Source organism: Rhodococcus sp. 105337 (assembly GCF_012844225.1).
In the GTDB taxonomy this organism is placed as follows: domain Bacteria; phylum Actinomycetota; class Actinomycetes; order Mycobacteriales; family Mycobacteriaceae; genus Rhodococcus.
On sequence record NZ_JABAGQ010000001.1, the window covers coordinates 576,716 to 633,447 of the forward strand.

Genomic DNA, 56,732 nt, shown 5'->3' on the forward strand with positions numbered 1-56,732 from the left:
ACCCGCGGAGGGTGTCACGGTGCGCGGCTGGGATCTCGGACAGGAATTCCCCGGACGCGGCAGTTGCGTCGACACCCCGGACCGGGTGCGCTGCGCGCGGGGACTCGCGACGTCGACGGAAGAACCCAACCTCTTCACACGCACGCTCGAGGTGCCTGCCGCGACCGTCGTCGAACCGGACCTGTGGCTGCGCGTGCGCCCCGGGCCCGCACTCGACGATGTCATCGACCGCACCGATCGCGTCGTCGCCCGCGGTGACGCGGAAGTCGTGGATCTGCAGGGGTCGGCGTTCGCCGCCACCGACGGGGACCCGCGCACATCGTGGGCGGCCGACGAACGCTCCCTCGCACCCGGCGGACCCCGCCCGACGCTGACGCTGGAACTGCCGTCACCGCAACGGGTCACCGGCCTCGACATCGCGACGTCGCTGGGAGTGCTGCCCGTCGCGCCACGCGCGATCGCGGTGAACCTCGGGAACGGTCCACAGGTACGTGAGCTGAGCGAAGGCACCACCACACTGGACCTCGCTCCGCATGTCACCGACCGGATCACGCTGACCGTTCTCCGCTGGGACGACGTCCTCGACCGCACGGTGCTGGGATTCTCGAAGCTTGCGCCCCCGGGTATCGCCGAGGTGACCGTCCGCGGTGACGACGGCCCGATCGGTGCGCAGGACCGGATCTACGACCGGGAGGTGACGGTCGGCTGCGACGACGGCCCGGTGGTCACCGTCGACGGGCAGCCCTACCGCACGTCGGTGACGGCGAGCGTTGCCGATCTCGCCGCCGGGGCCGAAGTGCCGGCGACGCTCTGCGATACCGATGCGGTGGGCATGAACGCCGGTCGCGTCGACGTCGACGTGTCGCCGGGAACCCCGTTCATCGTGTCCCGCCTGCAACTGACGGTGCCGGGCGCCGACGCCCCGGCCGTGTCCCCGGTGGAGTTGGAGACCGGCGCCTGGTCCGCGAACCTGCGGGAGCTCACCGTGCCCGCGAGCGACGAGGACCGGCTCGTCGTGATCCCGGAAAGCACCAACATCGGCTGGGTGGCGAGCAGCAGCACCGACGGTCTCGAGCCCACCCCTGTCGTCGTCGACGGCTGGCAGCAGGGGTGGATACTGCCCGCCGGACCGGACAGCACACTGACGCTCGAGTTCACGACCGACCGCTGGTACCGGGTGGGGATCTTCGGTGGACTGGCGCTGCTGGTGCCGCTGTTCGCGCTGGCCCTGTGGCCGCTCTCGCGTCGGCGCGCCTCCGATCCCGGTCCCGCACCGCGCACATGGCGGTCGCCGGTCGCCGGACTGGCCGGTGTCCTCGCCGCTGCCGTCGTCGTGGCCGGCGGTGCAGGTGCCGTCGTCGCGGTCCTCGGCACCCTGGGACTCGTCACCGCGACCCGACGCTCGGGTCGGCGAGCCGCATCGCGTCTGCTTGTGGGAACTGCCGGCGGTGCCACCGTGCTCGCGATGGCCCTGTTGTCCACCGGGCCGTGGCGCTCACCCGACGGCTACGTCGGGCACTCGTACCTGATTCAGCTCGCGGCGCTGGTGGGACTCGTCGCGGTGGGGCTCGCCGCCCTGCCCTTGCGAGAGCGGTCCCAACGCTGGAAGGCCTCACGCGCGGGCACCTCCACGAGCGCGTAACTGGCCGACGCGATCGCAACGCTGAGCACGAAGGTCACGGCCAGCACCGGCCAGAAATGCCCCTGGAACGGTGCGATCCCGAAGACGGGGAAGATGATCGCCATCACCGCGAGATGCCAGATGAACAAGCCGTAGGACCAGCGCCCCACCGCGAGCGCCGGCGCGCTCGCGAGGAATCCGTGGTGCTCGCGCGGGGCGAGGACCAGCGGAGCGAGCAGCGCGAAACTCATGATCGCGCCCAGCACGATCTTGTTGCTGTACTCCCACGGTTCGAGGTCGGTGAGCGTCTTCGGTCCGGCAAGCGGAGTCGTCGCCAGACCGAATGTGACCGCCGCGATCCCCAGCATCAGGTACCGGCGCTCCGCGATCCGGTGCACCCAGGTCCTGGGACCGGTCACCAATTCGGCGAGCACTATTCCGGCGGCGAACCAGGGCAGATACCCCGGCAGCCAGTTCTCGTGATTGATGTGCTCGGGAGTCGGTATCGGCAACCACACCCACAGCAGCGAGAGCACGCTCACTCCGAGCAGGAGCGGAATCCGGATCCGTGCGGCCGGGCCCCGCAACCGGCAGACAGCGAGCGCCATCAGCGGCAGCGCCGCATAGAACGCGACCTCCACCGACAGGCTCCACATCTGGGTGAGCCCCTCGGTGAGGGTGAGCGGCACGAAGACCTGCGTGAACGTCAGGTTCGCCCACCACACCGTGGCTCCGCCGCCGGCGCCGGGGAGCAGCCACAGCACCAGGATCACCGCGATCCAGTAGGCGGGCAGGATGCGCGTCGCGCGCGACACCAGATACCGCCGGGCAGACGGCCGCGGGCCGAGACCGCGGGCCTCGGCTGCGTGCGGGCGCCACAGCAGAAATCCCGACAAGGCGAAGAACAGGGCGACGGCCAGGTCCAGCCGACCCCACACGCGTCCGAGCGCCGACTCGTGCACGGCACCGGTCTGGAAAGCGACGTGGGTCACCACCACGGCGACCGATGCCAGTCCGCGCATGCCCTCCAGCGCCGGGAGAAACCCGTTTACGCGGGGGCCGGAGACCCTTGTACTACTCATCGGCGACCAGTGTGCCCGCCCAGGCACACCCGCGTAAATGCGGGTTCGTCACGAGCCACGAGCAACCGAGCACCGCGGACTGTTAGTGTCTTGGCTCACGTGGCGTTCGCGGGTCGGATGCCAAGGCGATCCGTGCAGCCCTGCTGCCGGTGGGGGTACTCGATGACAACCCGTTGAGTGAGGAGAGACAGCATGGCTGAGCGTTCGAGCTCCGGCCGGATACTTGCGTTGATTCTGATAGGCCTGGGGGCGTTCCTCCTGGTAATCGCAATTCTCGTACCGACCTACACTGTCGGCAAATTGGCGACTACACCCCTCGACCTCGAGGTGACCACCGTTGCCGAGGGCACGGGTGACATCCTCAATTCCCGAGCCCTGCTCGCAGGCAATGCTCAGGTCGACAGGGACGTCCCGATCGTGGCGCAGCGTTACGTGACGGTGGAAGATCCCGCAGACGGCGACATCATGACCCTCCAGGCGGGTCAGACGGTGCGTCGCCTCGACATGCAGGGCGACACCGGACTGGTGTCGGCGACCGTCGACCGCGTCACGATCGACCGCGACACGTCGATGCCCGTGTCGTCCGAGGACTTCGCCGATCGGGTGAGCACGGTGCAGTCGACTGCCGACGCGCCGCCCACCGATCTCGGCGACCGCGACGGCCTGCAGTACAAGTTCCCGTTCGATGTCAAGCAGGAGTCGTACCCCTACTACGACATCAACGCGCGTGAGACCTTCCCCCTCGAGTTCAAGGGTGAGGAAGAGATCAACGGCATGGCGGTCTACCACTTCAGCCAGGAAGTCGGACCGATCGACCTGTCCGAGGCCGATCCCGAGGTCCCGACCTACAAGCTGAGCCTTCCCGCTTCCACGTGGGGTGTCGGTGAGGGTGACGAGCCGATCACGATGACCCGCTGGTACAACAACGTCCGCGACCTGTGGGTCGACCCCATCACGGGTGTCGTGGTGAAGGGCCAGGAAGCACAGAACCAGTACTACGCACGCGAAGCCGACACCCCCGAGGTGACGATTCTCGACGTGACACTGCCGTTCGACGAGGAAACCGTCGAGTACCAGATCGGCCAGGCCAAGGACGGACAGGATCAGCTGTCCCTGTTCGGTCGTACCGTGCCGATCATCCTCGGCATCCTCGGCGCGATCCTGCTGATCGCGGGCATCGTGCTCGGTCTCCGTGGCGGACAGAACGGTGGCCGTCGTGCCGCTGCCACCACCGGACCGTCGCCGGCCGGCCCGGCCACCACGACGGTGGGACCGGCGCACTCCGCGTCGCCGCAGCGGGACTACACCGACGACAGGACCGAGGTCATCCCGCGGAACGATCAGGGCTCGGACACGCAGCAGCGTGACTGGACCACCGATCAGACGCAGGAGATCCCGCGCACCGACCTGCGGAAGCCTCCGCAGCAGTAGGCACGCGCAGCGCAAAGAACAACGACACCGCCCCCACCGTTCACGGTGGGGGCGGTGTCGTTGTGGGTCAGGTCGTGAGTCCGCTGCCCGGGCTGGGTCCGCTGCCCGGGCTGGGTTCGCTGTCCGGGCGTGGGGCGGACGCGGCGGCGGTTCGTACGGCCAGCACTGCGACCACCGCGGCGGTCGTGGCCGCCACCCCCACCGCGACGCCGACGAACTGCTCGATCGTCGACGCCACCGTCACCATCAGGATCACCTCGACGAGAAGACCGGCCCATGCGACCAGTGCCAGGTGCGTGCGCTCGCCCGCGATCGCCGACAGCAGCGCGCCCTGCAGCACCGCCAGGCACGCTCCCTGGAGGGCGAACATCCACAGCAACGACTGCACAGGCCGGTACGCATCTCCCACGAGCAGCGGGACGAGCGGTGCACACAACGCTGCTGCCGCGACGAGCGCCGCGCCCAGCGCCACGAGCACCGTCAGCGCGGACCGCACCGCCCCCGCGGACTCCGCCGGATCGGCCATTCGTGGATAGAGCACCACACCCACAGCCTGCGGCAGCCAGAACGCCACCTTCGTCGCGACAGCACCGAGGGCATACAGGCCTGCGGACTCCGGGTCCAGCACCATCCGGGCGAGCAGCAGATCGAGTGAGGTCAGCGCGATCAGCGCGAGTTGCACCTGGGAGGCGCGCAGGATCGCACCGGCGGACGGCGTCCAGGAGGACCCCGCGTCAGCCGGATCGGTGCGCCCGACGAGGACGGACGCAAAGATCGCGGTGATGCCGGTCCCCACAGCGCCGGCGAACAGCGCCGCCCCGGGTCCGCCACCGAGCATGAGCACGACAACCGCCGGGGCGACCTTCGCGATGCCCGCTGTGGCCAGCACGACGCTGAGCGCCGCGAACCTGCCACGCCCCTGGAGAAGGCCCTGTTCGGCCGCGAGAAGGACGAGCAGGGGCGCCGTCACGAGAGATCCGAACGCACCGGCGACGCTGGTGTCGAGTGCCCACGCCACCACGGGAACGAGAACCAGCGCGGCGAGGCCCGCCCAGGCGGCGCACCGGTAGCCGAGGCGCCGCAGCACCGCGACGCTGCTGCCGTGCACAGCCTCGCGCGCCACGACCGTCTGCAACGCGAGCGCGGGGACCGCCAGCACGAGTTGGGCGGCGAGCAGGCTCGCGAACTCGCCGTACCCGGCGGGGCCGAGCCATCGGCCCGCGGGCAGGTGCAGCAGGTAGGCCGCGATGTTGGCCGTCATCGCCCCGACGGTCACCATCGTCATTCCAGCGGCAGCCGACCGGCGCGTGGTCTCGGGTCGAGGCATCCGCCCATCCTCGCATCAGTGCGGACCCCGTATTCTGCCGCCATGCTGACGCCGGTGTCCTCGCGGTCGGTCGCACCGGTGCTGCCGGTGCGGTCGGTGCCGGCGCTGTGGTCGCTGCTCCTGACGTTCGTCGTGCTCGGCCCGCTCCTCACGTCACCCGGTTACCTGCTGCTGCGCGACGCGGTGAGCACGCCGCGGTCTTTCCTCACCGACTCGTCCCTCGGGCTGTCCGACGCGGCAGCCCGCGCGGTCCCCCAGGATGCGCTGCTCGCGTGGGTGACCACGGTGGTGGACGGTGGGGTCGCGGTGAGCGCGATCCTCGCACTGTCGGTGTGGGCGGCGGGATGGGGAGCGGCACGTCTCGTGGCCGTCGTTCTGCCGCGGGCCGGGGTGGCAGCCCAAGTGGTGGCGGCGACGGTCGCCATCTGGAATCCCTATGTGGCGGAGCGCCTGCTGCAAGGCCATTGGAGCCTGCTCGCCGGATACGCGGCGCTGCCCTGGGCGATATGCGCGGCCGTGCCGATCCGACGTCGGCAGCGTGGTGGATGGCCCGCGCTGGCGGTGTGCCTGGCAGCGGCCGGGCTGACACCCACCGGGGTGCTGCTCGCTGCCGTGGTGACACTCGCCGTTCTGGTTGTGCCCGGGGGCCGCAGTTCGACGGTCGTGCGGGTGGCGGGAGCCGTTGCCTTCACCGTCCTTGCGTCGCTGCCGTGGCTCACCGCCACTCTCCTGGCCGGTGGAGGAACCGAAGCCGACCCGGCCGGTGTGCGTGCGTTCGCCGCGCGGGCAGAACCACTCCTCGGCACCCTCGGTTCCCTCGCGGGACTCGGCGGCATCTGGAACGGCGATGCCGTGCCGGGCTCCCGCACCACCCCGTGGGCGCTCGTCGGCACGTTGCTGCTGCTCGGCATCGTCGCGTGCGGTGTGCCGGCGCTGTGGCGACGTCGTCGTCATCCCGTGGTCGTCGCCGCCGGTGTGCTCGCCGCGGTCGCAGTGCTCGGACCGGCCCTGGCCGCGACGGGCCCTGGACTCGCTGCCGGCGAATGGTCGATGGCGAACGTGCCCGGCGTGGGGCTGCTCCGGGACACCCAGAAGTGGGTGGCGGTGGCGATGCCCGGCTACGCGCTCGCCGCAGCAGCGGGCGTCGGGGCACTACAACGTCGATTCTCCGGACCGGACCGGATCTGGGCGGCCGTGGTGGTCGCGGGACTCGTCCTCGCACTGCCCGATCTCGCGTGGGGCGTCTCCGGGCAGGTCCGTCCCGTCCGCTACCCGGACGGGTGGCAGAAGGTCACCGAGTACGTGACCGCACGCGACGGCGACGTGGCCGTGCTCCCCGGTGGCATGTTCCGGATCTTCGATTTCGCCGGTCCGGCCGCCGTGCTGGATCCGGCTCCGCGCATGGTGCGCGCGGACGTGTTGCAGACCGGGACCCTGCTGGTGGCCGGGGGAACCGTGGCCGGCGAGGGGCACCGCGCGGAGGAAGTGGAACGACTCCTGCTCACCGGCGCCGGTCCCGACACGCTCGCCGCGGAGGGGGTGGGCTGGGTGCTCGTCGAGCACCGCACCCCCGGAGATCGGGGCGAGTCGCAGCGGACTCTGGCCGCGCTCGAGCCGGTCTACAGCGACGACGATCTGAGTCTCTACCGCGTGGACGGCGTGACCACCGACGCGTCGCCGCACCGCACATCCGCTATCGCGGCACACGTGGTGTGGCTGCTGCTCTCAGCCTGCGGCGTGGTGGGCGTGCTGGTGCAGCGGTTCGCCCGTCCTCGGAAACAGTCCTGATACAGGCTGGCCACGGGTGGTACCGGCAAGCACGTCGAACACTCCGTCGCCCGTCGCCTCCCACGAGAACTCCCCGGCCCGGATGCGTGCCTTCGCACCGAGTTGACGCAGGCGCCCGCGGTCCTCGAGAAGGTCGGCGACGGCATCGGTCAACTCGGCCGGGGAGTCGACGAGCAACCCGGTCACCCCGTCGATGATGGAATCGGTCAGGCCCTTCGAACTCCGGTAGCCGATGGTGGGCACACCGTGCTGGGCGGCTTCGACCACCGCCAGACCCCACCCTTCCTTGCGGGAGGGCATGACGTGGAGCCATGCGCGGGAGAGGAGTTCGTGCTTGCGATCCTCCGGGACGTGGCCGTGGAACGTCACCGCGTCCGCGATCCCGAGGTCTGCGGCGGCGTCGCGCAGATTCTGCTCCCACCATCCGCCGCCGATGACATCCAGATGCAGACCGGGGATTCGGCCGCGCAGCGCCGCGACAGCACCGAGCGCATCTTCGATCTGCTTGTGCGGTACGAGCCGCGACAGCACACACAGGCTCGGGTGCTCGGTACGGGTGTGGTCGTCGCCGGGTGCGACCCCTGCAGGTATCGCGTCGGCGCCGTTGCGCACCACCGCGATGCGCTCCCGGTCGACGCCGAGCGCGCGCAGTTCGTCGGCGGACGGCAGGGACACCGTGAGGTACTGGTTGCGGCGATGCACGCGCGGTGACAGCGACGATTCGATCCACCAGCCGAGCTTGGCCATCAGGCGTCCCGCCACGGGCCATTGCTCACGGTGGCAGTGGTGCACGAGAAGGGTGACCGGTGCGCCGGCGACAACCCGCGCGAAGAACGGGATGCCGTTCTGGGTGTCGATGACAGCGTCGGGCCGGATTCCGGCGAGCGGGCCGACACCGAACCGGCCGGCCAGGATCGCGGCCAGCGCTCGGGGGTACACCGTCAGCCGGCCACCACCGCGACTGATGTCGATACCGTCGACGCTGTCGCGGCGGCGGGCACCGGGATACGACGCGGTACGCAGCGTGACCTTGATACCGCGCGCAGCGAGCTGGGCTCCTACCTGCTCCAGGTACCGCTCACTGCCACCCCCTTGAGGGTGTCCGGTGTCACGCCAGCAGAGCAGCAGTACCTCCTGCACGCGGAGCCCCCAATATCTTGCGACGTCCCGAAGGGACCGGTGTGTGACCCGGGAGGGCCTAGGTATGACAACGAACACCCTAACGGGTACGCCGCGCCATAGGTATGGAGAGCGTCCGTCGGCCTCACACTAAGGTGTCTCGACGTGCCTTCTCCGACCGCGCCCGACTCCAGCGTGACCCGGCTCTTCGCACGACGCGCGACGTTGCGGCGGTCGGCCGGCCTGCTGAGCAGTTTCCGTTTCGAGCAGTCCGCGCCCGACAAGTTCTACGGCGGGCTCGCCCGCGACACCGTCGATCTGATCGGCGATCTGCACACCGGCGCGACCGGCACCGGGCTGGCCGGCACGACGGTCGTCGACGTCGGCGGCGGACCCGGATACTTCGCGGATGCCTTCAACGCCGTCGGGGCCCGTTATGTCCCGATCGAGCCGGATCCGTCCGAGATGCACGCGGCGGGCCTCCGGGTGGGCGGCGCGATCCGCGGGTCGGGGCTGGCGTTGCCGCTGCGGGACGGGTCGGTGGATGTGTGCTTCTCGTCGAATGTCGCGGAGCACGTCCCGGCCCCCTGGGTGATGGCCGACGAGATGTTGCGGGTGACGCGACCGGGCGGGTTGATGGTGCTGTCCTACACGTTGTGGTGGGGACCTTTCGGGGGCCACGAGACCGGGCCGTGGCACGCATTCGGCGGTGAGTACGCGGCGCGCCGGTATGCGCGTAAGCACGGCCGCGAGCCGAAGAACCGGTACGGGCAGTCCCTGTTCGAAGTGGGAGCGGCCGACGGTCTGCGCTGGGCGCGCTCGAGTACCGAAGGCACCCTGCTCGCCGCGTTCCCGCGGTATCACCCGCGGTGGGCGTGGTGGCTCGTGAAGGTGCCGTGGATCCGCGAAATCCTTGTGAGCAACCTGGTTCTCGTGATGCAACGCCGGTGACGTCCCGGTGGGTCCTGCTGCAGGCATCCCCTAGGGTCACGGTATGACCGCACTGGCACTCGACGTCGGCGGCACCAAAATTGCCGCGGCCACCGTCGCCGATGACGCGACACCTCTCGAACCGCAGTCCGTACCCGTGCCCGCCGCAGGGGTGTGGGAGACGTGCGCAGCGTTGTTGCGGGAGGTCGCCGGCACCGAACCGGTCACGGCGGTCGGGATCGCCGCGGCCGGCCCGGTCGACACCGCGCGGGGCACGGTGTTTCCCATCAACATCACCGAATGGGCGAGCGGGTTCCCGCTGGCCGATGCGGTCCGCAGTCTGTTCCCGGGTGCCCGGGTACGGCTCGCGATGGACGGAGCTGCCGCCGCGCTGGGCGAACAGCGCTTCGGCGCCGGGCGCGGCGTGGCCGACCTGCTCGGCGTCGTCGTCGGTACCGGCATCGGAGGCGGGCTGGTGCTCGGCGGCCGGATCGTCACGGGCCGCACCGGCAACGCCGGCCACATCGGGCACATGGTCTCGGCGTACGGCACCGCGGTGTGTGCGTGCGGCGGGGTCGGATGTATCGAGACCGTCGCGAGCGGGCCGGCAGCGGTGCGGTGGGCGCGGCTGCACGGCTGGGAGGGATCCGACGGCACCGCCCTCGCTGCCGACGCACAGGCAGGCAGCGGCGTGGCGGCAGCCGCACTCGAACGCGCGGGAACCGCGCTGGGCCAGGTCATCGCATCCGCGGTGGCCCTGGCGGACGTCTCGCACGTTGTGGTCGGTGGCGGATTCGCACAGTCCGGAACGCACCTGTGGCGACCGTTGCTGGCCTCGACGACGCGGCATGCCCGCCTCGGTTTCCTGCGCGAGGTGCGCGTCGTGCCCGCCGAACTCGGCGCACTGGGCACGCTGGCCGGCGCGTCGCTCCTCGCCGCAGGTCACGACTAGATAACCAAGTCCTGCGCGCGCGGGACACTGCCCTACCCTCTGACGTACCACTCTTCCAGCGGATCGATCGGCGGTACCGGGATGCGGATTGCTGAGATTTTGCGGAACAAGGGTTCGGGAGTCTGCACCGTCCCACCCGAGACGCCGATCTGTGAGCTGCTCGGAGATTTCGCCCGCTACAACATCGGGGCGATGGTCGTCGTCGAGGACGGAGCGGTGGTCGGCATCATCACCGAGCGCGACGTGGTGCGCAGTCTCAACCACCGCGGGCCGTCCATCCTCGCCGATCAGGCGCGGAACCTCATGACCACCGACGTGACGACCTGCCTGCCCACCGACACGGTGGACAGTCTCGCCGAAACCATGACCTCGAGGCGGGTGCGTCACCTACCCGTGGTCGAGGACGGCCGCCTCGTCGGCATCGTCAGCATCGGCGACGTGGTCAAGAGCCGCCTCGACGAACTCGAAGCCGAGCGCGACCAGCTCGAGTCGTACATCCACCGAGGTTGAGCCCGTTACAGGCCGGAGTCCTCGGCGGTCTCCGTCTCGTCGTCCGACGCGGTCTTGTTCGGCCTGTCGAGGACGCTCACGCTCATCCCGTACGGCAGGAACCGCACCGATCTGGTCGGATCCGTGTTGCCCTTGAGCGCACGCAGCGCGTCGAGTTCGGCGGGGTAGACCTGGTCGACGCGCACCACGCCGTCCTCGTCGCAGTTGTAGACGACCCACACACCGGCTCCGGTGTCGCCCGTCGTCTCGGGCGTGGGTGCGCTCCGAGGGGAGCGCGGCTGTTCCGGTGCGTCGAGGAACGACAGCACCCGGTCCTTGAGCTGTCGTAGCTCCTCCCCGGCTTCACGGACCACGCGGTCGAGGTCGTCCGGATCGAATCCGAAGGGGTTGTTCTCCGCCATTGTTTGTCTCCTGACCGTTGGCCCGTGACCGAGCGTCATGGCCCGTGACCGTCCGTCGCGTGACCCCAGGCACTCTCCAGTGTGGTCATCACAACGGTTTCCCGCCACCGGTCGCCCGCACTCTTTCCAAAAACCTGTAACCTGTTCTAGTGTTCGAGGTCACAGGTGGGCCGCGGGATCGTCGGCACCGAACCACGAACCTGCCTTTACATGAGCGAACAGCAACTGGTGAGGAAGCGGACATGACCGACTACGACAAGTTGTTCATCGGCGGGCATTGGGTGGAACCGTCGACCGACGAGAAGCTCGAGGTGTTCTCCCCTGCCACGGAGGAACGCGTCGGATCGGTTCCCGTCGCAGGACCCGAGGACGTCGACGCCGCAGTCGCCGCCGCTCGCCGCGCGTTCGACGACGGGCCGTGGCCCCGCATGTCCCCGGCCGAACGCGGCCAGGTCATCGCGAAGGCCGCGAAGCTGATGGAAGAACGCGCCGCCGACCTCGCGTCGCTCGTCTCGTCCGAAATGGGGCAGCCTGCCGCCTCGGTCCAGATGATGCAGATGACGCCGTCGCTCGCGACGCTCAATTACTATGCAGGACTTGCCGAGACGTTCCAGTGGACCGACGAGCGGACCGGTTCGTTCGGCCGCTCGCGTGTCACCCGTGAGCCCGTCGGCGTCGTCGGCGCCGTCATCGCCTGGAACGTGCCTTTGTTCCTGTGCGCCAACAAGCTCGGCCCCGCCCTGCTCGCGGGCTGCAGCGTGGTCCTCAAGCCCGCACCCGAATCTCCCTTGGCAGTCAACGTCGTCGCGGAGATCTTCACGGAGGCAGGGCTTCCCGAGGGTGTCCTGTCGGTGGTCCCCGGTGGCGCCGAGACCGGCGAGTACCTCGTCTCGCACCCCGATCTCGACAAGATCACCTTCACCGGTTCGACGGCCGTGGGCAAGCACATCGGCGAGATCGCCGCACGCAACCTCAAGCGGTGCTCACTCGAACTCGGCGGCAAGTCCGCGGCCATCATCCTCGAGGACGCCGATCTCGACTCCACCATCGCGATGCTCGTGATGTCGGGCCTGATGAACACCGGACAGGCATGTGTCGGCCAGACCCGGATCCTGGCGCCGCGATCCCGGTACGACGAAGTCGTCGAGAAGATCGTCGCCACCGCAGCGTTCTTCCCCGTCGGGCCGCCGTCCGACGACAGCGCACAGCTCGGCCCACTGATCTCCGCCAAGCAGCGTGAACGTGTCGAGGGGTACATCGCCAAGGGCCTCGAAGAAGGCGCGCGCCTCGTTCTCGGCGGCGGCCGCCCCGCCGGACTCGACACGGGATACTTCGTCGAGCCCACCGTCTTCGCCGACGTCGACAATTCCATGACGATCGCCCGCGAGGAGATCTTCGGTCCCGTCCTGTGCGTGCTGCCCTACGACAGCGTCGACGAGGCCGTGAAGATCGCCAACGACTCCGACTACGGGCTGGCAGGGTCGGTGTACACCACCGATGTGGAGAAGGGCCTGGACATCGCGTCGCGCGTGCGCACCGGCACGTACGGAATCAACTGGTACGCATTCGATCCCGGTTCGCCCTTCGGCGGGTACAAGAACTCGGGCATCGGACGCGAGAACGGCCCGGAAGGCCTCGAGGCGTTCTGCGAGACCAAGTCTGTTCTCTACCCGCCCGGATACCAGGACTGATCCGCACAGGGTCGATCCGGACAGGATTGATCCGCGCGGCACTGCGCACAGCAGAAGGGTGGCACTCGGTCGGAAGACCGGGTGCCACCCTTCTCGCTTCAGCGGAAACCGAAGCAGCAGTCAGATGTACATCGCGGGATCGATGAACGTCGTCGGATCGACGAGCGGCTCGTGCTGCCGCCGCGACCGCACGGTCGCCGGAATGCCGGTCGCGACGGAATCGGGCGGCACGTCGTGCGTGACGACGGCGTTCGCGCCGACCGCACTGTCGTCCCCGATGACGACGGGTCCGAGGATCTTCGCCCCGGCTCCGACAGTCACGCGGTTACCCAGCGTTGGGTGGCGCTTGCGCTTGACGAGCGCTCGACCCCCGAGCGTCACGCCGTGGTACAGCATGACGTCGTCGCCGATCTCCGCCGTCTCACCGATGACGACGCCCATCCCGTGATCGATGAAGAAGCGTCGCCCGATCGTCGCCCCCGGGTGGATCTCGATGCCGGTGAGAAACCGGGTGAACTGCGCGAGAACCCGAGCGGGGCCGCGCAGGGCAGGCACAGCCCACATCTTGTGGGCGATCCGGTGCGACCAGATCGCGTGCAGGCCGGAATAGACGATTGCGTTCTCCGCGTTGCTGCGCGCGGCCGGGTCCTGTCCGCGCGCAGCCTGCAGATCTTCACGAACGGTGCGGAGAATACCGAGCACGGAATCAGTCCCGGATGTGCTCGAACAGCGGGGTGGAGATGTAGCGCTCGCCGAAGTCGGGCACGACGACGACGATCAGCTTGCCGGCGTTCTCCGGGCGCTTCGCGATCTCGAGTGCAGCCCACACGTTGGCACCGGCCGAGATGCCGCCGAGGATGCCTTCCTCGGTGCCCAGACGGCGGGCGACGTCGATGGCGTCGTTGAACTTGACGTCGATGATCTCGTCGTAGATCTCGCGATCGAGAACGTCGGGCACGAAGTTCGCGCCGATGCCCTGGATCTTGTGCGGTCCGGGCTCACCGCCGGTGAGGATCGGCGAATCGGCGGGCTCGACACCGACGATCTTCACGTCGGGCTTGCGCGCCTTGAGGGTGCGGCCGACGCCCGTGAGGGTGCCGCCGGTACCGATGCCCGCGACGAAGATGTCGACGGCGCCGTCGGTGTCGTTCCAGACCTCTTCACCCGTGGTGCGCTCGTGGATCGCCGGGTTGGCGGGGTTGCCGAACTGGCGCGCGAGGATCGCGTTCTCCGTGTTCGCCACGATCTCCTCGGCCTTGGCGACCGCGCCCTTCATGCCCTCGGAACCCGGGGTGAGCACGATCTGCGCTCCGTAGGCGCGGAGCATGACGCGACGCTCGGTGGACATCGTCTCCGGCATCGTCAGGATGACGTTGTAGCCGCGCGCAGCGCCCACCATGGCGAGCGCGATACCCGTGTTGCCGGACGTTCCCTCGACGATCGTGCCGCCGGGCGCGAGCTCACCCGACTGCTCGGCAGCGTCGATGATCGCGACACCGATGCGGTCCTTGACGCTGTTCGCCGGGTTGTAGAACTCCAGCTTCGCGGCGACGGTCGCACCGGCGTCCTCGGTCAGCCGGTTCAGGCGCACGATCGGCGTGCGGCCGACCAGCTCGGTCACATTGTTGTAGATCCCCATGGTGGAGTCCTCCTCGTGGCCACTGCTGCGGCCGTATCGATCTAGCTTGTGGTCTATTGCACCATCCCGTCGCCGCATGCGGACGCGGAGGTCCCATCGAAGTACGAACGTATCCGCTAGTCGGCATTATTCCCGAAGGGCAAGTACGTCGTCCTGCACTGTCCGTCGACGTGAGCCGTTCCGGACGGTTTGCCCGCCCGCACACGGGTACAGCAGCAACATGACCGATCAGCAACTTCCCGTCCCCGATTACGACCAACTCGCGCCCGGCACACTTGCTCCGCGCATCCGGGCGCTGACCGAGGATCAACTGCAGGCACTCGTCGATTACGAGCGCGGCAACCAGAACCGTCCGAACTTCCTCGAGGTGCTCACCGCCCGGCTCGACGAGCTCGCCGGCGGTGCCGAGCCGACAGGCGGCGACCCTTCCCACGCGCCACCTGTCGACGGCGCCTCGGGTGGGTCGCCGGTGGACCCGTCGAGCTCACCCGACGACAACACACCGCTGCGGCACGGTGTCGCCGAGCAGACGCCGAAACGCGGCAAGCCCTGACCCGCAGTCGGCGAGCAGTACGAGTGCCCGTCGGGTTCGTTCAATACTCGCGTGGCGCTCGAGTCGACACTGGCGTGCATGACCAAGGCGATGAAACCGATTCCGGACGGCTACACCACGCTGACCCCGTTCCTTGTCGTGGAGGACGGAGCACGCGCCATCGACTACTACCGCGACACCTTCGGCGCGGTGCTCGTCGACCGTATGGACGGTCCCGACGGGACCGTGCTGCATGCGGAGCTCGACTTCGGCCACGGGCGGCTGCAACTGAGCGACCCGCATCCCGAGATGGGCCTGCGCGCACCCGACGGCACCGAGCAGGTCGACCACTCCTACGTCCTGTACTGCTCCGACGTCGATGCCACGTTCGCCCGGGCGGTCGAACTCGGCGCCCGCGTGTTCGAAGAACCGTCGACGTTCGTCACCGGAGACCGGTTCGCGTCGATCCTCGATCCTTTCGGCCACCGCTGGGCGATCATGACGCGGGTGGAAGACGTGTCTCCCGCCGAAGCCAAGCGCCGGCTCGACGAGTGGTCTGCCACGCAAGACGCCTGATACAGGGCCGGAAAGCCGGATGCCGCATGAGATCGGTCGAACCGATCTCACGCGGCATCCGGCGTGAACTGTCTTCTGGGGGAAGCGACTCAGCCGAGGCGCTGCTTCAGTGCCTCGAACTCGTCACGGATACCCGACGGCACCTTCTCGCCGAGGAACTCGAACCACTCCTCGATGAGGGGAAGTTCCTGCTTCCACTCCTCGACGTCGACTTTCAGTGCCTCGTCGACATCGGCGGTCTCGACGTCGAGTCCGTCGAGGGTCAAGTCGGCGGCGGTCGGCACGTACCCGATCGGTGTGGACTGCGCGTCGGCCTTGTGCTCGATACGGTCCACGATCCACTTCAGGACGCGCGAGTTCTCGCCGAAACCGGGCCACAGGAAGCGGCCGTCTTCGCCGCGACGGAACCAGTTGACGTAGAAGATCTTCGGGAGCTTGGTCTCGTCGGCGTTCTTACCCAGGTTGATCCAGTGGTTCAGGTAATCACCGGCGTTGTAGCCGAGGAACGGCAGCATCGCCATCGGGTCGCGGCGGACGGTTCCGACCGTGCCCTCGGCGGCAGCGGTCTGCTCCGACGACAGGGTCGCGCCGAGGAAGGTGCCGTGCTGCCAGTCGAAGGACTCGCTCACCAGCGGAACGGTCGTCTTGCGACGTCCACCGAACAGGATCGCGGAGATCGGCACACCCTGCGGGTCGTCCCACTCCGGGGCGAGGATCGGGCACTGCGACATCGGGGTGCAGTACCGCGAGTTCGGGTGCGCGGCCTTGGTGCCGGACTCGGGCGTCCAGTCGTTGCCGAGCCAGTCGGTCAGGTGCGACGGGGTCTCGCCGCCGATGCCCTCCCACCAGATGTCGCCGTCGTCGGTCTTGGCAACGTTGGTGTAGATGGTGTTGCCGGCCTCGATGGTGGCCATCGCGTTGGGGTTGGAGTCGGCGCTCGTACCCGGTGCGACACCGAAGAAACCGAACTCGGGGTTCACCGCGTAGAGGCGGCCGTCTTCGCCGAAGCGCATCCAGGCGATGTCGTCGCCGAGGGTCTCGGCGCGCCAGCCCGGAATGGTCGGCTGGATCATCGCGAGGTTTGTCTTACCGCATGCCGACGGGAAGGCCGCGGCCACGTAGTAAGGCTTGTTCTCAGGGGAGATCAGCTTGAGGATGAGCATGTGCTCGGCGAGCCAGCCCTCGTCGTGGGCCATGGCCGACGCGATGCGCAGCGAGTAGCACTTCTTACCGAGGAGCGCATTGCCGCCGTAGCCGGAACCGAAGCTCCAGATCTCGCGGGTTTCCGGGAAGTGGGTGATGTACTTCGTGTCGTTGCACGGCCACGCGACATCCTGCTGACCGGCTTCGAGGGGCGCACCGACGGAGTGCAGCGCCTTCACGAAGGGGCGGTCGGTGCCCAGCTTCTCGAGGGCGGCGGTGCCCATGCGGGTCATGATCCGCATGGAGACGACGACGTACTCCGAGTCCGTGAGCTCGACGCCGAGCTTCGGGTCGTCGGCACCGAGCGGACCCATGCAGAAGGGCACCACGAAGAGCGTGCGTCCGCGCATGCAGCCGCGGTACAGCTCCGTCATGAGGGCGCGCATCTCGTCCGGCGCCATCCAGTTGTTCGTGGGGCCAGCGCCGATCTCGTCCTCGGTGCAGATGTAGGTGCGTGACTCGACACGCGCCACATCCGACGGGTCGGAGTTGGCGAGGAACGAGTTCGGCTTCTTCTCGTCGTTGAGACGGGTGAACGTTCCCGCCTCGACCAGTTGAGCGGTCAGCCGGTCCCATTCCTCGTCGGATCCGTCGGCCCACACGACGCGATCGGGCTGGGTGAGCTCGGCAACCTCCTGGACCCAGGCAAGCAGCTCGGCATGCTGGGTCGGGAGCTTGTCGTCGGTACCGTTCAAACCGGGAATGGTCGCTGAGGTCATCAAACTCTCCTGGGGTGTGCCCGGAACCGGATCCCTCCCCCGACCTGCGCCGATGACGCAGGGACAGTGGCAGACCCGGGCTTTTCCCCTCTCGGCAGGGGTACCACCAGCTTCATCCGTGGCCGGACGGCGAAGCGGGCGCCGGAAGTCCTATTCGTAGAGGCTAACTGTGGATGTCCTACCGGTAACACTCGGGGCCGGTCGGAAATGTCACATGAACGATTCAGAGAGCGCGCAGAATACCTTCACCTACCCCCCACGTACAGACGGTGGCGCTCACTCGCCACCGTTTTCGTGATCCACATCGCCTTCCAGATTACCGTGGTCGACGCGTGTCCAGCGTGTTGTTCCGTCGAGGTCGCGGTGTAACTCCCACACGCCGTAGTCGCCGTCGTCCTCCACAGCGGTGAGCCTGTCGGTGTGCCCGTCGAGGTCGGTATCGGTGGCGACGATCAGAGCTCCACCTGCGGACAGGCCGCTGTCGAACACCTCGCTGCCGAAGATCACCGTGTCGTAGATTCCGTCCCCGTCCAGATCCGCGGCGGGTTCCGTTCCGTCTGCCCAGACGGACGCGGCCACCGGGTCGAACACGTCGGTCCTCGGCCCACTCGGGCTGTCGTCACCCGGAAACGTTTCCATCATCCGATCGATCCCCCATCCCCGGCACGGTCGCTCCCGGCCGATTCGCCGTTCGATCGGTTCGACGCACCGGACGCCCTCCCGGTTCCCTGGGCTGCCCGAGCGCCGCGAGGTCCCGCTCGCACGCCGCAATTCGCGCGCGCCTTTCGCCGGTGAGCCGTCCTATCTCCTCGTCGAGCGCGGAGACGCGTTCCCGCCGTCGGCTCGTCTGTGCGTCGTGTGCGCTCCGAGCCGCCGAAAGGACGCGTGACTCCACCTCGTAAGTGCACGCGCGCACCCATGCCTCGAGGTCGGCACGGGCGGTCGCCAGCTCTTCACCGACCCAGCGCCGCACGCGTTCGCGGTGCGCGATCCGGCGCCGCGCGTGAACGAGCCACCATCCCGCCGGCACCGCACCGCCGAGTGCGACGGCCACCACCGCCACGCCGGGGATCTCACCGAACGGGGTGACGAGCAGCCGCCCGAGGCCCGCACCGGCCGACGCGCCGACGACCAGTGTCAGCCGGTCCTCGAAGGTGCGCGCGGGCTCCGGCAACGGTGAACGTGTCCACTCGGGCGGTCTTCCGTCGCTGTCGCGCAGGTCCGCGCCGGCCCGCGAGGCGAGAGCGGCGGCGAGGCGGGCGCGCACTCCCTCGAGGTGCGCGTCGAGTGCACCGGCCACGTCATCGGCGGGCCGTCCGGTGTCGTCGAGCGCATCACGGATCGACGCGGCCACTCCCCGGATGTCCTTTGCGACGTCCTGGAGTAGTTCGACCCGCGCGCGCTGGAGGTCCGGTGGGGCCGCGGGCATGGGTGTCAGCGCCAGTCGTTGCCGCTCGGCGCGGAGACCGGCTGTGTCGTCACCGGCACGCAGCGCGTCCACCTCGTCGTAGATCATGCGGCGGGTCTGCGTCACGACAGCTCCGCGCGCACGTCGCGGGTCGCTCGCGGAATCGACCGCTGCGGCGAGCACATCGCGTAGCTCGACGATTCCGGTTTCCAGCAACAGCACCGAACCCGCGTCGCCGCCGACCTCCCGTGCGCGGCGCGACATCTCCGCCGACACCGGGAGGACGGTGACGCGCGGGAGGTACGTCGCGTGCCGGTGCAACAGGGCGACATCGCGGTCGCGCACCGTGCGCCACCCCGGATACCGGTCCGTACCGGTCAGGGCGCACACCACCTCGGTCGCGTCGGCGGCGGCGTCGGCGATCATCTCCAGTTCGGTGCGACCGATCACCGCCGACGCGTCGAACACCACCAGCACCACCGACGCCGGCCCGTCGCGGACCACGTCCACACCGCCGAGCCGGCCGAGTTCACCGCACAGTGCTCCGACTCCCGACCCCGCGAGACCCACGACGCGCACGGCCCGCGACGAAGGTTCGTGGAGCCGCGCCCAGCCCCGAGGGTTCCAGCGGCGCACCACATCGTCGGCACCGGTCGTCATGAGACCCGGCGCGAGAGGTTCGCCGCGTCGAGTGCCGCCTCGATCAGGTCGCGGGCGGCGGGTGTGGCGGCGATCCCCGCGACCATCCGCACAAGGTGCTCGTCGCGGAGACGAGAGGCCGCGGCCAGTCGTGCGGCAATCGCGTCGGTGAGCGCGGGATCACCGACGGCGAACGCCCCGAGGCCGAGTGTCGCGGCGACCGGATCGACATGTTCGACCGTGCCGCCGGCGACCACCACGACGACACGTCGTGCGTCGATGTGAGACAGAGCGGACCGGTCGGCGGGATGCACGGACGCGGGATCGAGCCGGACCGGCACGGCGTAGACGACGACGTCCCCGTCGAACACGGGATCGGCTGTGTCCGGCACGTCGACGGCCACACTCTCGACCTCGACGGTGCCGTCGGCACCGGCCGAGGCCCGGACGGCGTCCCGCACGGACCGGAATCCGGTGCCGACTCGTCCGGCAACCTGGATCCGCAGCGGTGCGGCGCGGTCGCGCACCACGGCGTGCAGAGCGCGGCCGGCGACACTGTCGACGCGCTCCACGTCTCCTGCGAGCCGGTGCCAGAGGTCCCCCGTCATCGACATCCCCCGATCGTCGGCGCGGATTGTGTCAGAAGACACCCTGTCGTGCAGGGGTAACACTCGACGCAATTCTGAGAATGTGAGGGGATCTCGGTGGGAAGAAAAGCGACCGCGGGCCGGAAAACTGTGCAAAATCCCGGGTAAACGAGGCTCAGACCCTGAAAATCCCGGTGCAAGCCTGAGAAAACACTGTGGTCCCTTCCGTCACTCCTGCCACCCACTCGCCGGATACGTGACAATGGTCGGGTGAACGACGCCGATCAAGACACGACCGAGCTGCTCGACGAGCAGCCCACCCGCGGGAATCGCCTCTACCCGAGGGTGACGAGCTTCCGGTCCCGACGGGGAGCGTTGACCGAACCCCAGCAGCTGACGTGGGACCGGCTCTGGCCCCAGCTCGGCCGGGACGTCGGCGACGACCAGCTCGACATCGACGCGTGGTTCGGGCGTTCGGCACCCGTGGTGCTCGAGATCGGATCCGGAACGGGAACCGCCGCCGTCTCGATGGCGCGGGCCGAACCCGACGTGAATCTGATCGCCGTCGAGGTCTACCGGCCCGGCCTCGCCCAGACACTGCAGCGCATCGAGCGCACCCTCGACACCGACTCCCCGGTCACGAACCTGCGCATCCTGCGCGGCGACGCCGTGGAGGTGCTCGAGAAGATGGTTGCTCCCGGATCGCTGACCGGGGTGCGGGTCTTCTTTCCGGACCCGTGGCCCAAGGCCCGGCACCACAAGCGCCGGCTGCTGCAGGCCCCCACCTTCTCCCTGATCGCCGATCGCCTCGTGCCCGGCGGTGTGCTGCATGTCGCCACCGACCACGCCGAATACGCCGAAGCGATCCGGGAAACCGGAGACGCCGAGCCGCTGCTGAAGCCCCTGTCGGGGGAGTCGCCGATCAGCCTCGAGCGACCCGTGACCAAGTTCGAAGGGAAGGCCCACCAGGTGGGCAGCACCATCGCCGAAATGGTCTGGGGGAAGATCGGAGCATGAGCGTCCACGAAGAGCTGTCCGATACGACCGACCCCACCGCCATCGACAGCGGGCCTGTCGGCGGCAGCGACCAGCCCGGTCGTGTCCTTCTCGTGTGGGATGCTCCCAACCTCGATATGGGTCTCGGCGCCATCCTCGGCGGCCGGCCCACCGCCGCATACCGTCCCCGGTTCGACGCACTCGGCCGCTGGCTTCTCGGCCGCACCGCCGATCTGTCCCGCCGGACCGGTACTCCGCTCGAACCCGAGGCGACGGTCTTCACCAACATCGCCCCGGGCAGCGCCGACGTGGTGCGCCCGTGGGTGGAAGCCCTGCGCAATGTGGGCTTCGCGGTGTTCGCCAAGCCCAAGATCGACGAGGACAGCGACGTCGACTCCGATATGCTCGAGCACATCGAGTTGCGCCGGCGTGGCGGCCTTGCCGGCGTCATGGTGGCGTCGGCGGACGGGCAGGCGTTCCGCGAACCTCTCGAAGAGCTCGCAGCTGCGGGCATCGCGGTGCAGGTGCTGGGTTTCCGCGAGCACGCCAGCTGGGCGGTCACGTCCGAGATCCTCGACTTCGTCGATCTCGAGGACATCCCCGGGGTGTTCCGTGAACCGCTGCCCCGCGTCAGCCTGGAATCGCTGCCCGACGAAGGAGCCTGGCTGCAGCCGTTCCGACCGCTGTCCGCCCTCCTCGTGGGGCGCAAGAGCGTCGCCGAATAGGAGATCTAGTGTTCGACCGTTGGGGAACGCTCGTCTATCGCGCGCGCTTCACCGTCATTGCGGTGATGGTGGCGGCGCTGCTCGGGCTCGCCGGGTACGGACTGAGCCTGAACGACCATCTCAGCCAGAGCGGCTGGGACGATCCCGGCTCACAGTCCGTCGCCGCGGCGAAGCTGGCAGACGGCACGTTCGGCCGCGACACCAACGGTGACGTGCTGGTTCTGTACACCGCGCCCGAGGGCAAGACCGTCGACGACCCGGAGTTCGCCGCGAAGGTCACCGACAACCTCAACGCTCTGGTTTCCGAAAATCCCGAACACATTCTCAAGATCAACGGTGCGTACTGGCCCACCGAGACCGCGCCGTCGCTGCCGAGCCTGGCCGACGAGTCACGTCAGCACGCCCTCGCGTCGGTCGCCATCGCCGGCGCGAACGACACGGAGCTGACCGGGAACTTCCGCGACATCAAGGACAAGTTCTACATCGACGGTGTCGACGTCCAGCTCGCCGGTCTGCAGCCCATCTCCGGCGCGCTCAACGACACGATGGCCAACGACATCAAGCGCATGGAGATCCTGGCGATCCCGGCCGTCGGCATCCTCCTGTTCTTCGTGTTCGGTGGCGTCATCGCGGCAGCGCTGCCGCTGATCACCGGTGGTCTGACGATCGTCGCCGCGAACGGCGTCGTGCGGCTGATCACCAATTTCACCGAGGTCAACTCGTTCGTCGCGCCCGTCGTCTCGCTGATCGGACTGGGTCTGGCGATCGACTACGGCCTGTTCATGGTGTCCCGTTTCCGAGAAGAACTGGCCGAGGGCTACGACACCCCCGCGGCCGTCCGGCGCACCGTCATGACGGCCGGGCGCACCGTCATCTTCTCCGCGACGATGGTGGTCACCAGCCTCGGCGGCCTGCTCCTCTTCCCGCAGGGCTTCCTCAAATCCGTCTCCTATGGCGCGATCGCTGCGATTTCTCTCGCCGCCTTGCTGTCGGTGACGGTGCTGCCCGCCATTCTCGGCATCCTCGGCAAGCGCATCGACAAGTTCGGCATGAAGAAGTTCGGCCAGATCCAGTCGAACGAACAGGTCGAGAACAGTTACATCGGTCGGCTCACCCGCTGGGTCATGCTCAATCCGATGAAGGTGACCATCCCGACGGTCATCGGCCTGTTGCTGCTCATCACGCCGCTGACCGGCATCAAGTTCGGCGGCATCAACGAGACCTACCTGCCGCCCGACCACCCGACCCGCGTCGCGCAGGAACAGTTCGACGAGTTGTTCCCGGGACAGCGTGCCGAACCCGTGCGACTGGTGATCCAGGGTGCCCAGGGTGGCGACCTGAACAAGATCATGGAGACGGCGAACGCCGCGCCGGGTCTCGTCGAGGACTTCACGATCACGGGCCCGGCCAAGGACGGCGTGCGCGTCTTGAAGGCCGGTCTGACGGACCGCAACGAGACCGCTCCGACCATCGACTACCTGCATTCCGCGGAGTGGCCAGAGGGCGTCGAAGTGCTCGTCGGCGGTACGCCGGCCATCGAGCAGGATTCGATCGCCGCGCTCCTCGACACGCTGCCCTTGATGGTGCTGGTCGTGGTGTCGCTGACGATCATTCTGATGTTCCTGGCCTTCGGATCGCTGGTGTTGCCGATCAAGGCCGTCCTCATGAGCGCGTTGGGTCTCGGCTCGACACTCGGCATCCTCACCTGGATCTTCATCAACGGCAACGGCGCAGAGCTACTCAATTTCACGCCGGGACCGATCATGTCTCCGGTGCTCGTGCTGATCATCGCGATCGTGTACGGGCTGTCGACCGACTACGAAGTCTTCCTGCTCTCCCGGATGGTCGAAGCCCGGGCACAGGGCGCGAGCACCACCGAATCCATTCGCGTGGGCACGTCGCACACCGGCCGCATCATCACCGCCGCCGCGCTGATCCTGATCGTGGTCACCGGTGCGTTCGCGTTCTCGGAACTGGTGATGATGAAGTACATCGCCTACGGCATGATCGCCGCTCTCGTCATCGACGCGACGGTCATCCGTATGTTCCTGGTACCGGCAGTGATGAAGTTGCTCGGCGACGACTGCTGGTGGGCACCTGCGTGGATGAAGCGGATCCAGGAGAAGGCCGGCCTCGCCGAACCGATTCTCGCCGACGAACTGATGCCCGAGGACGTGCCCGAACTCATCACCGTCGGCATGTTCGGTCCCGCGACCGTCTCGGCCACCGGTTCACATCGTTTCCCGGCAGGGATGTTCGGCGACGCAACCGACCTCACTCAGCCTCTGCCCAAGATCGCAGCGCCGCGACCGGCGTCCGAGCAGCGCAAGTTCCGCGATCTCACGCCGCAGCCGCGTCGCCAGGGTCCCGGGCGTCCGGTTCCCCGTCCCCCGGCCCAGCGGCCACGTCCGGATCAGCAGCGGGCAGGCGACCCGCGTCACCGGGCTGTCGACGGCCGTCCGATGCCGCGCGCAGGTGAGCCGGCGGCTCCGGGCCACGGCTCCCCGCAGCAACTGCCGCCGCAGCGCCGGCCGCAGGGTCCGGCCGGTGCGGGCGACGAACGTCAGGGTCCGCCGCTGCCCCCTCGGCGCCCCCGGGCACCGCAGGGCCAGGTTCCGGATCAGCTTCCGCCGATGCCGCAGCGACGGGGCGCAGACGCGCCACCCGTCGACCCGGCGCAGGCACAGCCGCCGCAGGGCCGGCCTACGGCAGCGTCCCAGCCGCCCACGGCGGCCATGCCCCCGCTCCCCAGGCGCCGACGGGGCGACGTTCCCCCGCCGCTGCCGCAGAACTTCGTGCGGCCGTCCGCCACGAACCCGGATCCGGCCGGCAACCCGCCGGTGAACGGTGGTGCCGAGGGAACGCGACAGGACGGAGAGCCGTCGACGGGTGCCGGGCGGGCACGCGATCCGCAGGCGATCGAGAGCTGGCTGTCGCAGCTGCGCCGAGCTGCTCCCGGGTCGGGACAGCACGCGCATCGCCCGCCGGAAACCGGACCGCGGCCGCAAGCCGGTCCGCGGCCGGAGCCGGGTTCCCGCCCACCGGCGGGGCTGTTTCCGCAGGCCGAACCGCGCCCACCGGCGGGACAGCAGCCGCAGGGCGGACCGCGCCCACCGGCGGGACAGCACCCGCAGCCCCGACCGCGTCCGCAGGCGGGGCAGTACCCGCAGCAGCCGCCGAACCCGCAGCAGCCGCCGAACCCGCAGCAGCGCCCGCAACCCGGGCAGTATTCGCAGCAGTCACCTCAGCGGCCGGTGCCACGGAACGGTGCCACGGAACGGTCGCCCGAGGCGCCCACCGATTCGGAGCCCGATCACGCGGACGATCCGAACGATCCGCACCGTCGGCGGCACGGCACCGACACCGGCGGGTCGATCAGTGTGAGTGAACTGATCGCGCGCCGGCAGCAGCCCTGAGCCGGACGGACGGAACGGCGGTGCGGGCGGGCTCTACGCGCCGTTGATGAACTTGCGCAGCCGCATGCCGAACGGGTGCGTGACGTTGAGGTTGCCGCAGAAGATCTTCCCGACCACGACGACGTGCAACGGGCCGAACGGCGCGCCGCCGCGCACTCTCGTGGTGGCGCTCGACGCGACGGTTTCGACACCGTTGATATCGGCTGTGGCTTCGGCGGGCAGCAGGATCGAGATCGAACTGAACGAGTCGTTCACCTCGATTCGCACGACCTGCGTCTGCATCACCGCCTCGGTGAAGTCCAGGTTGACCGAGGACGCGAACGTATCGAGCCGGAGAACCGGCGCGACCTCCCACCGGCCCTTGCGGGTCAGGGACGACAAACGCCCCTTGAGTACGAGCGGACCGCCCGGCCCGGTCGCCGGGTACGCGGGGGCGGCGGCGGTCGCCTGCTGCTGGGGCAGGAACGCCGGTGCGGCCTGCGGGAGGTACTCGGGCCGCATCTGGATGCCGGGCAGGTCCACGAGAACCTGATTGAGATCACCACGCGTTTTCGCTGCCAGGACGGTGTCCATCCGTTCGGTGAACTCGCCGAGCGAGAGCATTCCCTGTCCTACGGCTCGCTGGAGAAGCTCGCCCACATGTTCGCGTTCGGCGTCCGAAACGCGCAGATCCTTCGGGTCCATACGTACAGAATAGGATCTGTGACACTCTTCGTCCCGACCGGAAGCGCGCGGCCTCCTGCCGGATCGCGGAACCGCAAGTGCCGCCGCGCCGAGCGACTTCTCACCTCTCCGTGGTGCCGAAGGTGACCACGACGCGCTGTGACCGTCCATACAGTGGTTTGATCTGAAGTCGTGCTGAGGTCCTATCGAGCCGTCGCCGCGACACTGCGTAGTCGCTGGCCGCTCTATATGGCCTCGATGGGCGCCTCCAACCTGTTCGGCGCCATGCTGGTGTTCGCGTTCGTGCGGTACGGCGTTCCGTTCGCGGACGACGACTTCGACACCGTCGACCGGGTTCAGAACTTCACCGTGTTCGCGGTGTACCTCGTCTTCGCCGGCATCGTGAGTCTCACCGCTGCGGCGCTGATGCTTCGTTCGGTGGTGCGCTGGCAACTCCGCGGTGGCCCGCCCACCCGGTCCGAGCAGATGGCGGCACTGCACGCGCCGTTGCGTCAGGCGATCGTGCACCTCGGACTGTGGTTGCTCGGCGGCGTCTTGTTCGTGTTCCTCACCGCCGGGGAGACGCCTTCCCTCGCCGTCGCGGTCGCGATCACCGTGGCGATGGCCGCGACGAGCACGTTCGGGTTCACCTACATGCTCGGCGAGCGGATTCTGCGCCCCGTCGCGGCCCGTGCACTGAGCGAAGGCAACTTCGATCGCACCATGGCTCCGGGCGTCGGCACCCGTCTCGCGATGACGTGGGGACTGGGCACCTTGATGCCCGTCGCGGGGATCGTCCTGCTGTGCGTCACCCAGATCACCACCGACTCCGCGTTCTCGTCCGACGCACTCGCCTACGCGGTACTCGCGCTTGCGGTCACGTCCATCCTGCTGGCCCTCGTGCTGTCGTTGCTGACCTCGGCGCAGATCTCCGACCCGATCAAGCAGTTGCGCTGGGCGATCGAACGCGTGCAGCGCGGCGCGTCGGCCGTGCAGGTGGAGGTGTTCGACGGCAGCGAGATCGGACGCCTGCAAGTGGGCTTCAACCGGATGATGGCGGAGGCCGACGAGCGCCGCCGGCTCCGCGAGTTGTTCGGTCAGCACGTCGGTGAAGACGTGGCCCGGCGGGCACTGCAGTACGGCACCGAACTCGGCGGTGAGACCCGCTACGTGGCCGTGCTGTTCGTGGACATGGTGGGGTCGACCGCCACCGCGGCCGAGCGTCCTCCCAACGAGGTCGTCGATCTCCTCAACGAGTTCTTCCGGGTCGTGGTGGAGGTCGTCGATCGGCACCACGGCTTCGTCAACAAGTTCATGGGCGACGCCGCCCTGGTGATTTTCGGGGCGCCTCTCGACCGGCCCGATGCACCCACCGCTGCGCTGGGTGCAGCACGCGAACTGCGCTTCGCGCTCGACGACATCACCGGTCTCGACGTCGGTATCGGTGTCTCGGCCGGACTCGCGGTGGCAGGAAACATCGGCGCGGCCGAACGCTTCGAATACACCGTCATCGGCGACCCGGTCAACGAGGCGTCGCGCCTGACGGAACTGGCCAAGCTCCGTCCGAGCCGCGTTCTCGCGTCGTCGAGCGCCCTCTATTTCGCCGACGACGACGAGCGTGGGCACTGGGAACTCGGCGACGAGGTGCAGCTTCGCGGGCGGCGCAGGGTCACGCAGCTCGCCTCGCCCGTCCATTATCCGAGCGGGCCGCGTCCGGGTGACGACTCTGCGGATCGGGTGGGTTAGCACAGGGAGGTACGTCACGGGCGGACGCTAATTGCGGCACCTACATACCTGCGTCGGTTACGGTGAATGGCGTGGCGCAGCCGCAGGACGACCTCTCTGGCCCCGACGCCACACCGCGCCGGGGCCGTTTCCTGTGGATCAAATGGCTGGTCGCGGCGGCTCTGATCGCGTTGCTCACCGCCGAAGCCATCTACCTGTGGCCCACGATGAGCGATTCCTGGAAAGCGCTCACCGGCATCCACTGGGGCTGGTTCGCAGCGTGTGTCGCCGCTCAGATGATCTCCCTGAGCGGTTTCGCGGGAGTCCAGCAGCAGCTGTTGCACGCCGGCGGTGTGCGAGTAGGTCACTTCCGCTCGGCATCGGTGATCTACGGCAGTACCGCCATGGCGGTCACGCTGCCGGCAGGCCCGGTGTTCTCGACCGCGTTCACCTACAGGCAGACCCGCAAGTGGGGCGCGACCCCCGTGGTGGCGTCCTGGCAGCTCGCGGTATCCGGCGTCATCGCGGCGGCCACGCTGGCCTCCGTCGGGGTCGCGGGAGCGTTCGCGGTGGGCACGCGGATCAGTCCGGTGACGCTGGTCCTGTCGCTGGCGGGCCTCATCGCCATGTTCTACGGGCTGCGGTATGTCGCCCGTAACCCGTCGTCGATCGAGGCAGCCGGCACCTGGGTGCTCACCCGTGTCAACAGGGTGTCCGGAAAGCCCGCGGATACCGGCTTCGGCCTCTTCGATCGGGTGCTCGCCCAACTCGAGGCTGTCGAACTCGCGCGACGCGACGCAGTCGCGGCGATCGCGTGGTCGGCCGTGCACCGGGTCTTCGATGTCGCATGCCTCGGTCTCGCGTGCTGGGCGGTGGGAGGTTCCCCGTCGCTCGCAGGTCTGTGCATCGCGTTCGCCGCTGCCAAGGCGGTGGGCAGCGTGCCGTTGGCGCCCGGCGGGCTGGGGTTCGTCGACGGAACTCTGATCGCCACGCTCACCGCGGCGGGTCTGACCGCTCCCCAGTCGCTGGCCGCGGTGTTCGTGTACCGCGCGGTGAGTTTCGGTTTCGTCGCGCTCACCGGCTGGGGCACGATCGCGGCGATGTACCGCGGGGGCAACGCGGGTGAGGACATCGACCCTGCCGCCGAACGTGAGGAACAGGATCGCAGCGCCGTCGCGCGGCGGCGTAAGCCCGCGGACACCTCGGACACCGACCTTCTGTGATCTGCGCCACCAAGTAGTTGCGCGCGCAACAAAGTCGTGTCATGGTTGCCGCATCAAGTTGAAGTTTCAATAATCTACGAGGAGACAACGCGATGACGACCGCCACCACCACCTTTCCCGGCCTCACCACAGGGATCTGGGCCCTCGATCCGGTCCACTCCAACGTCGGCTTCACCGTCCGGCACCTCATGGTGAGCAAGGTGCGCGGAAGCTTCGAGAGCTTCTCCGGCGCGATCACCGTCGCCGAGGACGGCACCGCATCGGTTCGCGCCGACATCGACGTCGCGTCGATCAGCACCAAGAACGCCGATCGCGACGCCCACATCCGGTCGGCCGACTTCTTCGACGCCGAGCAGTTCCCCGTCGCGACCTTCGTCTCCACCGGTGTCCGCGCGGACGGCGACGACTACATCGTCGACGGCGACTTCACGCTCCGCGGCGTCACCAAGCCGGTCGAGCTGCGCCTCGAGTACAACGGCGTCAACGCCGGAATGGGCAACGGCCCGGTCGCCGGGTTCGACGCCACGACCGTGATCAACCGCAAGGACTTCGGCATCTCCATCGACATGCCGCTCGAGGGCGGCGGCGCCGTCGTCGGCGACAAGATCACTCTCCACCTCGAGATCGAGGCCGGCCTGCAGGCCTGATCCCCCCGACATCTCCCGCGCCATCGCCCTCGGGCGTCCCTCCGCACGGAGGGGCGCCCGTCGGTGCATTCGGACACGTTCGCCACGGCGCTACCCTGAAGCCGTGAAAAAGTACGCCCCCGCGCTGGTTGCCGACGTGGTCCTGATCCTCGTGTTCGCAGCCCTCGGCCGATCCAGCCACGAAGAAGTCCTCGATCTCGTCGGCCTGGCACGCACCGCGTGGCCGTTCCTCGGCGGGCTGACCGTCGGCTGGTTCCTCGTCGCGTGGCTCTACCGCGACAAGTTCGACGCGTTCGCCGCAGCACCCACCGGCCTTCTCGTCTGGGTGAGCACGCTTGTCGGCGGCATGCTGCTCCGCGCGGCGACCGGTCAGGGAACCGCCACCGCCTTCATTCTCGTCGCCACCGGCTTCCTCGGCGTGACTCTGATCGGCTGGCGACTTCTCGCCCGTGTGGTCCGACGGTCCGATTCTCGGGTCGCGTGAGAACAACCACTGTGTGATTTTTCGAGATCGATTGGCTCGAGGGTGTCCCACGGTGAAACAGTGGATATATGACTGACACCGCTTCAGTGCCGGAGTCGCGATCCGATACGAGGTTTTTCGGCCAGCCTCTGGCGCTGGCCAACCTGTTCGGCGTCGAGATGTGGGAGCGATTCTCCTTCTACGGCATGCAGGGCATCCTCATCTACTACCTGTACTACTCGGTTGCCGAGGGTGGTCTGGGGATCAGCAATGCCGCCGCAACCTCGATCGTCGGCGCGTACGGCGGCACGGTCTATCTGTCGACGATCCTCGGGGGATGGATCGCCGACCGTCTCCTCGGCTCCGAACGGACACTGTTCTACAGCGCGATCCTGATCATGTTCGGCCACATCGCGCTCGCGCTGCTGCCGGGCTTCATCGGTGTCGGCGTGGGCCTCATCCTCGTGGCCGTGGGCAGTGGCGGACTCAAAGCGACCGCAACCTCGATCGTCGGTGACCTCTATGACGAGAAGGACCAGCGCCGCGACGCCGGATTCTCCATCTTCTACATGGGCATCAACATCGGCGCCCTCGTCGGTCCGCTGCTCACGGGGTTCCTGCAGGTCCGGTACGGGTTCCACTGGGGGTTCGGACTCGCCGCGATCGGCATGTTCCTCGGCCTGTTGCAGTACACGCTCTACCGCAAGCACCTCGGTGACATCGGCAAGGTTCCGCCGAACCCGTTGCCGGCGGAAAGCCGGATGCGTGTCGGCGGAATCGCACTGGCCGCGCTCGTTCTGGTCGTGATCCTCGCCTCCACCGGCATCATCTCCGCGAACAGTCTGTCCGACATCGTCGTCACCCTGACGGTCATCGCGGCGATCACCTACTTCGTGGTCATCCTCTCGAGCAAGAACATCACCTCGGTCGAACGCAGCCGGGTGCTGTCCTTCATCCCGATGTTCGTGGCGAGCGCCGTGTTCTGGTCGCTGTTCCAGCAGCAGTTCACGATGGTCGCGGTGTACGCCGATACCCGCCTGAACCGCGACCTGTTCGGGTGGGAGTTCCCGCCCTCGTGGGTGCAGTCCATCAACCCGGTGTTCATCATCGCGTTCGCCGGTGTCTTCGCGGCTGTGTGGACCAAGCTCGGGCCGCGCCAGCCGTCGTCGCCGATCAAGTTCGCTGCCGGCACGATCATCATGGGCATCGCGTTCCTGTGCTTCATCCCGATGGCGGGTGGCGGTGCCAACAGCGCCCCGCTGCTCGGCCTGGTCGGCATCCTGCTGCTCTTCACCTTTGCCGAGTTGCTGCTGTCGCCGGTCGGCCTGTCGCTGACCACGAAGCTCGCCCCGAAGAGCTTCCATACACAGATGGTCGCGTTGTTCTATCTGTCGGTCGCCCTCGGCAGCGCGATGGCCGGCACGCTGGCGGGTTTCTACGACGAGACCAACGAAGTGCCGTACTACCTGTGGATCGGCGGCGCCTCGATCGCGGTCGGCGTTGCCCTTGCCGTGGGTTCGCCCTGGATCAAGAAGCTGATGCACGGCGTGAACTGAGTGCCGCCCGGAGGTCTCGCCGCGTTGCCACGGACGCGGTTCACGTGAGCGCGAGCCACGCGGCGAGACCGAATCCTGCCGTCGCGACACCTACGCGAAGCGCGGTCGGCGGGATCCGCGCGACGAGCGGGGGTCCGCACCAGCCGCCGGCGAACGCGCCGAGAGCCATCGCGAGGGCCGCCGGCCAGTGCACCGGCCCGAACACGGCGAATCCGATCGCGGCGACAAGGTTTGCGGTACCGAGCAGATAACTCTTGAGAATGCTGGCCCGCCATATGCTCTCGGACGTGCAGATCAACGTCACCGCCAGAATCATGACGCCGGCGCCCGCACCGAAGTAGCCGCCGTATACGGCCACGACGAACAACGCAGCGGCGTACGCACGCGGCAGGTCGCGGCCGCGCGCCAAGGCGCGGATACGGGGCTGAAGCAGCAATGCGAGCGAGGCGAGTGCCACCAGATACGGCACGACCGCCTCGAACGAACCGGCCGGTGCGACGAGCAGCACCCCGGCTCCGATGGCGCCGCCCAGCGCGGCGTAGGCCGTCCACCTCCACACCCGTGGCCCGGTATTAACGACTTCACGGACGGAGTTCGTGAGCGCTCCGACGCCGACGCCGACCATCGCGACCGTGTTCGTGACGTTCGCCGCGACCGGCGGCAAACCGACGGCGAGCAGTGCCGGATACGACACCAATGATGCGAGCCCCGAGACGAATCCGACCACTCCTGCGAAGAAGCCCGCAACCACGAGCAGCAGCAGTTCCAGGACCGTCACGATCGCCGAACCTACCGCCTGCCGCCCCCGGGCGCCCGGACCGGCGTTTCGCCGGGCGAGGTCAGAAAGCCTCGTCGGGCTGCGCGAGTTTGCTGAGGAATGTATCCGCGACCGTGATCGCCCGGTCTCCTCCGTCGGCGTCGGCGACGAATACCGCGAAGGCGATATCGCCGCTGTAACCGTAGAACCACCGGTCGTCCCCGCTCGCGGCGGCGACTCCCGACAGTCCCGCGTGCTTACGCAGGAAGGACGCTGGTCCCTTCTGTACGTTGTCGGCCATCATGCCGCGCAGGGCGTCGACGACGTGCGGGGGCAACGCGTCGACCGGGTCGTTGATCGTCGCGGGCTGACCCTGCACGATCGACGGCGCCACAGCCTCGCCGCGCGCAACGGAGGCGGCCAGAACAGCTGCTCCGAGGGGGCTGATCAGCGCGTCGTCGTTATCGGATCCGGCGAACTGCACCACTCCGGATCGTGTGTTGCCGATCTGGCTGGTCTCGAAATCGAAGCCGGGCACGCTGACGTCGAGGCCGAGTCCGAGCCGGCGGGCCGTCTCTGCGAGATCTTCCGAGCTCACATCGGCGCCGTCGATGCCCTTGTCGAGTCCGGCGGCCAACCGGACCGGGTCGAGCGTGCCTCCGGCCGGGTACATGCCGTGGGTCGCGACCGGACCGAGTTCCATCGCCCAGTTGTTCACGTCGGCAGCGAGGACGCCGCCCGTGGACGGCTGGATCGCGACGAGCGCGGTGGGCGTTCCCGTGGTGACCACCGCTTCCTTCGCGGCAAGCTGCACCTTCGAGTCCACCATGGCATTGAGGTCCGGGGGCGGCGGCCCCTGGAAGCCCGCAACCTGGATCGGACCCTCCTCGGGATCTTCGAGGGTGACCGCCCAACCCGCGGTACGGTCGCGTTCGAGTTGCCACGCCGAGCGCAGCGTATCGAGCAACGGCGTGGAGATCCGTCGATCGGCACTGATCAGCGTGGGAGTCTGGATCACTTCGACACCGGGGATCGACTCGATGTCGCTCCCGAGGAACTGATAGTCCTGGTCTCGCAGTTTGACGGCGGTGATCCGGTTGCCGGGGTCGTTCGCGAGCCGGTCCTGCATCAGTTGCGCGGTGATGACCGGCGCGACAGGTGCGAGCACCTCGGCCAGCCGGGTCGTGGTCGCGCCGGGGTCGGGCATGGCGGCGGGATCGAGCACGACGGCGTTGATCGTCTGTTCCTCCATGAGGAGGCGGCCCGTGCGGTCGAAGATCTTCGGGGGCGCGGCGTCAGTGCGGACGTGGTGAACGGTTCGTCCGCCGCCGAGGTCGGGCACGATGATGTCCGGGTCCCACGACACTCGCCAGCCCACGCCGAGTTTCCTGACCGCACCGTCGACCTGGTAGCCCCAGTCCATGCCCTCGCCGAAATTCCAGGCGGCGGAGAGCGTGAAATACCCGGACTCACTGTTCAGTTCGACGAACTGCGAGACCTCGTAGTCGACCGTGCCGTCGGACAGGCCGTCGAACATCTGCCCGATGGTGCTTTCTGCTGCGCTCGGGTACGACGTGAGCGAGGCCGCTGAGGCAGGGTCACGGGCGTCGAGAGCGGCGACGAAATCGTCGACCAGGCCACGCGCGTCGGTCCGTGAGCCGTTGACCACGAAGGCAGTGACCGCCACGGCGACAACCAGAACGACGACCGCTGTGAGGGCGAGCACGCGCATCCGCCCCCTGCGCCGCCACTCACGAAATCCCATGACAACCAACCTTCACTTCAGCCACAGGAGGAACAAGCACGGCGTGCCTACGAACGAATCACAATTACGCCACACGTCCGATTACCCCCTCAACCACCTGCCGGCGGCTTCGACTGCGGGAGCCGAACCGTTCGCCCCTGCCACGAACACTGCGAAGGCCAGATTATCGCGTGATCCGACGAACCATCCGTGCGCCCCGTCGTTTTCACCGTACTCTGCGGTCCCGGTCTTACCCGTCAGATCGGGGATGTCTCGCAACATACTCGCTGTACCGCCGGTTATCGTCTCGCGCATCATGGTTCGCAGCGCAGCGGTCACTTCGGCCGGTGCCGGAGCGATTTCCTCGTCCACGTTCGTCGCACTCCCCTCGACGAGTACCGGCAGCGGAGCGCTCCCGTTCGCCACGGCCGCCGCGACGAGGGCCATACCGAAGGGTGTCGCGGTGACCTGTCCCTGTCCGATCGCCGATTCGACGAGGGCTGCGGGAGTGTCCGTTTCCGGTACCGATCCGGTGACGGTCACAAGTCCGGGCGTGACATAGTCGGCGCCGAGCCCGAACTGACGAGCCGCGTCCGTCAGTGCGGTCGGAGGCAGGTTCACGGCGAGCTGTCCCATCGTGGTGTTGCACGAGAACGCGAACGCTGTGTGCAACGGCACCGCCCCCAGATCGAAGCTCTCGTCGTTCGGGATCGTGCGGTCCTCGATCGTCGCCACTCCCGGACACGGCAGGACCGTGTCCGGGTCCGCGAGCCCGGCCTGAAGCGCAGCCGAGGTGGTGACGACCTTGAAGGTGGAGCCCGGCGGATACAGGCCGGTGAGCGCGAGCGGACCTTCGCGGTCGGCGGCGGCGTTCTGCGCGATCGTGCGCACTGCGCCCGTCGAGGGCTCGATGCCGACGATCACCGCGGGAGTGTCGAGGGAGGCGAGCGCAGCTTCCGCCCCGATCTGCAATTGCGGATCGATCGTGGTGGACAGGTCGGGCGCCTCGGGCCCTGTCTCGCCGGCCACCTGCTGCGCGGTCCCGTCCGGCTCGACCCGCTGGACCACCCACCCCGCGGATTCGGCCTGTCCCTGTTCCCACAACTCCACCAGGCCGGACCACACCGGCGAGGCCAGCGCCCGGTCTGCGACCAGCAATCTCGATTGCGGAACGAGCGTGACGCCGGGCAGGGCGGTCAGCTGCTGCTCGATCGGAGCCAGGTCGTCCTCGCGCAGCGAGATCGCGGTCAGCGACTGTCCGGGCGCTTTCGCCCGATCGGCGGCGAGAGACTCTGCGGTGATCGTCGGCGCAACGGGCGCGAGCAGCGGTGCGACTGCCGCGGGGTCGGCGTTCGCATCGAGATTCACCACCGTGATGACCTGCTCGCTGAACAGGGTGCCGCCCGCCCGGTCGTAGATCGTCGGCGGCGCACCCGCAGTGGTCACCAGACGCACTGCTGCCCCGTCCGCGAGTTCCGGGGAGAGCACAGCCGGATCCCAGCGCACTCTCCACGAGTCGGAGTCCTCCACAGCCGACCCCGTCGTCCGGTACGCCCAGTCGCGTCCCTCCCCGAAATTCCACGAGACATCGAGGTCGAAGGTGTTGCCGTCGCCCGTGCCCGCAACGCCGACCACCGGATCGCTGGTGCCGAGGCCGTCGAACATGCCGGTGATCGCGGCGGCCGCGGCCTGCGGGTCGGTGGTGAGCGCGGCCGCTGCCTGCACATCGCCCGCGTCGAGCGCGGATGCGAACTCCGCGGCCACCGTCTCGGGCTGGTCCGGCCCCAACAAGCCGCATCCGGCTGTCACGAGCACGAGGATCGGTGCCACGCCTGCGGAAACCCACTGCCGTCGAATACGCACGACGTCGATCATGCCCAAATTCTCGACGACGTGCCGGACAGTGCGCGCCGCCGGGAGCGTCGGGGAGGTGTCGATATTCGGTTGCACGACCGTCGTCACACGACCTACCGTGGTACTCGGCCCTGTCACCGAACGAGTGGAGAACTGCGTTGCTCCGGTAGTGGTTGTCGACCACGCGGCACACCCGCGATCGATCCACCTTTCAGGAGCACTCATGTCTTCCCTCTCGGGCATCACGCTGTCCGGCCTCACGTACGACCATCCCGACGGCACCCGCGTCTTCGAGAACCTCGACGCGACTTTCACACTCGGGCGAACCGGTCTCGTCGGGCGCAACGGAACCGGGAAAAGCACACTTCTCCGTCTCGTCGCCGGGCACCTCCGGCCGCGGAGCGGTGCGCTGACCGTCCGGGGCCGAGTCGCCTTTCTCCAGCAGGACGTCACGCTCGATCCGTCGGTAACCGTCGCGGCGGTACTCGGGTTGGACGAGATTCGAAGGGCCCTGCGGCGAATCGAATCCGGCGTCGGAGACGCCGGCGATTTCGGCATCGTGGGCGACCGCTGGGACATCGAGGAGCGCGCGCTCGCACTCGTGCACCGGCTCGGTCTGGAACGAATCGTGCACGACGAAGGCGACTTCGACCGCACCGTGGGTGGCCTCTCCGGGGGAGAAACGATGCTGCTCGCCTTCACGGCACGGTTGCTCGACGAACCGGACGTGCTGTTGCTCGACGAACCCACCAACAATCTCGACGCGGAGGGACGCGCGCGACTGCAGGAGGCCCTCGACCGTTTCGCCGGCACCGTCGTCGTCGCCGGTCACGACCGCGACCTCCTCGACCGGATGGACACGATCGCCGAACTCCGCGACGGGCAACTCCGGCTGTTCGGTTGCCGATACAGCGAATACGAGCAGATCGTCGCTGCGGAACAGGAGGCGGCACGTGCCGCCGTGCGCGACGCGCGCAACGACGTCCGGCGTCAAACACGAGATCTCGCAACCGCGCAGGCGACCCTCGCGCAACGACAACGGTACGGACGCAAGATGTTCGAGCAGAAACGCGAACCGAAGATCGTCATGGGTGCGCGTAAACGGCAGGCTCAGGAATCGGCGGGACGGTACCGCCGTGAACACGAGGCGAATCTCGACTCCGCGCGAGCGCACCTCGCACACGCGCAGGACGCCGTGCGCGACGACCGGGAGATTCGTGTCGACCTTCCGGAAACCACCGTGCATCCGGGTAGTCGCGTGGCGGAAGGGCCACTCGAGATCGTCGGACCGGAACGTATCGCTCTCGGCGGCCCCAACGGTTCCGGCAAGACGACACTGCTCGACCGCATCGTCGAGGCCGGCCCTCTTGTGCCGTTCGCGCTGCTCCCCCAGCGACTCGACATCTTCGACGACACGCTGTCGGTGGTGGAGAACGCAGAACAGCGGGCGCCTCATCTGCCACCACAGGAGATCAGGGCGCGACTGGCCCGGTTCCTGTTCCGGGGCAGCGACGGCGACGTGCCGGTCGGTGCGCTGTCGGGCGGAGAACGGCTGCGGGCCGCATTCGCGATCGTCCTCGCGGCAGATCCGCCGCCCCGCCTGCTGCTGCTCGACGAGCCGACCAACAACCTGGATCTGCCGAGCCTCGATCATCTGACGCAGGCGCTGCACGGATTCGCGGGCGCACTCGTGGTCGTCTCGCACGACAAGCGGTTCCTCGACGACATCGGGATCACCCGGTCGGTCACACTGGGCACATGAGTGTCACGACCAACCCCGCCGACGGAATCCGTCTCTCGTACTCCATTGCCGGCTCGGACGAGAAGAACGCTCCCGATGTGATGCTCGTGCACGGGAGCGCGCTGTCCTCCTCGGTGTGGCGAGGTTTCGGCTACGTGCGCGCGCTCGGCGACCGGTACCGCCTGATCCTTCCGGACCTGCGTGGACACGGCCGCAGCGACACCCCGCACGAGCCCGACGCGTACGCGATGGATCGCATCGTCGGTGATCTGCTGGCCGTGCTCGACGCCGCGGACGTCGAGCGCGTGCACTACGTCGGGTACTCGTTCGGCGCGAGGGCGGGGCTGGCGCTGGCCCTGGCCGCTCCGGACCGGGTCGCCGGCCTGGTCCTGCTCGGCGGCAGCGCACGACCACAGCGCGGGGCGATGGACGCGATGTTCTTTCGCGGCTGCGTCGACGTGCTCGAGCGCGACGGCATGGAGGGTTTCGTCCGCGAGTGGGAACGACAGCGGCAGGAACCGGTGGACGCGGCCACGCGGGCGGCGTTCCTCGCGAACGACCCACTCGCGCTGGCCGCGTACTTCCGGCGCTCCGACCTCGAGCCCGGGATCGACGACGAGGCCCTCGCGGCACTCGATGTTCCGACGATCGCGGTCGCCGGGTCCGAGGACCACATGCGCGTGGACGACACCCGCGCGATATCGCGCTCGATCCCGGGCGCGCGTCTGGCCGTGCTGCGTGGGTTCGACCACGCGACGACGGTGGCGGCGCTACCGGAGGTTCTCTCCGTCATCGAGCCGTTTCTCGAGGCCCGGACCGTGCGCTGACCGGGCCTCGCGCTCAGCTCACGGCTGCGGGACGACGGGCAGCCATTGCTTCGCAGATGAGCGCCTTGACCGCGCGTTTCATCACTTCGACGGCGTCGGGCACGGGTAGACGCAGCACGTCGCGGAGCGAAACCCACATCGGCCACGTCGTGCTGATCGCGATCGAACTCTCGATCTGGCAGCGCACTTCGCTTCCCACACCGTCGAGTTCCCGCGCGAACAACACTTGCGCTTCGAACGCCGCCCGCTCGAAGTAGCGCAGACGATTGTGCTGGAGTTCCCGCGAGAACGGCGCCCGAATCTCCGACGATCGGGCGAACGGCGCAATGAATTCGAGCAGTTCGGCCCGCTGGCGGCAATACGCATCGATCCGCTCGGAGAGTGGCAACGACGGATCCACGGGCTCGTACGCGTCGTCCTGGCGGCGTAAGAGTTCGGCGCCGGTCGCCTCGAACAGCTTCTCGAGATCTCCGAAATGACCCCACAGGGACCGCAACGACACACCTGCGCGCGCCGCGATCTGCGCTCCTGTGGGTTTGAGTTCACCGGCACGGATCAGCGCAATATGCGCGTCGATCACGGCCTGCCGCGTGCGTTCGGCACGTGCCGACCGCCCGTCGACATGGCCTGGTGGCCTGATTCCGGTGTCCATATCGTACGCGTACATCGCTCCCCCGATTTCCGCTCGATAACTATGTACCGGCCACTCCCCTCGTCGGTGGCCGGATTGTTGTCGTGCCGAGAATAGACGACACGCCGGGCGAATTTGAGAATGCCCGACGTGCCGTAGTCGAAAACCAGCGAATTACCTGGAAAGCAATCCCTTCGCGATGTGCGTCACCTGAATCTCGTTGCTCCCCGCGTAGATCATCAGTGATTTCGCATCGCGAGCGAGCTGCTCCACGCGGTACTCGGCCATATAGCCGTTTCCGCCGAACAACTGCACCGCCTCCATCGCGACATCGGTCGCGGCACGCGACGAGTACAGCTTCATCGCCGATGCCTCGGACAGGCTCACAGGTTTCCCGGCCTCTGCGCGTTCGATGGCACTGAACACCATGTTCTGCACGTTCACCCGCGCGATCTCCATCTCCGCGAGCTTGAGCTGGATCAGCTGGAACCGGCCGATTTCGCTGCCCCAGAGCTTGCGGGACTTGGAGTACTCGACACACAGCTTCAGGCACTGCTCGATGATGCCCAGCGACAGGTACGCGATCCCGATGCGTTCTGCCGCGAACGATTCCTTCGCGCTATCCTTGCCGTCGCTCTTGCCGCTGTCCTCGGTCTCCCCGAGGAGTCGATCCCGGGTGATGCGCACATTGTCGAAGAACAATTCGCCGGTGGGCGAGGAGTTCATGCCCATCTTCTTGAACGGCGGACTCTGGGTGAGCCCCTCCATTCCCTTGTCGAGCACGAACGCCAGTACTTTGCGATCGCGCCGGTCGACGGAGGCGTTCCCTTCGTCGAGCTTCGCGTAGACGATGATGACGTCGGCGTACGGCCCGTTGGTGATGAACGTCTTCTGCCCGTTGAGGATGTAGTCGTCACCGTCCCGGCGGACCGTGGTCTTCATTCCGCCGAAGGCGTCCGACCCGGAATCGGGTTCGGTGATCGCCCACGCGCCGACCTTCTCGAAGGTCACGAGTTCGGGCAGCCACCGCTTCTTCTGTGCGAGTGTTCCGCGGCTGCGGATCGTGCCGGCCGTGAGCCCCAGGCTGACGCCGAGGGACGCCACGAGCCCCAGGCTGACCCCCGCGATCTCGATGTTGAGCAATGCCGCCATTCCGGGAGAACCGCCCATGCCGCCCGAACCGGATGACTTCTCACCCGATTCTTCCTTCGCGAGTGCCCGTTCGAGCGATTCCCGAGCCATCTCGTCGATGCCGAACGTCGAGTACAACTTGCGAATGATGTCGTAGGGCGGCAACTCACCCGACTCGAGCCTGTCGACATGCGGACGGAGTTCCTTCTCGATGAATCCGCGCAGTGCATCGCGGAACATGAGGTCTGTATCTGACCACTCGTACATCTCCGAAATATAGAACACGTTCCGGTTTCTGTATATGCTCCGCATCGTCGGCAGCCTCTCCGAAACCCACCCGGACGGCGGGTAGCCGGGGTTACTGTTTCGTCCCGAACACGCTGCCGGGGAGGTCTCGAAGTGGATGTCGTGGCACTTCACATGAGCGACGGATTGATCGATCCGCGCGCCTCCGTCTTGTTCTATGTCGTGGCAGCGATCGGTGTGTGCCTTGCCGCCTGGTGCGCGCGCAGCGATCTCCACGTGCGGACAGTGCCCTTCGCCGCGCTGGTCACGGCGCTGATCTTCGGTCTGCACACGGTTGCCGTCCCGATCCTGCCCGGCGTGAGCGGGTACGTCGTCGGGGCGGCGATCGCCGCCATCCTGCTCGGCCCCTTCGTCGGCGCCCTGAGTATGGCCATCGTGCTCACCGTGCAGGCGTTCGTCTTCGCGGACGGTGGGCTTTCCGCACTCGGTGCGAACGTCACCAACATGGCGCTCGCCGCGGTCGCCGCCGGATTCGTGGTCGCGGTGGCCGCGCGGGCACTTCTTGTGCGTCGCGAGGTCCGGTCGCCGCTCCTGACGCCGGCGCTCGTCTCGCTCGCCGCAGGATTCGTCTCCGTGTTCGCCGCGACCGCAAGTTTCGTCGTCGAATACGCACTCGGAGGAGCCACCGCCACGCCCGTGGAGAACATGGCGTATCTGTTTGCGGTGCACATCCCGGTCGCGCTCGTCGACGGACTGGTGACTGCCCTCGTGGTCGTCGCCGTGGCCCTGGTCCACCCGGCTTCCGTCTTCCTGTTGCGAGAGCAGTCCCTGGCGGCCCGCCCCGTCGCACATCCGCGCGGGGTATTGCTCGCCGGGCTGGCGTTCGCGGCACTGGTGATCGCGGGCCTCGTCTCCCCGCTCGGTTCGTCCGGACCCGATGCCCTGGAAGCGGCGACTCTGCGGGGGTGCACGCGGGGTCCGGACACCGATACCGGCGAATGCATGGCACGCCGCGTCGAAGAACACCGCTTCGCCGGGAGTGCGCTCGCCGGGTACACGGTGGGCGATCGGCCCGGATCCGCCGGCGTCGCGGCAGCGATCGGGACTCTGGGCACCTTCGTCGTCGCGGGTGTCTGTTTCCGGGTCCTCGCACCGCGGGAGGAAAAGCGCACCATGGCAAGTGCTACGTGAGCGACTGCCTCTACCCGGGTTCCGGGGTCAACACGAACACAGGCAGCGTTCGGTCGGTCCGGCGCGCGTACAGGTCGTAATTCGGCCACGTCTCCAGCAACACCGCCCACAACCGTTCGCGCTCTTCACCTTCGGCGACCCGCACCGACACCGGAGTCCGGTGACCCTCGAACAGCACGACCGCCTCGTCTGCCTCGCTCAGATTCAGTGCCCAGACCGGAGGTTTGGGATGGCCCCAGTTCGATCCGACGACGAGCCAGCCGCCGTCGTGCGGCACACACAGCAGCGGAGTGGTGTGTGGCTCACCGGTTTTCCGTCCACGCACCGTCAGCGCCAGCGACGGCAAGTCCGCGATCTTCAGGAGCGTGAGCTTTCCGCGAGTGACGCGCTGAATCGTCTTGTCCACGGCAATGATCGGGCGCGAGTAGCGGGGAAGCCACGGCAGCGCCCCGATCCGGATGGCGACCGGACGGAGGGGGTTCACGGCGCTACCTTTCCCAGGCGGCCAGCACGGTGCGTGCGGCGGTGACGACGGCCAGTGGCTGATCGATCATGGGATGGTGGCCCGCCGCAGGAAGTTCCACCATGAGAGTGTCCGGGCCGAGGTGCCGGTGGATCTTCGCGGCGAGCGCGTCGTCGACGATGCCCCGCTCGCTCCGGAAATAGGCCAGCCGGGATCGGGGCGCCATGTTCTCGAGGCTGCCGCGTCCCTCGCGACCCATCCGGAGATTGTCGAACTTCCACGACCACCCGCCTTCGACCTGCTTCAAGGATTCGCGCGCGATGTGCGCCAGGACGTACGGCTCGGCCGTGTCCTGCGGTGGGACGAGGCGGAACCGCGCCACCGCCGCCTCCACCGACGGATACACCTTCGGCGGACCGGCATTCGCGGCGATCTTGGCTCGCATCTCGAGTTCTTCGGGAGTCATATCGCGGATCGGGGAATCGAGGATGATCACACCGTCGAGCCGGTCGCCGTGGAAATGTGCGGTCGCGAAGGACACGATCCCGCCCATGCTGTGCCCGAGCAACACCGGACGCCCGGTTATCCCCCCTGCTGCCGCTGCGGCAAGCACCTCTGCGGACCACGCCTCCAGAGAGTAGTGCTCACGGTGCATGCTGTCCCCGTGTCCGCTCAGATCGAGCGCGACCACTCGGCGGCCCCGGGCCAGTTGCGGTCCGATGTGGTCCCACCAGCCGGAATGCGCCATGCCGCCGTGCACGAGCACCACACCGCGGCTCCCCGCTTCACCCCACGCGCGATAGGCGATGGTCGCACCGTCGACATCGACGGTGCCCTTGTCGACGGGTGTCGCGAGAGCGTCGACAAACCAACCGGGAGCAGCTTCGTTATCGATCATCGTCCGAACCTATGCGAGATGTGACACCGGTGAGCATTCGGGCCAGCATTTCGATTCGCGGATCCTCCAGTTCGGGCTGGGGATGCACGATCGACGACACCGCCTCGCCGTCGAACATGTGCACGAGCGAGAACAGGACCAGATCGAACTGTGCGGGCGGCAACCGATCTGCGACCGGCAGCGACCTGCCGAACTCGGCGATCTGCGCGTGGTAGCGGGCGGCCATCGGCGACAGGTGATCACGCAGTGCCGGATCGGTACGGGCCGCGCCGAGAAGTTCGTACCACGCCGCATTCATCGGCGCCCGACATGCGCTGCGCAACAACAGCAGGCAGGTCCGCACCACGTCGACGGTGGCATCGGCACCGCTGCGCTCCTCGAGGCGTCTGAGCACCGCGAGCCCCGCCCGGAAGTTCACGAACTGACGTTCGCTCACCTCTTCGGCGGCCGCGACCATCAGGTCGAGCCGCGTGGGGAAGTGCCGGAAAACCCCGCCCGAGGACACTCCCGAACGACGGCACACCTCCCCGATGGTCGTGGAGGTGTAGCCGCGTTCGGCGAGTGAGGCGATCGTCGCGTCGAGGATCCGGCCGATCGTTTCCTCGCGTCGTTCCTTCTGGGTGCGCCGGGGCAGACGCTCGCCGTGCAGGACGGGCACTCCTACCCCACCGACGCCGACGCCTCCGTCGTTCGTACCGGTGCGGGACCGCGCTCCTCCACACCAGCCTTCAGGAAGCGGCCCGTTCCGACGGTGCGCCCGTATCCGTCCACGAACTCACCGGCGCGGAAGACGACCTTGCCCGCCACAGCGGTCGCGGTGACCGCCCGGTCGTTGCGGTTCACCATCCGCCGCAGTCCGCCGAATTGCTCCAGCGGCGCTTCGTGATACCGGTCCGTGTCCTCGTCGAGGCCCGCCGGATCGATGACGACGAAGTCGGCACGATCACCGATCCGCAGATGCCCGGCGTCGATTCCGTAGAAGTCCGCGAGTTCTCCGGTGAGCTTGTGGACAGCGGTATGCAAGGGCAACACCGGCTTTCCGCGCTGCTCCCCCTCGTGGATCCGGCGCAGCAGGCAGATGCCGAAATTGTAGAACGCCATGTTGCGCAGGTGTGCACCGGCGTCGGAGAAACCGAGGGTGATGCCTTCCGTCCGGATGAGCCGGTCGGCCACCGCGGGTCGATCGTTGGCGATCACGGTGTGCCAGCGGAATTCCCGGCCGTATTCCACGACGAGGTCGAGGAACGTGTCCACCGGGTGGAGCTTCCGTTCCCGCGCGACGTCACCGATGGACCGGCCGACGAGCGACTCGTCGGGGCATTCCACGATGCGGGTGTCGTCGAAGTCCCGGTGCCAGACCCTCGGCGAGAACTTCTTCTCGAAATCACGACGGAACCAGCGGCGATAGGCCTCGTCGCGCAGCAGGTCGTTGCGCCCCATCTCCTCCTGGAGATGCAGTGCCGCCCGCCCCGAACCGAACTCCTCGAATACGACGAGATCGATCCCGTCGGAATAGACCTCGAAGGTCGTCGGCAGGTGCTGCCAGCGGAACGCGCCCTTACCGATCTTGTTGGCCGCGTACGCGATCGGGCCGAAGATTCGATTGACCCACCGCTCCGCCTTGGTGTCGGCCGCTGCGAGGACGGAGGTCTTCATCGGCTTGCGCCCGAGTCCGGTGCTCGCCGCCGCGAAGAACGCCACGTCGTACTTCGTGTTGAGATTGGGGACGGCCTGCAGCACACGTCCACGCCTGCGCAGGATCCTGTGCAGGCGACGGAATTCCGACCACGAGGCATGCGTCGAGGGCAATGTGCGGGAGCGGTAGCGGTCGCCGTCCATCTTGTCCCACGGATTCGTCATCGTGGAGACGCCGAGGAAACCCGCGTCCAGAGCCTCCGATACCCGCGCGTCGATCGCGGCGAGTTCGTCGCGGGTCGGCCGATTGGCACCGTCCGTCGAACGCCCCAGACCCATCACCGAGGCACGGATGTCCGAGTGTCCGACGAATGCGGTGATGTTGGGGCCGAGCGGCAGTTCGTTGAGGGTATCGATGTACTCACGCGGCGAGTTCCACGTCTTGGAGCGCTCGAGTGCCGCGAGCACGTGTTCGCGGGGCAGCGCCTCCACGCGGCTGAACAGGTCGGCGGCGTCGACGGGCGGAACGTACACCGTGGAGATCGAGCAGTTTCCCATCAGCACCGTGGTGACGCCGTGTCGCACCGACTCGGGCAGACCCGGGCCGACGAGCACCTCGGCGTCGTAGTGCGTGTGCGTGTCGACGAAGCCCGGCATGACCCAGCGGCCGGCCGCCTCGACCACCTCGGTGCCGGCCCCGACGGGCAGGTCGTCCGACGTCACCGCAGCGACGACACCATCTCGGATACCGAGGTTGCGGACGGCTCCGGGCGAACCCGTTCCGTCGAACCACAGGCCGCCGCGCACGACGACATCGAAATCCTCGTTCTTGTGATCCACACCACTCATGCGGCCGAGTGTAACCCCAAATAGAGGTTGCGCACTCTCCAAATCCCGATGTGCTCCCCCGGGACCCCACTCACCCCCGATAGGCTGCGGAAATGACCTCGTTCCCCGACCTCGACGCGACTCCGGTTCTCGTCGTCGATACCGATGTCCTCGACCGCAACGTCACGCGGATGGCGCAGTCGGCCGACGCGCGCGGGCTTCACCTGCGACCGCACGTCAAGACACACAAGTGCGTCGAGATCGCTCGGCGTCAGCTCGCCGCGGGTGCCTGTGGGCTGACGGTGGCGACGGTGTCCGAGGCCGAGGTATTCGCGGACGCGGGTGCCGACGACCTCTTCGTGGCGTACCCCTTGTGGGTGGACGCCGCCCGCGGCGCGCGGCTTCGGGCACTCGCCGCACGCGTCCGGCTCACGGTCGGGGTCGAGTCCACCGCCGGCGTCCGGGCACTCGCGGCGCATGCCGGCACCGGCGTCGGCGTGCTCGTCGAGATCGACAGCGGGCATCACCGCACCGGAGTTCCTCCCGAGCGGGCCGGCGCCGTCGCCGCGTCCGCCCGCGACGAAGGCCTCGAGGTACACGGCGTCTTCACCTTTCCCGGTCACTCGTATGGTCCGGGCGTTCCGCCGGTGGCCGCCGCCGAAGAATGGGTTGCGCTCGCGGCCGCGGCCGCCTCGCTGCGCGCAGTGGGCATCGAACCGGCGGTGATCAGCGGCGGCTCCTCACCCACGGTGATGATCGAGGCCCCGACCGAAGCCACGGAATTGCGGCCGGGCGTATACGTCTTCGGCGATGCGCAGCAACTCGAACTCGAGGCGATCACCGAGCAAGACCTCGCGCTCACCGCGCTCGCGACGGTGGTCTCGGCACGCGGCGATGTCGTGGTCCTCGACGCCGGGAGCAAGATTCTCGGTGCCGACCGGGCGTCGTGGGCAACCGGATACGGCCGTATTCTGGGGACGCCCGATGCCCGGATCGTCGCGCTGTCCGAACACCACGCCACCGTGCAGTGGCCGGGTCACACCTCCCCGCCCGCGCTCGGTGAGCGGGTGCGAGTGGTGCCGAACCACGCATGCAACGCCGTGAACCTGGTCGACGAGTTGGTGGCGGTCTCCGGCGACGCGGTGGTCGGCAGGTGGCCGGTCGCAGCGCGGGGATGCACCACCTGACCCGTCCGCCGTTCACCGTTACGCTCCGTGGATGCCACCACTGAATCCCGACTTGAGCGGACGGGTCTTCCCTGCGACGTCGTATCTCGTCGGACGCGAGAAAACCCGCGAGTTCGCTCGTGCCGTGCGATCGAAGAACCCGATCCACCACGATGTCGATGCCGCTCGTGCCGCAGGTTTCGCGGACGTCGTCGCACCGACCACCTTCACCACCGTCGTCCAGAGCCCGGCGGTTGTGCAACTTCTGGAAACTCCGGGCACCGGCCTCGAGCTACATCGGACGGTGCACGGCTCGGAGAAGATCGAGTATCACCGCCCGATCGTCGCCGGCGACGAGCTGGCCACCACACTCACCATCACCGACGTCACCGAACGCGCCGGCAGTTCCATCCTCGCCACGGTGTGCGAGATCCGGGATACCGCCGGGGATCCGGTCGCCACGATCACATCGACACTGCTGCACCGGGGAGACGACGCATGACGCGGAGCACGGCACCACGTTTCGACGATCTCGAACTCGGGGCGATCGTCGCGAAGTCGGACCTGAAGGTGACTCGGGCGGATCTGGTTCGCTACGCGGGCGCGTCGGGCGACTTCAACCCGATCCACTTCGACGACGCGGTCGCCGCCGGGGAAGGCCTGCCCGGCGTGCTGTGCCAGGGAATGCTGACAGCGGCACTGGGACTGCAGGCCGTCGTCGACTGGGCCGGGGATCCGACCTCGGTGATCTCGTACGAAGCGCGCTTCACGCGGCCGGTCGTCGTCGACCCGCTGGACGGGGCCGACCTGTCGATCTCCGCGAAGGTCGCCCGCCTCGACGACGTGGAGCGTGTGGCACGCGTCGACATCACCGTGTCGGCAGCGGGCCGGACGGTCCTCGGGAAGACGCAAGCCCGCATCCGTTTCTCGTCCTGACCCGGCAGAATCGCGCGCGCCGCGAGAGGATGTACGACGTGACCAGAACTCTCCTGGCTCGGCTCGCCGTCACCGCTGTGGCGGTGCCCCTCGTGGCGTGCGCGTCGCCGTCCACTCCCGCGATCGACGAGGAACCCACCCGGGCGAGCACCGCCACGGCCGAGTCGCCGGCACCCGACGCGGGCGACCCGCGTGTCACCGGAACCGTCGCATCCGGGCTCGAGACTCCGTGGGGGATCGCGTTCCTGCCCGGCGGTTCCGCGCTGGTGACCGAACGGGACTCGGGGCGGGTACTCGATATCGCCCCCGACGGCACCGTCCGCGAGGTGGGCCGCATCGGCGATGTGGTCGCGCAGGGTGAATCGGGGTTGCTCGGCATCGCGGTCTCCCCAACCTTCGACGCCGACGGCCTCGTCTTCCTGTACGCGACGACCGGCGCGGACAACCGCATCCTGCGCGCCGTCTACGACGGCACGGCCCTGTCGGAACCGTCCGTGATCGTCGACGGCATACCCGCGGCCCGGATCCACGACGGCGGACGGCTGGTCTTCGGTCCGGACGGCATGTTGTACGCCGCGACGGGTGAAGCCGGTGACGCCGAACTCGCTCAGGACCCCGCGTCGCTCGGCGGCAAGATCCTCAGGATCACGCCGGACGGCGCGCCCGCTCCGGGCAACCCCGATCCCGCATCGCCGGTCTATTCGCTCGGCCACCGCAACGTGCAAGGACTGGCGTTCGACGGACAGGGCCGCCTGTGGGCGTCGGAGTTCGGCCAGAACGACGTCGACGAGCTGAATCTCGTCACGCCCGGAGCGAACTACGGCTGGCCCGACGTGGAAGGGACCGGCGGCGCTCCGGACTTCGTCGACCCCGTCACGACCTGGCCGGTATCCGACGCCTCCCCGTCCGGGCTCGCCTTCGCCGACGACCGGCTCTGGATGGCAGCCCTCCGCGGAGAAAGACTGTGGAGCATCACGATCCGGCCGGACGACACGGTGGACGCGCGGGAATTCTTCGTCGGCGAGTACGGACGGCTCAGGACCGTCGCCGCCGCGCCGGACGGTTCGCTGTGGTTGACCACCTCGAACCGCGACGGTCGCGGGCAGCCCGGCGACGACGACGATCGCATCCTGCGCGTCGAAATATCCTGAGACGGATCAGGGAACGAGTACGACGACCGTTTCGGCGACCAGCGCCGGCTTGGTTCCGCCCTCGACCTCGACGGTGTAGTTCACCACCAGATTCGCGCCTTTCGCGGTGCGTTCGAGCGACGTGAACTCGGCGCCGGCACGAATCCTGGAACCGACGGGCACCGGCGCGGGGAAACGCACCTTGTTCGCACCGTAATTGATCTTCATCGTCACGCCGTCGAGTGAGAAGATCTTCGCGCCGAGGACCGGCAGCAGCGACAAGGTCAGATACCCGTGTGCGATCGTCGTGCCGTACGGGCCGTTCTTCGCCTTGTCCGGATCGACGTGGATCCACTGGTGATCACCGGTGGCGTCGGCGAACAGGTTCACGCGCTCCTGGGTCATCTCCATCCACTCACTGTGGCCGAGGTCCTCCCCGACCGCCTTCTCGACCTCGTCGATTCCGTGGAAAACTCGCATTTGTGCTCCTGTTCGGGTAGTTGTGGCGGTCAATGCCCGGTCCGCCTGAGGGTGACGCGATACGAGTAGTGCTCCGGCAGAAAGTAACTCACCGACAGCTCCGCCGGTAGTCCCTCGGCGTTCGAGTACAGGCGGTCCACTCTCAGCAGCGGATGCCCTACCGCACAGTTCAACTCGGCCGCGACCTGCTCGGATGCCGATGCCACGGTGATCGACTGTGCGGCTTCGACGATCGGGCTGTCGAGATGAGGCTCGAGCAGGCCGATCACGGTGTTACGGCTCGACGCGCCCGCCCGCAACGCCGGTGCGTCCAGCACGTGCGCCGCGATCTCGTCGGGGAGATGAATGGTGGTGAGCACGAAAGGGGTGGCCCCGTGCACCCGCCGGAGCACGACCGAGTAGAGCAGATCGGTGTCGAGCCGCAACCGGCTCGCCGCATCGATGTCGACTCCCCTGTGTAGCGGGGTGACGATCTCCATGACGGTGTCGGCGGACAACGCGAGGAGGTCCTCGATCGACCCGAGTTGCCGCCGGTAACGCCTGCCCGACTCGTCCGCGAACGTGCCACGCCCCGGGACGCGGTAGACGATGCCGTCCGCCACGAGATCCTGGAACGCACGCCGAACCGTCTGCCTGCTCACCCGGTGCTGCTCGGCCAATTCGGCTTCGGTAGGCAGGCGCGTCCCGTTGCTGTACCGGCCGGCTTCCACCTCGTCCCGTAGCCGACGGGCGAGCTGCGCGTAGGCCGGTTCCGTCCCTCGTGCTCTGCCGTCCATGACCGCCGATCCCGGTGGTACCGGTCAGATTCCGCCGCGGGCCACGAGTTGGCTCGCGATCACGTTGCGCTGGATCTCGTTGGTCCCCTCACCGACGATCATCAGGGGTGCGTCACGGAAGTAGCGTTCGACGTCGTACTCGGTCGAGTACCCGTAACCCCCGTGGATGCGCACCGCGTTCAGGGCGATCTCCATCGCAATCTCCGAGCAGTACAGCTTCGCCATGCCTGCTTCCATGTCGCATCGTTCGCCGCTGTCGTACTTTTCCGCCGCATAGCGGGTGAGTTGCCGAGCTGCGGTCAGTTTGGTGGCCATGTCGGCGAGGTAGTTGCCGATCGACTGGTGTTTCCAGATGGGCACCCCGAAGCTCTCGCGATGTTGCGCATAGGCCAGCGAATCCTCGAGTGCCGCGGCCGCAACACCGAGCGCGCGGGAGGCGACCTGCAGACGGCCGGTCTCGAGGCCCTTCATCATGTGTCCGAAACCTTTGCCCGGGTCGCCTCCGAGGATCGCCTCGGCCGGAATCCGGTAGTTGTCGAAGCTCAGTTCGCACGACTCGACGCCCTTGTAGCCGAGTTTCGGCAGATCCCGTGAGACCGTCAGGCCGGGGCCGTGTTCGACGACAACGACGGAGATGCCCTTGTGCCGCGGGGTGGCCTGCGGATCGGTCTTGCACAACAGCGCGATCAGCCCCGCACGTCGCGCATTGGTGATCCAGGTCTTCGCGCCGTTGATCACCAGATCGTCGCCGTCGCGCTTCGCGGTGGTCGTCATCGCCTGGAGGTCGGAGCCACCGCCCGGTTCGGTGAGCGCCATCGTCGCGCGGATCTCTCCGGTGGCAAGCTTGGGCAGGTACCTGCGCTTCTGCTCCTCGGTGCCGTACAGCGCAAGCAGTTTCGCCACGACCGTGTGGCCGCCCATCGCGCCCGCAAGACTCATCCAGCCGCGCGAGAGTTCCTCGGTCACCTGCACGTAGCAGGGCATCGACACCGGGGATCCGCCGTACTCCTCGGGTACCGCGAGGCCGTAGATGCCGATCTGCTTCATCTGCTCGATCCAGCGTTCCGGGTACTCGTTGGCGTGCTCGACTTCCTGCACGGTGGGCTTGACCTCGCGGTCGACGAAGTCGCGGACCGTCTCGATCAGAAAAGTCTCTTCGTCGTTCAGAGTGCTCACGCGGATCCTTCGATCGGTGCCGGGTGGCGACCCGACCAAACTTTGTACGGCCATTTTGTTGACCACGCGTAGCCGTGTCAATGCCTGCCCCTTCGAATCCGCCCGAAATTCCAGAGTTTTCAGCAATACGTGTGGCTGCATCTGCCTATAACTCTGGCGCAGCACCCCACAATGGCCGTACATTCACCGCGTTCCCCGCTGTCCCGAAATCCACGAGGTTCTCCGTGACGTCCGAGCCACACTCTTCCGGCGGCGAGCAGCGCCCGTCGCACCCTGTCGAAAGCCGGAGCCTGACATGACCACGAATCCCGTTTCTGTCGGCGGCCCATATTTCGACGAACTCACCGTCGGCCGCGTCTTCGACACCGCACCCGCAGTCACCCTCACCGACGGACTCGCGGCGACCCACCAAGCGATCCTCGGCGACCGGTTCCGTCTTCCCCTCGACCGGCACCTCTCGACCGCGGTCGCGGGCGGCGCTCTCGCACACGCCGGTTTCGTCACCGACATCGCGATCGGCCAGTCGACGCTGGTGACGCACCACGTCAAGGCCAACCTGTTCTACCGAGGATTGCGTTTCCACCGATTCCCCTTCATCGGCGACACGCTCTACACGACCACCGAAGTAGTGGGCCTGAAAGAGAATTCGGCGAAGCCGGGTCGTCGACCCACCGGCCTGGCGGCGCTGCGCGTGAACACCGTGGACCAGGACGGCAGGACAGTGCTCGATTTCTACCGATGTGCGATGCTGCCGTTGAGCGAGACTCCAGATCCCGGCCGGATCGTCCACGCGGAAGACCTGTCCGTAATCGGACCTCGGGACCAGCCGATCTGGTCCTCACCCGGCAACTGGGACCTCGATCTGTATCGGAGTCGAGTTCCCGGAACCCATTTCGATCCCGCGCTCGCCGGCGCCGTGCTGCGATCGAGTGGAGACGTCGTGTCCGGTGCACCCGAACTCGCGCGCCTGAGCCTGAATATCGCTGCGACACACCATGACGAGCGTGTCGGGTCGGCGGGGCGACTGGTGTACGGCGGGCACACGATCGGGATCGCACTGTCCCAGGCGACGCGTGCACTGCCGAATATGGTGACCGTGCTCGGGTGGCGGTCGTGCGACCACACCGGTCCCGTGCACGAGGGCGACACCCTCACCAGCGACCTGCACGTCGAGTCCGCCGAACCGCTCCCACAGGGCGGAGGTGTGCTCGCACTGCGGTCTCTCGTGTACGCACAACGTGCGACCACCGAGCCGGCGCCCGTCCTGGATTGGCGTTTCACCGTCCTTATGGCCTGACCGGTCACGGAGGGGTCAGTCGGCGCGGATCTCGTCGATCAAGCCCCACGCCAACGCGCGATCCGCGTCCAGCGGCAGCGCCGTGACGAACAGATGCATCGCGCGCCACCGCCCGATGCGACGGGGAATGCTCACCGTGCCGCCTGCTCCAGGGATCAGCCCCATCGACACTTCGGGAAGCCGGAACACCGTCGCCGGATGGGCCACCACTCTGCCCGCGAACGCCGGAATCTCGATGCCGGCACCGACGCAGTGACCGTGCAGACGCACCTCGATCCGGTCTGCGAGCTGCGCGACGACTCGTCCCGCGCCCCCGCGGGTACGGATCAGGTGCGCGGTCGCCGCGTCAGGGGTGCGCCCGAACTCGTCGAGGTCTCCGCCCGCGCAGAACGACGGTCCCGCGCCGTCGAGGACGACACGCTCGATGCTCTCGTCCATCAGCGGCAACCGGAGCGCGTCGACCAATGCGTCGCGCAACTGCGTCCCGTACGCGTTGCGCCGTTCCGGGCGATTGAGCGTCACGTGCAGCGTCACGCCGTCGCGCACGAGGAGCACGGGATCCCCGGACGCGGGCGGGGGCAGCGGGCGGAGTCCCCGGTCGTCGAGCCACCGGGCGAACTCGGGTCCGCTCTGCAGCGTGGAATATCCCAGTGACTCGACATCGAGCGCGCCGGATACCGCAAGGGTGTCGGCGGTGCGCAACACCTGCCGCAACACCAGCGCCGCGAGCGGATTGTCTGTCACGGCGTCGAGCACGGTTGCGGCGCTCGCGCCGGGATCGGGCGTGCCGACCACCGTCGTCGTGACCGGATCGGGGCCGGTGGCATATGTGAGGTCGAGCGCGCCGAGCAATGGGGACAAGGCGCCGGAATCGAGCGGCACCGTCGCCCGGCCGGCCAGCAGTCGATCGGACATCGCGGCCCGGTGAGCCGCCCGCTCGAGCACCGACGCGGGGACATCGTCGAGGTCGACGATCAGCATCGGACGGTCGGCCGCGCCCCCGTCCGCGAAGAAAGGCTCGTCGGCTGCCCCGTCCGCGAGATCGGCAACGGAAATCGTGACGGCTGTCGTCGGGTCCATATGTTGTGCCTTCACGCTCGACTCCGGCCCCCTCGCGTTGGAATGTAGCATCACGCTCATGTCCTCCTCTTCCGCCGGCGACCCGGTCAGGGACTGGGCGGAGAGCGGAATTGCTTCTCTCACGGGGAGAGTCGACGGCCCTCCTTTGATCCCACCGGGCCGGGCGGCAACCACGGCGAGGGAACTGACGGCACGGATCGCGTCCGCGACCGCCGGTTCGGTACAACTCGACGGCGCCCACCTGCTGTCCGAGCGTGCCGCATTCACCGGCGCCCGCAGGGCCGGCGCCACGTCGGTGGGCGGCGCGTGCCGACTGTTGCCCACCGCAGACGGGTGGGCAGCGGTGTCGTGCGCACGTCCCGGCGACCCCCTGCTCCTGGGCGCCCTCGTCGGCGCCGACGTGGCCGACGACCCGTGGCCCGCCGTCACGGCCTGGGTCGCCGGCCACACCGGCGCCGAACTCGCCGACCGCGCGGAACTGCTCGGCATCGCCGCCGGACCGGTGACGCCGCCCACCGGTACGCCGCCCGTACCACTGGAACCACGGCAGGTCGACGGACTGCTCGTCGTCGATTTCAGCGCTCTGTGGGCCGGTCCGCTGTGCGCTCACGTGCTGGGACTGGCGGGGGCGCGCGTCGTGAAGGTCGAGACGCCCGACCGGCCCGACGGAGCACGACGCGGCAACTCCGAGTTCTATCGCTTGCTGCACGGCGGCCACGAGTCGGTGGTGCTGGACCCGTCCGACGACCGGCAACGCCGGGAACTGGCCGCCCTGGTCGATGCTGCGGACATCGTCGTCGAGGCGTCGCGTCCCCGCGCCCTCGCCGGTTTCGGGCTCGACGCCGAAACAGTGGTGGCGCGCGGCGGCACGTGGGTGTCGATCACCGCGCACGGTCGCGGGTCGATGCGCGTCGGCTTCGGTGACGATGTCGCCGGAAGCGCCGGATTGCTCGCCCACGACGCGCACGGTCCGGTCTTCGTGGGCGATGCGCTGGCCGATCCCCTCACCGGCCTGACCGCCGCAACCCTTGCACTGTCGGCCCCCGCAGACGGGTCCGGTGTGCTGTGGGACGTGTCGATGTCGGCCGTCGTCGCGGCGACTCTGAACGCATCGCATTCTCCTGCACCGCAGGCATATCGGCGCGGCGGCCGGTGGTGGGTGGACACGGGTCCGGCCCCCGTGGAGATCGTCCCGCCGCGCCCACGCGAACCGCACGGGGAAGCCGCTCGCTCGGGACGGGACACCGCACAGCTACTGGGCGAACTGGGGATCCGGCGATGACGCCGCTGATGCTGCGCGATGTCGAACTCGGCGGCGTTCCCGGTTCGGCAGTGGTGATCCGGGACGGGGTGATCGCCGAGGTGGGGGTCGGACTCGAACCGACCGGGAACATCGACGTGATCGACGGCGCCGGCGGAGCACTCGTACCGGGCCTGCACGACCACCACATCCACCTGCACGCAACAGCTGCCGAACGGTCGTCGGTGCGCTGCGGACCCCCGCATGTTCGTACCCCCGACGACCTCGCACGAGTGCTGCGGACGGCACCGGGTGACTCGGTCCGTGGAGTCGGATACTTCGAATCCGTAGCGGGGGAGCTCGATTCCGAGGCTCTCGACCGGATGCACGCGCGGCGCCCTGTGCGGGTGCAGCATCGCAGCGGCGCGCTCTGGGTCCTGAACTCCGCGGCCGCGGCGCTCGCCGGACTCGACGCCGCCGACCATCCCGGCGTCGAACGGTACGGCGACGGGCGCCCGACGGGACGCGTGTGGCGGGCCGATACGTGGCTACGCGACCGGTTGCCGCCGACCGCGCCGCCCCCGCTCGACGCGATCGGCGCTCAGCTCGCGGCGTACGGGATCACCGGTCTGACCGACGCGACACCGGACCTGTCACCGAGTTCGCTCGCGGCTCTGGTGGACGCGCACGGAGGCGGTGCGCTCCCCCAGCGCCTGCATCTTCTCGGTGCACCGGCCGGATTCGTCTCCCCCAGCGGCACTCTGAGCTCCGGTCCCTACAAGATCGTGCTCGCCGACTCCGGGCTCCCCGACCTCGACGTGCTCGCCGAGACGATCCGGGACGTGCACGCCGCCGGGCGCGCGGTCGCGGTGCACTGTGTGAGCAGAGAAGCGTTCGCAATCCTGCTCGCCGCCTTCGCCGAGGTGGGTGCCCGTCCCGGCGACCGGATCGAGCACGGTGCTCTCATACCCCCCGAATCGATCGACGATCTGCGCCGGCTCGGCCTGCGGGTCGTGTCGCAGCCCGGGTTCCTCTCCGATCGTGGCGACAGCTACCTGCGCGACGTGGATCCCCGGGACCGCGGCGACCTGTATCGATGCCGCAGCCTGCTCGACGGGGGCGTACCTCTCGCGCTGTCGAGCGATGCCCCGTACGGGCCGCTCGACCCGTGGGCCATCATCGCAGCCGCCACGACACGGACGACGGAGTCGGGTGCGGTCCTCGGCCACTCCGAGATTCTCGATCCTTCCCAGGCGCTCGCCGGGTTCCTCTCGGCCGCAGACGATCCGGGCGGGAATCCGAGGACGATCCGGATCGGGCAACCCGGAGATGTAGTGCTCCTCCACGCTCCTCTCGCCGACGTTCTCTCGGCGCCGTCGTCATCAGCGGTGCGCACCACCGTCATCGGCGGCCGTGTCGTGCACGGATGACGCCGGAAGGCGCGGGGAGTCGTCAGGTCGTCAGGACACGGTCCAGGTGTGGGGACCGTCGAGGAGTTGCTGGAGGTCTGCCGGCGCTTCGGCTTTCGCCCGCGCCACCTGGTCGCGCGCACCGTCGTCGTATGCCGGCCGCTGTCCTGCTCGCACTATTCCGGTGACCGTGTACTCGAGGTTCTGGTCCGACAGTCGCGACAGGGCGTAGGCGTACTCGAGGTCCTCGGTGTGCGCATCGTGGACCACGATGTCGCCGGGGTCCACCTCGGCGCGCTGCGCCACCCGCAGACCGAAACCGCGGCGCACGACGCACAGTTCGTCGTCGGTTCCGAAGATGATCGGTTCGCCGTGCCGCACGTGGATCAACCGGGAGCCGGCGCCGTCCTTCCGGAGCACGTCGAACGAACCGTCGTTGAAGATCGGGCAGTCCTGCAAAATCTCGACGAACGCCGCGCCCCGGTGATGCGCCGCGGCGCGCAGCACCTCCGTCAATCCCTCCCGGT

At 68.2% G+C, this 56,732-nt stretch carries 52 protein-coding genes (2 of these 52 running past the window's edge); 27 read left to right on the forward strand and 25 right to left on the reverse strand.

Annotated features, from left to right (window positions below):
* Positions 1 to 1,642, forward strand: the 3' portion of a protein-coding gene (locus HF886_RS02680; RefSeq protein ID WP_169651476.1) for an alpha-(1->3)-arabinofuranosyltransferase. The gene continues 2,654 nt to the left of window position 1, outside the view; only the last 1,642 of its 4,296 coding nucleotides appear in the window; its start codon lies beyond the left edge, outside the window; its stop codon occupies positions 1,640 to 1,642.
* Here HF886_RS02680 and HF886_RS02685 read toward each other — a convergent pair.
* Positions 1,531 to 2,703 (reverse strand): acyltransferase, encoded by a 1,173-nt coding sequence (locus HF886_RS02685; RefSeq protein ID WP_169651477.1) that lies wholly within the window; start codon positions 2,701 to 2,703, stop codon positions 1,531 to 1,533. The two genes, HF886_RS02680 and HF886_RS02685, sit on opposite strands and share 112 nt — an antisense overlap.
* Positions 2,704 to 2,895: 192 nt before the next feature.
* Between HF886_RS02685 and HF886_RS02690 the strand changes: the two genes are divergently transcribed.
* Positions 2,896 to 4,134, forward strand: coding sequence for a DUF3068 domain-containing protein (locus HF886_RS02690; protein ID WP_169622142.1), 1,239 nt, complete (start codon positions 2,896 to 2,898; stop codon positions 4,132 to 4,134).
* Positions 4,135 to 4,201: 67 nt separating this feature from the next.
* Here HF886_RS02690 and HF886_RS02695 read toward each other — a convergent pair whose 3' ends face one another.
* On the reverse strand, positions 4,202 to 5,461 hold the full coding sequence (locus HF886_RS02695; protein WP_169622141.1) for a polysaccharide biosynthesis protein: 1,260 nt from the start codon (positions 5,459 to 5,461) through the stop codon (positions 4,202 to 4,204).
* 42 nt (positions 5,462 to 5,503) lie between these two features.
* Between HF886_RS02695 and HF886_RS02700 the strand changes: the two genes are divergently transcribed.
* Entirely contained in the window at positions 5,504 to 7,249 is a 1,746-nt protein-coding gene (locus HF886_RS02700; protein WP_240954838.1) for a hypothetical protein, read from the forward strand.
* Here HF886_RS02700 and HF886_RS02705 read toward each other — a convergent pair.
* Positions 7,187 to 8,389, reverse strand: coding sequence for a glycosyltransferase family 4 protein (locus HF886_RS02705; protein WP_169622140.1), 1,203 nt, complete (start codon positions 8,387 to 8,389; stop codon positions 7,187 to 7,189). The genes HF886_RS02700 and HF886_RS02705 overlap by 63 nt on opposite strands.
* Before the next feature lie 174 nt (positions 8,390 to 8,563).
* On the opposite strand from HF886_RS02705, the gene HF886_RS02710 reads away from it, so the two are divergent.
* The 3 genes from HF886_RS02710 to HF886_RS02720 all read left to right on the forward strand — a co-directional run bounded on the left by HF886_RS02710 (position 8,564) and on the right by HF886_RS02720 (position 10,760).
* A complete protein-coding gene (locus tag HF886_RS02710) occupies positions 8,564 to 9,319 on the forward strand; it encodes a class I SAM-dependent methyltransferase (protein ID WP_169622200.1) in 756 nt (251 codons plus the stop codon).
* Positions 9,320 to 9,362: 43 nt separating this feature from the next.
* Complete coding sequence (locus tag HF886_RS02715; RefSeq protein WP_169622139.1) at positions 9,363 to 10,250, forward strand: ROK family protein; 888 nt, start codon at positions 9,363 to 9,365, stop codon at positions 10,248 to 10,250.
* Between the two features lie 81 nt (positions 10,251 to 10,331).
* Entirely contained in the window at positions 10,332 to 10,760 is a 429-nt protein-coding gene (locus tag HF886_RS02720) for a CBS domain-containing protein (protein ID WP_169622138.1), read from the forward strand.
* 5 nt (positions 10,761 to 10,765) lie between these two features.
* Here the strand turns inward: HF886_RS02720 and HF886_RS02725 are convergent, their stop codons facing one another.
* Positions 10,766 to 11,161, reverse strand: a complete 396-nt coding sequence (locus HF886_RS02725; protein WP_169651478.1) for a hypothetical protein — start codon at positions 11,159 to 11,161, stop codon at positions 10,766 to 10,768.
* A gap of 242 nt (positions 11,162 to 11,403) precedes the next feature.
* On the opposite strand from HF886_RS02725, the gene HF886_RS02730 reads away from it, so the two are divergent.
* On the forward strand, positions 11,404 to 12,852 hold the full coding sequence (locus HF886_RS02730) for an aldehyde dehydrogenase (RefSeq protein WP_169622136.1): 1,449 nt from the start codon (positions 11,404 to 11,406) through the stop codon (positions 12,850 to 12,852).
* A gap of 120 nt (positions 12,853 to 12,972) precedes the next feature.
* Here the strand turns inward: HF886_RS02730 and epsC are convergent, their stop codons facing one another.
* Both epsC and cysK read right to left on the reverse strand, forming a co-directional pair.
* Positions 12,973 to 13,554: a serine O-acetyltransferase EpsC gene (epsC, locus tag HF886_RS02735; protein WP_169622135.1), complete on the reverse strand. Its 582-nt coding sequence runs from the start codon at positions 13,552 to 13,554 to the stop codon at positions 12,973 to 12,975.
* Between the two features lie 4 nt (positions 13,555 to 13,558).
* Positions 13,559 to 14,491, reverse strand: coding sequence for a cysteine synthase A (gene cysK, locus HF886_RS02740; RefSeq protein ID WP_169622134.1), 933 nt, complete (start codon positions 14,489 to 14,491; stop codon positions 13,559 to 13,561).
* A gap of 220 nt (positions 14,492 to 14,711) precedes the next feature.
* Between cysK and HF886_RS02745 the strand changes: the two genes are divergently transcribed.
* Complete coding sequence (locus tag HF886_RS02745) at positions 14,712 to 15,044, forward strand: hypothetical protein (protein ID WP_169622133.1); 333 nt, start codon at positions 14,712 to 14,714, stop codon at positions 15,042 to 15,044.
* 78 nt (positions 15,045 to 15,122) lie between these two features.
* Positions 15,123 to 15,599, forward strand: a complete 477-nt coding sequence (locus HF886_RS02750; protein ID WP_169622132.1) for a VOC family protein — start codon at positions 15,123 to 15,125, stop codon at positions 15,597 to 15,599.
* Between the two features lie 89 nt (positions 15,600 to 15,688).
* On the opposite strand, the gene HF886_RS02755 is transcribed toward HF886_RS02750, so the two are convergent.
* The 4 genes from HF886_RS02755 to HF886_RS02770 form a co-directional block, all read right to left on the reverse strand.
* Complete coding sequence (locus HF886_RS02755; RefSeq protein ID WP_169651479.1) at positions 15,689 to 17,521, reverse strand: phosphoenolpyruvate carboxykinase (GTP); 1,833 nt, start codon at positions 17,519 to 17,521, stop codon at positions 15,689 to 15,691.
* A gap of 276 nt (positions 17,522 to 17,797) precedes the next feature.
* Positions 17,798 to 18,112 carry a DUF6802 family protein gene (locus HF886_RS02760; RefSeq protein WP_169622130.1) on the reverse strand — a complete coding sequence of 105 codons (315 nt, stop codon included), beginning with the start codon at positions 18,110 to 18,112 and terminating at the stop codon, positions 17,798 to 17,800.
* Positions 18,113 to 18,140: 28 nt separating this feature from the next.
* Entirely contained in the window at positions 18,141 to 19,589 is a 1,449-nt protein-coding gene (locus HF886_RS02765) for a hypothetical protein (RefSeq protein WP_206038468.1), read from the reverse strand.
* On the reverse strand, positions 19,586 to 20,176 hold the full coding sequence (locus HF886_RS02770) for a hypothetical protein (RefSeq protein WP_169651480.1): 591 nt from the start codon (positions 20,174 to 20,176) through the stop codon (positions 19,586 to 19,588). The genes HF886_RS02765 and HF886_RS02770 overlap by 4 nt, the downstream gene beginning before the upstream one ends.
* Before the next feature lie 213 nt (positions 20,177 to 20,389).
* Here HF886_RS02770 and trmB point away from each other — a divergent pair, with 213 nt between their 5' ends.
* The 3 genes from trmB to HF886_RS02785 are packed head-to-tail and all read left to right on the forward strand — an operon-like array spanning position 20,390 to position 25,292.
* Positions 20,390 to 21,172: a tRNA (guanosine(46)-N7)-methyltransferase TrmB gene (gene trmB / locus HF886_RS02775; RefSeq protein ID WP_206037209.1), complete on the forward strand. Its 783-nt coding sequence runs from the start codon at positions 20,390 to 20,392 to the stop codon at positions 21,170 to 21,172.
* Entirely contained in the window at positions 21,169 to 21,876 is a 708-nt protein-coding gene (locus HF886_RS02780; protein ID WP_169622127.1) for an NYN domain-containing protein, read from the forward strand. Before trmB ends, HF886_RS02780 begins: the two co-directional genes overlap by 4 nt.
* An 8-nt stretch (positions 21,877 to 21,884) precedes the next feature.
* A complete protein-coding gene (locus HF886_RS02785; protein WP_169622126.1) occupies positions 21,885 to 25,292 on the forward strand; it encodes an MMPL family transporter in 3,408 nt (1,135 codons plus the stop codon).
* A gap of 33 nt (positions 25,293 to 25,325) precedes the next feature.
* On the opposite strand, the gene HF886_RS02790 is transcribed toward HF886_RS02785, so the two are convergent.
* Positions 25,326 to 25,976, reverse strand: coding sequence for a DUF1707 domain-containing protein (locus tag HF886_RS02790; RefSeq protein ID WP_169651481.1), 651 nt, complete (start codon positions 25,974 to 25,976; stop codon positions 25,326 to 25,328).
* A 228-nt stretch (positions 25,977 to 26,204) separates the two neighbouring features.
* Between HF886_RS02790 and HF886_RS02795 the strand changes: the two genes are divergently transcribed.
* From HF886_RS02795 to HF886_RS02815, 5 genes are all read left to right on the forward strand, one after another.
* Positions 26,205 to 27,701 (forward strand): adenylate/guanylate cyclase domain-containing protein, encoded by a 1,497-nt coding sequence (locus HF886_RS02795; RefSeq protein ID WP_169622199.1) that lies wholly within the window; start codon positions 26,205 to 26,207, stop codon positions 27,699 to 27,701.
* A gap of 62 nt (positions 27,702 to 27,763) precedes the next feature.
* Positions 27,764 to 28,903 carry a YbhN family protein gene (locus HF886_RS02800; protein ID WP_169651482.1) on the forward strand — a complete coding sequence of 380 codons (1,140 nt, stop codon included), beginning with the start codon at positions 27,764 to 27,766 and terminating at the stop codon, positions 28,901 to 28,903.
* A gap of 92 nt (positions 28,904 to 28,995) precedes the next feature.
* Positions 28,996 to 29,550, forward strand: coding sequence for a YceI family protein (locus tag HF886_RS02805; RefSeq protein ID WP_169622123.1), 555 nt, complete (start codon positions 28,996 to 28,998; stop codon positions 29,548 to 29,550).
* A 103-nt stretch (positions 29,551 to 29,653) separates the two neighbouring features.
* Positions 29,654 to 30,034, forward strand: a complete 381-nt coding sequence (locus tag HF886_RS02810) for a DUF3054 domain-containing protein (protein ID WP_169622122.1) — start codon at positions 29,654 to 29,656, stop codon at positions 30,032 to 30,034.
* 68 nt (positions 30,035 to 30,102) lie between these two features.
* Complete coding sequence (locus HF886_RS02815) at positions 30,103 to 31,569, forward strand: peptide MFS transporter (RefSeq protein ID WP_169651483.1); 1,467 nt, start codon at positions 30,103 to 30,105, stop codon at positions 31,567 to 31,569.
* A gap of 40 nt (positions 31,570 to 31,609) precedes the next feature.
* Here HF886_RS02815 and HF886_RS02820 read toward each other — a convergent pair whose 3' ends face one another.
* The 3 genes from HF886_RS02820 to HF886_RS02830 form a co-directional block, all read right to left on the reverse strand.
* Entirely contained in the window at positions 31,610 to 32,347 is a 738-nt protein-coding gene (locus tag HF886_RS02820) for a sulfite exporter TauE/SafE family protein (RefSeq protein ID WP_169651484.1), read from the reverse strand.
* A gap of 61 nt (positions 32,348 to 32,408) precedes the next feature.
* Positions 32,409 to 34,091 carry an NTF2-like N-terminal transpeptidase domain-containing protein gene (locus tag HF886_RS02825; RefSeq protein ID WP_169622119.1) on the reverse strand — a complete coding sequence of 561 codons (1,683 nt, stop codon included), beginning with the start codon at positions 34,089 to 34,091 and terminating at the stop codon, positions 32,409 to 32,411.
* An 81-nt stretch (positions 34,092 to 34,172) separates the two neighbouring features.
* Positions 34,173 to 35,945 (reverse strand): penicillin-binding transpeptidase domain-containing protein, encoded by a 1,773-nt coding sequence (locus tag HF886_RS02830; protein WP_169651599.1) that lies wholly within the window; start codon positions 35,943 to 35,945, stop codon positions 34,173 to 34,175.
* A gap of 202 nt (positions 35,946 to 36,147) precedes the next feature.
* Here HF886_RS02830 and HF886_RS02835 point away from each other — a divergent pair, with 202 nt between their 5' ends.
* A complete protein-coding gene (locus HF886_RS02835; RefSeq protein WP_169651485.1) occupies positions 36,148 to 37,686 on the forward strand; it encodes an ATP-binding cassette domain-containing protein in 1,539 nt (512 codons plus the stop codon).
* Positions 37,683 to 38,492: an alpha/beta fold hydrolase gene (locus HF886_RS02840; RefSeq protein WP_169651486.1), complete on the forward strand. Its 810-nt coding sequence runs from the start codon at positions 37,683 to 37,685 to the stop codon at positions 38,490 to 38,492. The genes HF886_RS02835 and HF886_RS02840 overlap by 4 nt, the downstream gene beginning before the upstream one ends.
* A gap of 13 nt (positions 38,493 to 38,505) precedes the next feature.
* Here HF886_RS02840 and HF886_RS02845 read toward each other — a convergent pair whose 3' ends face one another.
* The gene (locus tag HF886_RS02845) at positions 38,506 to 39,159 is read right to left on the reverse strand and encodes a TetR family transcriptional regulator (protein WP_240952511.1); all 654 of its coding nucleotides are present in this window, start codon (positions 39,157 to 39,159) and stop codon (positions 38,506 to 38,508) included.
* Positions 39,160 to 39,297: 138 nt separating this feature from the next.
* Positions 39,298 to 40,521, reverse strand: a complete 1,224-nt coding sequence (locus HF886_RS02850; RefSeq protein WP_169622116.1) for an acyl-CoA dehydrogenase family protein — start codon at positions 40,519 to 40,521, stop codon at positions 39,298 to 39,300.
* A 153-nt stretch (positions 40,522 to 40,674) separates the two neighbouring features.
* Here HF886_RS02850 and HF886_RS21350 point away from each other — a divergent pair, with 153 nt between their 5' ends.
* A complete protein-coding gene (locus HF886_RS21350; RefSeq protein ID WP_169651487.1) occupies positions 40,675 to 41,691 on the forward strand; it encodes an energy-coupling factor ABC transporter permease in 1,017 nt (338 codons plus the stop codon).
* Between the two features lie 10 nt (positions 41,692 to 41,701).
* On the opposite strand, the gene HF886_RS02860 is transcribed toward HF886_RS21350, so the two are convergent.
* The 4 genes from HF886_RS02860 to HF886_RS02875 are packed head-to-tail and all read right to left on the reverse strand — an operon-like array spanning position 41,702 to position 45,536.
* Complete coding sequence (locus HF886_RS02860) at positions 41,702 to 42,175, reverse strand: nitroreductase family deazaflavin-dependent oxidoreductase (protein WP_169651488.1); 474 nt, start codon at positions 42,173 to 42,175, stop codon at positions 41,702 to 41,704.
* A gap of 4 nt (positions 42,176 to 42,179) precedes the next feature.
* Positions 42,180 to 43,052 (reverse strand): alpha/beta hydrolase, encoded by an 873-nt coding sequence (locus HF886_RS02865; RefSeq protein ID WP_169651489.1) that lies wholly within the window; start codon positions 43,050 to 43,052, stop codon positions 42,180 to 42,182.
* A complete protein-coding gene (locus HF886_RS02870; RefSeq protein WP_346765283.1) occupies positions 43,042 to 43,710 on the reverse strand; it encodes a TetR/AcrR family transcriptional regulator in 669 nt (222 codons plus the stop codon). The genes HF886_RS02865 and HF886_RS02870 overlap by 11 nt, the downstream gene beginning before the upstream one ends.
* A 2-nt stretch (positions 43,711 to 43,712) precedes the next feature.
* Positions 43,713 to 45,536, reverse strand: a complete 1,824-nt coding sequence (locus tag HF886_RS02875; protein ID WP_169651490.1) for an amidohydrolase family protein — start codon at positions 45,534 to 45,536, stop codon at positions 43,713 to 43,715.
* Between the two features lie 92 nt (positions 45,537 to 45,628).
* On the opposite strand from HF886_RS02875, the gene HF886_RS02880 reads away from it, so the two are divergent.
* From HF886_RS02880 to HF886_RS02895, 4 genes are read left to right on the forward strand one after another with little or no spacing between them, the layout of a single operon-like run.
* Entirely contained in the window at positions 45,629 to 46,702 is a 1,074-nt protein-coding gene (locus HF886_RS02880; protein ID WP_169651491.1) for an alanine racemase, read from the forward strand.
* Positions 46,703 to 46,733: 31 nt separating this feature from the next.
* The gene (locus HF886_RS02885) at positions 46,734 to 47,183 is read left to right on the forward strand and encodes a MaoC family dehydratase N-terminal domain-containing protein (RefSeq protein ID WP_169622110.1); all 450 of its coding nucleotides are present in this window, start codon (positions 46,734 to 46,736) and stop codon (positions 47,181 to 47,183) included.
* Positions 47,180 to 47,617: a MaoC/PaaZ C-terminal domain-containing protein gene (locus tag HF886_RS02890; protein WP_169651492.1), complete on the forward strand. Its 438-nt coding sequence runs from the start codon at positions 47,180 to 47,182 to the stop codon at positions 47,615 to 47,617. Before HF886_RS02885 ends, HF886_RS02890 begins: the two co-directional genes overlap by 4 nt.
* A gap of 38 nt (positions 47,618 to 47,655) precedes the next feature.
* Complete coding sequence (locus tag HF886_RS02895) at positions 47,656 to 48,768, forward strand: PQQ-dependent sugar dehydrogenase (RefSeq protein WP_346765284.1); 1,113 nt, start codon at positions 47,656 to 47,658, stop codon at positions 48,766 to 48,768.
* A 6-nt stretch (positions 48,769 to 48,774) separates the two neighbouring features.
* On the opposite strand, the gene HF886_RS02900 is transcribed toward HF886_RS02895, so the two are convergent.
* The 3 genes from HF886_RS02900 to HF886_RS02910 are packed head-to-tail and all read right to left on the reverse strand — an operon-like array spanning position 48,775 to position 51,179.
* Entirely contained in the window at positions 48,775 to 49,227 is a 453-nt protein-coding gene (locus HF886_RS02900) for a MaoC family dehydratase (RefSeq protein WP_169651494.1), read from the reverse strand.
* A 29-nt stretch (positions 49,228 to 49,256) separates the two neighbouring features.
* Positions 49,257 to 50,003: a GntR family transcriptional regulator gene (locus HF886_RS02905; protein ID WP_169651495.1), complete on the reverse strand. Its 747-nt coding sequence runs from the start codon at positions 50,001 to 50,003 to the stop codon at positions 49,257 to 49,259.
* 24 nt (positions 50,004 to 50,027) lie between these two features.
* Positions 50,028 to 51,179, reverse strand: a complete 1,152-nt coding sequence (locus tag HF886_RS02910) for an acyl-CoA dehydrogenase family protein (protein ID WP_169651496.1) — start codon at positions 51,177 to 51,179, stop codon at positions 50,028 to 50,030.
* 295 nt (positions 51,180 to 51,474) lie between these two features.
* Between HF886_RS02910 and HF886_RS02915 the strand changes: the two genes are divergently transcribed.
* A complete protein-coding gene (locus tag HF886_RS02915; protein ID WP_169622104.1) occupies positions 51,475 to 52,476 on the forward strand; it encodes a MaoC family dehydratase in 1,002 nt (333 codons plus the stop codon).
* A gap of 15 nt (positions 52,477 to 52,491) precedes the next feature.
* Here the strand turns inward: HF886_RS02915 and HF886_RS02920 are convergent, their stop codons facing one another.
* Complete coding sequence (locus HF886_RS02920; protein WP_169651601.1) at positions 52,492 to 53,556, reverse strand: enoyl-CoA hydratase/isomerase family protein; 1,065 nt, start codon at positions 53,554 to 53,556, stop codon at positions 52,492 to 52,494.
* 58 nt (positions 53,557 to 53,614) lie between these two features.
* On the opposite strand from HF886_RS02920, the gene HF886_RS02925 reads away from it, so the two are divergent.
* Together HF886_RS02925 and HF886_RS02930 are read left to right on the forward strand one after the other, a co-directional pair.
* Positions 53,615 to 54,838 (forward strand): CoA transferase, encoded by a 1,224-nt coding sequence (locus tag HF886_RS02925; RefSeq protein WP_169651497.1) that lies wholly within the window; start codon positions 53,615 to 53,617, stop codon positions 54,836 to 54,838.
* On the forward strand, positions 54,835 to 56,226 hold the full coding sequence (locus tag HF886_RS02930) for an amidohydrolase family protein (protein WP_169651498.1): 1,392 nt from the start codon (positions 54,835 to 54,837) through the stop codon (positions 56,224 to 56,226). Before HF886_RS02925 ends, HF886_RS02930 begins: the two co-directional genes overlap by 4 nt.
* A 30-nt stretch (positions 56,227 to 56,256) precedes the next feature.
* Here HF886_RS02930 and HF886_RS02935 read toward each other — a convergent pair whose 3' ends face one another.
* Positions 56,257 to 56,732 carry the end of a 2-oxoacid:ferredoxin oxidoreductase subunit beta gene (locus HF886_RS02935; protein ID WP_240954879.1) on the reverse strand. 604 nt of this gene lie beyond the right edge of the window, so only the last 476 of its 1,080 coding nucleotides appear in the window; its start codon lies beyond the right edge, outside the window; the stop codon is at positions 56,257 to 56,259.

What these genes read in the sequence shown, in the direction of transcription:
- HF886_RS02865 (WP_169651489.1), bottom strand. Translation starts at nt 43,052, where the DNA reads ATGATCGATAACGAAGCTGCTCCCGGTTGGTTTGTCGACGCTCTCGCG.
- HF886_RS02790 (WP_169651481.1), bottom strand. Translation starts at nt 25,976, where the DNA reads ATGGACCCGAAGGATCTGCGCGTTTCGGACGCCGAACGCGAACATGTG.
- HF886_RS02770 (WP_169651480.1), bottom strand. Translation starts at nt 20,176, where the DNA reads ATGACGGGGGACCTCTGGCACCGGCTCGCAGGAGACGTGGAGCGCGTC.
- HF886_RS02805 (WP_169622123.1), top strand. Translation starts at nt 28,996, where the DNA reads ATGACGACCGCCACCACCACCTTTCCCGGCCTCACCACAGGGATCTGG.
- HF886_RS02920 (WP_169651601.1), bottom strand. Translation starts at nt 53,556, where the DNA reads ATGGACCCGACGACAGCCGTCACGATTTCCGTTGCCGATCTCGCGGAC.
- HF886_RS02885 (WP_169622110.1), top strand. Translation starts at nt 46,734, where the DNA reads ATGCCACCACTGAATCCCGACTTGAGCGGACGGGTCTTCCCTGCGACG.
- HF886_RS02690 (WP_169622142.1), top strand. Translation starts at nt 2,896, where the DNA reads ATGGCTGAGCGTTCGAGCTCCGGCCGGATACTTGCGTTGATTCTGATA.
- HF886_RS02745 (WP_169622133.1), top strand. Translation starts at nt 14,712, where the DNA reads ATGACCGATCAGCAACTTCCCGTCCCCGATTACGACCAACTCGCGCCC.
- HF886_RS21350 (WP_169651487.1), top strand. Translation starts at nt 40,675, where the DNA reads ATGAGCGACGGATTGATCGATCCGCGCGCCTCCGTCTTGTTCTATGTC.
- HF886_RS02765 (WP_206038468.1), bottom strand. Translation starts at nt 19,589, where the DNA reads ATGACGACCGGTGCCGACGATGTGGTGCGCCGCTGGAACCCTCGGGGC.
- HF886_RS02905 (WP_169651495.1), bottom strand. Translation starts at nt 50,003, where the DNA reads ATGGACGGCAGAGCACGAGGGACGGAACCGGCCTACGCGCAGCTCGCC.
- HF886_RS02840 (WP_169651486.1), top strand. Translation starts at nt 37,683, where the DNA reads ATGAGTGTCACGACCAACCCCGCCGACGGAATCCGTCTCTCGTACTCC.
- HF886_RS02915 (WP_169622104.1), top strand. Translation starts at nt 51,475, where the DNA reads ATGACCACGAATCCCGTTTCTGTCGGCGGCCCATATTTCGACGAACTC.
- HF886_RS02685 (WP_169651477.1), bottom strand. Translation starts at nt 2,703, where the DNA reads ATGAGTAGTACAAGGGTCTCCGGCCCCCGCGTAAACGGGTTTCTCCCG.
- HF886_RS02850 (WP_169622116.1), bottom strand. Translation starts at nt 40,521, where the DNA reads ATGTACGAGTGGTCAGATACAGACCTCATGTTCCGCGATGCACTGCGC.
- HF886_RS02845 (WP_240952511.1), bottom strand. Translation starts at nt 39,159, where the DNA reads ATGTACGCGTACGATATGGACACCGGAATCAGGCCACCAGGCCATGTC.
- HF886_RS02830 (WP_169651599.1), bottom strand. Translation starts at nt 35,945, where the DNA reads ATGATCGACGTCGTGCGTATTCGACGGCAGTGGGTTTCCGCAGGCGTG.
- HF886_RS02835 (WP_169651485.1), top strand. Translation starts at nt 36,148, where the DNA reads ATGTCTTCCCTCTCGGGCATCACGCTGTCCGGCCTCACGTACGACCAT.
- HF886_RS02875 (WP_169651490.1), bottom strand. Translation starts at nt 45,536, where the DNA reads ATGAGTGGTGTGGATCACAAGAACGAGGATTTCGATGTCGTCGTGCGC.
- HF886_RS02730 (WP_169622136.1), top strand. Translation starts at nt 11,404, where the DNA reads ATGACCGACTACGACAAGTTGTTCATCGGCGGGCATTGGGTGGAACCG.
- HF886_RS02695 (WP_169622141.1), bottom strand. Translation starts at nt 5,461, where the DNA reads ATGCCTCGACCCGAGACCACGCGCCGGTCGGCTGCCGCTGGAATGACG.
- HF886_RS02700 (WP_240954838.1), top strand. Translation starts at nt 5,504, where the DNA reads ATGCTGACGCCGGTGTCCTCGCGGTCGGTCGCACCGGTGCTGCCGGTG.
- HF886_RS02755 (WP_169651479.1), bottom strand. Translation starts at nt 17,521, where the DNA reads ATGACCTCAGCGACCATTCCCGGTTTGAACGGTACCGACGACAAGCTC.
- HF886_RS02720 (WP_169622138.1), top strand. Translation starts at nt 10,332, where the DNA reads ATGCGGATTGCTGAGATTTTGCGGAACAAGGGTTCGGGAGTCTGCACC.
- HF886_RS02750 (WP_169622132.1), top strand. Translation starts at nt 15,123, where the DNA reads ATGACCAAGGCGATGAAACCGATTCCGGACGGCTACACCACGCTGACC.
- HF886_RS02925 (WP_169651497.1), top strand. Translation starts at nt 53,615, where the DNA reads ATGTCCTCCTCTTCCGCCGGCGACCCGGTCAGGGACTGGGCGGAGAGC.
- HF886_RS02825 (WP_169622119.1), bottom strand. Translation starts at nt 34,091, where the DNA reads ATGGGATTTCGTGAGTGGCGGCGCAGGGGGCGGATGCGCGTGCTCGCC.
- HF886_RS02880 (WP_169651491.1), top strand. Translation starts at nt 45,629, where the DNA reads ATGACCTCGTTCCCCGACCTCGACGCGACTCCGGTTCTCGTCGTCGAT.
- HF886_RS02890 (WP_169651492.1), top strand. Translation starts at nt 47,180, where the DNA reads ATGACGCGGAGCACGGCACCACGTTTCGACGATCTCGAACTCGGGGCG.
- HF886_RS02725 (WP_169651478.1), bottom strand. Translation starts at nt 11,161, where the DNA reads ATGGCGGAGAACAACCCCTTCGGATTCGATCCGGACGACCTCGACCGC.
- HF886_RS02930 (WP_169651498.1), top strand. Translation starts at nt 54,835, where the DNA reads ATGACGCCGCTGATGCTGCGCGATGTCGAACTCGGCGGCGTTCCCGGT.
- HF886_RS02780 (WP_169622127.1), top strand. Translation starts at nt 21,169, where the DNA reads ATGAGCGTCCACGAAGAGCTGTCCGATACGACCGACCCCACCGCCATC.
- HF886_RS02900 (WP_169651494.1), bottom strand. Translation starts at nt 49,227, where the DNA reads ATGCGAGTTTTCCACGGAATCGACGAGGTCGAGAAGGCGGTCGGGGAG.
- HF886_RS02795 (WP_169622199.1), top strand. Translation starts at nt 26,205, where the DNA reads ATGGCCTCGATGGGCGCCTCCAACCTGTTCGGCGCCATGCTGGTGTTC.
- HF886_RS02715 (WP_169622139.1), top strand. Translation starts at nt 9,363, where the DNA reads ATGACCGCACTGGCACTCGACGTCGGCGGCACCAAAATTGCCGCGGCC.
- cysK (WP_169622134.1), bottom strand. Translation starts at nt 14,491, where the DNA reads ATGGGGATCTACAACAATGTGACCGAGCTGGTCGGCCGCACGCCGATC.
- HF886_RS02815 (WP_169651483.1), top strand. Translation starts at nt 30,103, where the DNA reads ATGACTGACACCGCTTCAGTGCCGGAGTCGCGATCCGATACGAGGTTT.